This is a genomic window from Ornithinimicrobium ciconiae, assembly GCF_007197575.1.
Taxonomy (GTDB): domain Bacteria; phylum Actinomycetota; class Actinomycetes; order Actinomycetales; family Dermatophilaceae; genus Ornithinicoccus; species Ornithinicoccus ciconiae.
This window is the reverse complement of record NZ_CP041616.1, coordinates 2858682-2915292: the sequence shown is the minus strand read 5'-3', so window position 1 is coordinate 2915292 and position 56611 is coordinate 2858682. Positions and strand designations below refer to the sequence as shown.

The window sequence follows — 56611 nt, the reverse complement described above, 5'->3', positions numbered from 1 at the left end:
TCGCCGACGTCGACGCCGGTGACATCCGCGAGATCATTGCGGTCAACAAGGCCGACGTGGCCGACCCCGACGTGCTGGACCGGCTGCAGCGGGCCTATCCCGACGTCGCCATTGTCTCGGCGCGCACCGGGCAGGGGATGGAGGCGCTGATCGCCATGGTCGAGGCGGCGCTGCCACGACCCGAGATCGAGGTTGACGTGCTGGTGCCCTACGACCGCGGCGACCTGGTCAGCCGGCTGCACGCCGAGGGTGACGTGCTCACCGAGGAGCACACAGCCGAGGGGACCCGCGTCACCGCCAAGGTGGCCCAGGACCTGCACGGCGCACTTGGCTCCTACGCCGTGTGACCGTGTCCCGACTCAGTCCCAGGGCGGGGTCACCAGGGCGGGCTCGTCCTGGAAGACCTCGCGGGGGACCTCGATGATCTGCGCGGTGAACGGCGATCAGGCACAGTCGATGTGTTCGTCCGAGGCAGGCACGACGGCGTCGAACCAGACCACCGCATTGTTGGTGTAGACCGCGCCCTGCTCCTGGCAGGAGTGGTAACCGCCGACAACCAGGACGCTGAGCTCCAGATCGACCGCAGCGACCTCGGACAGGTCGGGGAGTCCGGGGTCACTGTCCAACAGTGCATCCCGCTCGGTCTCGGTGGTGATGAGTCGGTGGCCAAGGGGAATCTCCGGGTTGTCGACGACCTCGGGGAAGGTGCCCTCGTCCCACTGCGCGAGGGTGCTGCCGACCTGGTATGCCGCAGGGCCAGGATCCAGGGGCGGGTCAGGGTCCAACGGCGGGGTGGTCCCCGTGCAACTGGTGAAGCCCAGCGTCGCCAGGAGCGCCGCCACCAGGAGCGCTAACAGATTGCCCATCGTCGCTGTCCCCGTCCTCGGGCGCCCTCGTGGCGACCCGTCGCTGGTGCGACGCCCTGGGGTCGGTCGGGGTTCCCCACGCGGCGAGGAAGCGCATGTTTCCGTCCATGGAGTGAGCGCTGCAGAAGGCGCCGTGGCCGGGTCGGCCATGGTGGTGTCGGGGGTGCGGCCAGGGTCTGCCTGCCAATGGCGGCCCTGGGCGCGTGTTTGTGGCCCGGCTGGTGGGCCGGGCTGTGGGGCGTGGTGGTTAGAGGTGCCAGGTGACGTTGGATCCTCGGATGGTGGCGGTGAGGTCTTTGTCGTGGACGAGGGTGTGGTGTCGTGGGCAGAGTAGGACGAGGTTGAGGATGTCGGTGCCGCCTTCGCGGGACCACCAGGCTAGGTGGTGGGCGTCGCAGTAGGTGCCGGGCACGGTGCATCCGGCGAAGGTGCACCCGCCGTCGCGTACGAGGAGGGCTTTGAACTGTCCCGGGGTCGCTAGCCGCACGGTGCGGCCCAGGGAGAGGGGTTCGCCATAGTCGCCGAGGGCGATGGGGGTGACGTCTCCGGTGCAGGCGAAGCGTCCGACTTGTTCGGGGTCGAGGATCTGTCCCAGGGCGGTGACGCCGGCACCGACGGGTTTGCCGGTGGTCGGGTCGGCCTTGATGGTGATCATCACCGAGGCCCGCCCACTGGAGGGTGGGGAACCGGGGTTGGACATGCCGCGGTTGATGACCATGATCAGGGCGTCGTAGGCCCGTTGTCCCCAGGACCGTTGGTCGGGGGTGCCGTCCTGGGCGGGGGCGGGGGCGGCGAGGGGTCCGTTGAGGACTCCTTCGAGCAGGGCGGCGTCGGCGTCGGGGGCGTCGATGGTCAAGCGGGTCAGTCCGGTGGCTAGCGGGCGGCGGGAGACGCACCGCAGTTCGTGTGCGAACCGTTTGGCGTCTTCGCGTGGTTTTTTGTCGAGCAGGTCGATCAGCAGTTTCTTGCAGACCAGTTCCAGCTCGGGGTCGGTGATGTCGGGGTTGGCTGCGGCGCTGGTGGCGATCTGGGCGTAGTCGATCTGTTGGTCGACCTGGAGGCATCCGGCGAGGCGGAACATGGTCTTGGCCACCCGCCACGCCCGCCGCACCGGGGTGATCCCGGCTGCGACGTCAGCGCCCAGCTGGGTGCCCCAGGGTGTTTTCCCGGCCCGGACGATGTCGGCGATCTGTGCGCCTTCCTGGCGCGAGATCCACGGGCAGCGCACCCGCAGCCACTCGCCCAACGTCAACCCGACCTGGGTGGGTAGCCCTCGGGTGGAGGCCTCCACGGCCAGGGCGAACCCCAGGCCCTCGACCTGTGCCCGGACCCGCCCGACCGTTTCCAGGGCGGAGACGATCCCGGGCTCGAAGACCCGCACCAGGTCCTCAGCGTCCACCGCGGAGGCTCGGGCGAGGTTGGCACCGGCCCCGGCCAACCCAACCATCAGTTCCTGGGCCGGGTCCACCCACCGACCCCCACCCACCAAGCCGCCATCAGCGCCGGCATCGGCTTCGGCTTCGGCCTGGTCGATCTGGGCGACCAACGCCCAGAACTGCGCACTCTCCGGGTCACCAGCCTCACCGAGGTCGGTGCGCACCGCCGCCTCCCACGCCCCGAACCCCGCCACCACCTCGCCCTCAGCCCCGGGCAGGTCACTACCGGGCAGGTCGCTACCGGGCAGGTCGCTACCGGGCAGGTCGACACCGGGCAGGTCGACACCGGCCAGGTCCTGCCCGGCCGTGGTGTCGACTCCCGATGACTTCATACAGATGATCTAACCACCCACCACTGACAATGCCCTGACCTGCCGAAACGCCACGAACGAGCGAGCACGCTTCCCACGCAAACCGCTCCCCACCACGCGCACCCGAGGTCACGTCTCGGGGCGTGGACGACCCCGCGTTCTGCCTAACTCGACATGATGCTTACGATAAGACCATGTTTGCTAACGAGGACTCCGCGCCGCTCGTGCGCCGCCTCCACGTGGACCTCGGTTCCACCGCCAGCGCTCTCTGTCGTCGCTGACGACCGCCCAGCCTGTCCTGCGTCGTCCCTGACTGCGACAGCGCGCCTGCTCGCCCCCTGCGGTACTGCACGCGTGTGTCAGCCCAGGCACCCGGCATACCTGCACCCAGCCCCTCTGGCATCCCTCGAAGGAAACTGACCCATGACCGACCACCTGCCCGTCCTCGACCTCTCTCTTGCCGACGACCCCGCCACTGCCGCCCAGTTCCGGGAGCAGTTGCGCGAGGCCACCCACGACTACGGCTTCTTCTACCTCGTCGGACACGGCATCGACCCGTCCCTGACCGGCGACATCATCAGCGTCGCCCGAGAGTTCTTCGCCCTCCCCGAGGCCGACAAGTTGGAGATCGAGAACGTGACCAGCCCGCACTACCGCGGCTACACCCGCGTCGGCGGGGAGCGCACCCAGGGCAAGGTCGACTGGCGTGAGCAGATCGACATCGGTCCCGAGCGTGCCGCCGTCCCGAGCGGCCCGGCGGTCCCGGACTACTGGGCGCTGCAGGGGCCGAACCTGTGGCCGACGGCGCTCCCGCGCGTGCGGGAGGTTGTCGAGACCTGGAACGCGAGCCTGTCTGGGGTGGCGACCCGCCTGCTGGCCGAGTGGGCCGAGTCCCTAGAGCAGCCCCGCGACGTCTTCGACGCGACCTTCGGTGACACCCCGGCGACCCTGACCAAGGTGGTGCGCTATCCGGGCCGGGTCGAGGGCGGCACCACGCAGGGTGTCGGGTGGCACAACGATCCCGGGGTGCTGACCCTCCTCTATGTCGAGCCAGGCAAGGCCGGCCTGCAGGTCGAGCGACACGGGGAGCCGCTGGACGCTCCGCCGATCGAGGGAGCCTTCATCGTCAACATCGGCGAGATGCTCGAGTGGGCCACCGACGGCTATCTCAAGGCCACCAACCACCGTGTCCTAGCACCGGAGCCGGGGACGGACCGCATCTCGGTGCCCTACTTCCACAACCCCGCGCTCGATGCGACCTTCCCGAAGCTCACGTTGCCCGAGGAGCTGGCCGCGCAGGCACCTGGCGTCACGCTCGATGAGAGCAACCCGATCCTGGGTGTCTATGGGGAGAACCTGCTCAAGAGCCGGGTCCGGGCCCACCCCGATGTCACGGAGGTGCACCACCCGCACCTGTCACCGCCGCAGCAGCGCACCGCCTGAGGGGAACTGGGGGAGGGCGTGCGCCACTACTAGGGGGTCGGCCCGAATGTCCCACAGGGTGCTCGCTGACCGTTCCAACCTCCCTCAGGATGCCCGACGGGCGGACCGGACCTCCCCAAGAGTTGTGGCAGGCTCGGGACGTGAACGCCGAGCAGCAACGCATCGACGAGTCCGACGACCCGCGCGCGCCCTGGCGCCAGTGGGGTCCCTACGTCTCCGCCCGGCAGTGGGGCACGGTCCGCGAGGACTACTCCGCCGACGGCAACGCCTGGGACCACTTCCCGTTCGCCCACGCGCACCAGCGGGCCTATCGCTGGGGTGAGGACGGCCTGGCCGGCCTCTGCGACATCGACGGCTTCCTCAACCTGGGGCTGGCGCTGTGGAACGGGCGCGACGACCGGCTCAAGGAGCGGCTGTTCGGGCTGACCAACCCGCAGGGCAACCACGGCGAGGACGCCAAGGAGTACTGGTGGGCCCTCGACGGCACGCCGACCCACAGCTATGCCCAGTGGCTCTACCGCTACCCCCAGGCCGCCTTCCCCTACCAGGAGCTGATCGACGGCAATGCCGCCCGAGGCTATGACGACGACGAGTTCGAGCTGTCCGACGCCGGTGTGCTGCAGGAGGATCGGTTCTTCGACGTCGTCGTGACCCACGCCAAGGCCTCACCCACGGACATCGTCATGGAGGTCACCGCGACCAATCACGGGCCGGACCCCGCGCCGCTGCACCTCGTGCCGCAGTTGTGGTTCCGCAACACCTGGTCGTGGGGCCTCGACGACCGGCGTCCTGAGATCGTCCTGGACAGCCAGGGGGAGTATGCCGAGGGGCAGGTGACCCTGCTGGCTCGCCACCACGAGCTGGGCCAGGTCCGGTTGTCAGCGGAGGGCGGACCCCGGGTTCTGTTCTGCGACAACGAGACCAACCACGCGGCGCTCTACGGTGAGGACGCCGTCCCGGCCGGGCACACGGCATACCCGAAGGATGTCGTCGAGCGGGCGATCGTCCACGGCGAGGACGCCGGCAATCCGGAGCAGACCGGCACCAAGGCGGCTCTCTGGTGGCAGTTCGACCAGGTCGGCCCGGGGCAGAGCGTGACCGTGCGCCTGCGGCTCACCGCCCAGCCGGAGCAGGAGGTCCAGCCCAACGACGAGGTCCTTGCGACGCGTCGCGACGAGGCCGACGAGTTCTATGCCGGGGTGCTCCCCGAGGGCACCAGTGACGACGACCGGCACATCGCGCGCCGCGCCTTCGCCGGTCTCCAGTGGGGCAAGCAGCTCTATCTGTATGACGTGCCCCGGTGGCTCGCCGGCGACCCGGGCCAGCCGCCGCCACCTCCGCAGCGAGCGGACCGGCATACCGGCCGCAATGTGCACTGGCAGCACGTCAACCTCGCCGAGGTCATCTCGATGCCCGACGAGTGGGAGTATCCCTGGTTTGCGACCTGGGACCTGGCCTTCCACACCGTGCCGCTGGCGCACGTCGATCCGGCCTTCGCCAAGTTCCAGTTGCTGCTGATGTGCCGCGAGTGGGCGATGCACCCCAACGGGCAGCTGCCGGCCTATGAGTGGAACTTCTCCGACGTCAACCCGCCGGTGCACCCGTGGGCGGCGTGGCAGGTCTACAGCATCGACGGCAACCAGGACCGCGACTTCCTGCAGCGGATCGTGCTCAAGATGCTGCTCAACTTCCCATGGTGGGTCAATCGCAAGGACGCTGACGGGTCCAATGTCTTTGAGGGCGGCTTCCTCGGGATGGACAACGTCGGGCTGTTCGACCGCTCCGACGAACTGCCCGGCGGTGGGCGCCTGGAGCAGGCCGACGCGACCGCGTGGATGGGGATGTTCTGCCTGCGGATGCTGCGGATGGCGGTGGAGCTGGCCCGTGAGGACCCGGCATGGGACGAGGTCGCCACCAAGTTCCTGGTGCACTTCCTGGCCATCGCGGAGACGATGGAGGACATCGGCGCCGACCACACCTCGCTGTGGGACCCGGAGATGCGCTTCTTCCAGGACGTGCTCGTCGAGAGCGACGGCACGGCACACCGTATGCCGGTCCGCTCGATGGTCGGGCTGCTGCCCCTGACCGGGGTGTCCATCCTGCCCAACTGGGTGGCCCAGGAGCTCCCGGACCTGACCGACTTCCTGCGCGGATGGACCGAGCGGCGTCCTGAGTTGCAGGATGCGTTGCTGCACACGAACTTCCACGGCTACTCGGTCCGCACGCTGTCAATGCTCAGCCAGGAGCAGCTTGGCTCGTTGGTCGGTTACCTGCTCGATGAGGGCGAGTTCCTGGCGCCGCACGGCATCCGCTCGCTGTCCGCTGCGCACCGGGAGGGCCTGACGGTCCGGATCGGCAACGATGAGCTCGGCCTGCGCTATGAGCCTGCGGAGTCCCGGTCCGGCATGTTCGGCGGCAACTCCAACTGGCGAGGCCCGATCTGGTTCCCGGTCAATGCCATGCTCACGGATGCCGTGCGGATCTATGGCCGCGGAGCCGGGATCGACATGCGGGTCGAGTTCCCGACCGGCTCCGACAACCGGCTGTCGTTGACCGACGTCGCGACCGAGATCGAGCAGCGGCTGGTCTCGTTGTTCCGCCCCGGACCGGATGGGAGGCGGCCGAGCACGCCGATCCATCACCCGAGCGGACCGCTGTGGGACGTGCACCCGACGTTCAGCGAATACTTCAACGGCGACAACGGCACCGGCCTCGGCGCCTCGCACCAGACGGGCTGGACGGCCATGGTTGCCCACTACATCTGTGCGCCGGACGGGATCACGAACCGCTGAGGGGAGTGGTCGCGACATCCTTCTGAGTCAGCGATACACCTCGCGCCGGTGCGCCACCCTCACCACGAGGACGATGAGAACGTGGTCCTCGATGAGGCACAGGAGCCGATAGTCTCCGATCCGGTATCGCCACTCGGCCGGGCCATTGAGAGGTTTGCCGCGAGATCGGGGGTTCTCCAGGTCGAGGGTCTCCTCGAAGAACCGCCGGATCCGCTTCACCTGCGCCCGGTCGAGCCTTCCGATCTCCTTGAGCGCCTTCGGTGTGTAGCCGACCTGGTAGCTCATCGACCGAGAGCGTCCCAGTCCACATCCTCGTGCGCGATCGACTCCTCGTCGGTGGCGTAGAACTCCTGCAGGGAGTCCTTGAGCAGGTAGTGGTCCTCCAGGTCGTTCAGCCCGCGCTCGATGAACTCGGCCGCGTAATGGGACCGAGACCGACCGGTTCGGGTCGCCAGGCGGTCGAGTCGCTCGTAGAGCGATGAGTCAACACTGGTGTTGAGCTGCTTCGTCGCCATCGTGGCACCTCCATCTCGTGCTTCTATATAACTATAGGGCACCTGCCAGAGCGCCTCGGCGCCCGGACTCATCGGTCTGACCCTGGATCGGCATAGGCCGTCAGTCCATCCGGCTCCGCCACGACCACGCCCGCGCTGTCCGCGAGGTCGATGCCGATCGTGCCGGGCAGCGGCCACGGCACGTCCGGGGCAGGCTCGCCGGTGCCGTCGAGCACCCGATATCGGCCGGTGAGCAGGACCTGATCGACGGCGCTGCCTGGCGTCTGGAGGTCGACCAGGTCAGAGTCCTCCACCCAGTGACGGTCCGAGGCGGTCGCGGGGCGATCGGCCCCCGTCTCGACGTCGATGATCAGCAGGCCGTCGGAGGATGTCACCGCGATCTCGCTGGGACTCACCAGCCACGGCTCGGGTCGCGAGGGCTCCCCGTCCGCAGAAGTGGTCGCTCCGAGAGCCACCTGCCAGAGCCGTTCACCGGTCAGTGGGTCGAGCCGGACGAGGTCGATGTCGATGTCTTCGTAGGTGAGAGCCCGATCGTGGGCCACGCCTTGTCCGTTGTGCCAGAGGCAGGCCAGGAGCGGGTCGTCATCGTTGCCGGTGATGTCGGTGTCGCAGAAGTTTGAGGTGGCCGGTGCCCGCCACAGCACCTCCCCGGTCGTGGCGTCCAGGCCGAGAGTCAGGTGCTCTGTCAGGTCCCAGGCCTCGCCGTCAGCCGGCGGTTCGAGGCCGAGCCCGATCGAGCCGACCAGGACAGAGTCGTCGCCGAAACTGTCGAACAACCAGCTGGTGGCGGTGGACTGACCAGCACCGTAGGTCTGGGTCGTGTCGATCTGCCAGGTCGGTTCACCGTCGACGATGCGGCCCACCTGGGTGTTGTCGCCGGCAAGCCGGCTGAGTCCGAGCGTTCCGATCGCCGTCCAGCCGGGCACGCCAGCGGCGGTCTCTGGAGGTGTCTCGAGCCGTCCGTCCGACATCAGCGCCTGCTGACTCCAGTCCCCGTTGACAGGAACCGTCAGGCACGCCACAGCGCCGTCGTGCGGACAGGCGGACGGCAGGTCCGCGTGGCTCAGCGCATCGCTGGACCTGAGCACTTCGTGCCCGGTCACTGGGTCGCGCAGGACCGCAAAGGCGACAGCCGCGTTGGCCGGGCCGGAATCTGACGGCTCGAGGTGAGCCACCAGGCCTCCCACCTCCTTGACTCTCAGTGCCTGTCCGCGCGGACGCAACGATGCGCTCGCATGACTGGACCAGAGCACCGCACCGTCCTGCGGATCCACACCCGTGAGCATCAGGTGGTCGTCATCCACGCTGTAGAGCACGAGAGCGTCGCCGACCAGCACCGGAGCGGAGGCTGGCACGACGTCGTCGGTGTGCCACCGGACACGGGCCAGCTCCTGCTCTGGCGCGGCGGTGGTCTGGGTGCTGGGCTGGGGCTCAGCTGGCCGTGGCGAGTTGTCGGTGGTGGCGCTCGTCTCCGGGGCGTCGACGGTCTGGCCCTGGCAGGCCGCGAGGGCGAGCGTAATCGGCAGGGCTAGGAGCAGGCGTGAGTGGCGCATGTGCCCAGCGGAACACGCATGGCCAGGCTGCCGCAGAAGTTGTCCACAGGGCGAGTGCTCGCGGACCACCGCAAGCCCAGACATGTGCACCGCGAGCGGACTTGTGCAGGCGTTATATCCCGTGAACAAGTGGTCTTACGGTGCACATGTCGCAACCACAGCTCTCATGGGCGGAGTCGTGATGTCACGGCCGAGCGGCTCAGCCCTGCTTGTCGGCGAACTCGCAGAAGGCGTCGTAGGCGCGGGGTCCGTAGACAGTGCCTGGTCCGCCGCTCATCATGATGGCAACACCGATCGCTTCGGCAGCTTCTTCACGCGTAGCGCCCGCCTTGGCTGCTGCCTTGGCGTGGTTGGCGATGCAGCCGTCACACCGGCTGGTCACCGAGATGCCCAGCGCGATGAGCTCCTTGGTCTTGGTGTCCAGCGCACCGGGACCCAGCGCTGCCGCGTGCAGGGCGCCATAACTTTTGTAGACCTCCGGGATCGCCCGGCGCAGCTCACGGCCCAGGGGGATGATGCCGTCGAGAACCTCTTGCCCGTGGTGGTGTTCGCTCATGAGCCTGACCCTAGCCAGGCACAGATCCCGGCCAGTTGCGGGTCGACAAAGTGTCCACACGCGGCCGCGGCAGACCCGCTCGTCCACAGGGCACCCCGGTGGGCACCCGCGGTGTCGGCCCCGCGACATACTCTTGGGCCATGCCTGCCGACCTCGACGCCCTCCTGCACGCGGCGGTCCAAGGGGTCGGCGGCACCGAACGTTCTGGGCAGGTGCAGATGGCCCGCGCGGTGCGCGATGCTGTGGAGCACGAGGAGCATCTGCTCGTGCAGGCGGGCACCGGCACCGGCAAGTCGCTGGCCTACCTCGTCCCGGCGATCGCGCACGGCATGGCTACGGGCAAGCCCGTCGTCGTGGCCACGGCCACACTGGCGCTGCAGGCTCAGATCATCGACCGGGACCTGCCACGCATCGCCGAGGCTCTCCAGCCGGTGGTGGGACGGCGTCCGACCTTCGCGCTCGTCAAGGGACGCTCCAACTATCTGTGCCAGCACAAGCTCGACGGCGGCTTCCCCGACGACGACGAGGGTGCGCTGGTGTCGATGGGCGCAGTGGACAAGGAGCGCAGCCGCCTCGGGGAGGAGGTGCTGCGCCTGCGGGAGTGGGCCGACCTCACCGAGTCCGGTGACCGCGACGAGCTCGTGCCCGGGGTGACCAACCGCGCCTGGCGTCAGGTGTCAGTCTCCGCGCGGGAGTGCCTTGGCCAGTCCTGCCCGCAGGTCGGGGAGTGCTTCGTCGAGATCTCCCGGGCCGCGGCCCAGCAGGTGGACGTCATCGTCACCAACCACTCGTTCATGGCGATCGACGCGTTCGAGGGACGGCAGATGCTGCCCGACCACGACCTGCTGATCATCGACGAGGCCCACGAGCTCACCGACCGGGTGACCTCCACCATCACCGACGAGCTCACCTCCAGCACGGTCGCGGCAGCAGCCAAGCGGGCCGCACGGATGGGGGAGACTGCCGACCTGACCGAGGCCGCCACGGCCATGCAGACCGTGCTCGACGAGCTGCCCGAGGGGCGACTGACCGGCCTGCCCGATCGGCTGGTGCTGGCTCTGGGGTCCGTGCGCGACGCCGCCCGGGGGCTGCAGTCCGAGCTCAAGCCCAAGGACAAGGAAGCAGCTGACGGGGCCCGACAGGTGGCTCGAGCCGCGGTTGAGGATGTCTTTGACACGGCCGAGCGTGTGCTCGAGGAGCGCGAGCTCGACGTCGCGTGGATCAGTCAGGACCGGATGCGTGGTGCGGTGCTGCGGGTCGCCCCGATGAGCGTGGCGATGCTGCTGCGCGACAAGCTGTTCAGCGAGCGCACCGTCGTGCTCACCTCGGCGACCCTGGAGCTGGGCGGCACCTTTGACTCCGTCGCCGGGACCCTCGGCCTCACGGGCCGTGGCGGGCCAGCGTGGAACGGCCTGGATGTGGGGAGTCCATTCGACTACAAGCAGCAGGCCATCGCCTATGTCGCCAAGAACCTGCCGCCGCCGGGCCGGGACGGCACCTCCGACCAGACCTTCGATGAGATCGAGGCCCTGGTGCGGGCCGCCGGGGGTCGGACGCTCGGACTGTTCAGCTCTCGCCGGGCCGCCGAAGCCGCGACCGAGGAGATGCGCACCCGGCTCAAGGACGCCGGCATCACGGTCCTGTGCCAGGGCGATGACCAGACGCCGACCCTGGTCCGCCAGTTCGCGGCAGATGCCTCCACCTGTCTGTTCGGCACGATGTCGCTGTGGCAGGGCGTGGACGTGCCTGGGTCTGCCTGCCAGTTGGTGATCATCGATCGCATCCCGTTCCCGCGTCCCGACGACCCGCTGGCGTCGGCCCGTTCCGAGGCGATCGCCCGCATGGGCGGCAACGGGTTCATGCAGGTCAGTGCCACCCACGCCGCGCTGAAACTCGCCCAAGGTGCTGGCCGCTTGGTGCGCCGCGGTCAGGACAGGGGAGTGGTGGCCTTCCTCGACTCCCGGATGATGTCCGCGCGCTATGCCGGGTTCCTCCAGAAGTCGCTCCCGCCGTTCTGGCCGACCACCAACCGGCAGATGGTGCTCGACGCGCTGCGCCGTCTGGACGAGACCGCGCCCGACCCGCTGCCCGTCGCCGAGCCGGTGGCGCGGGGGACTGGGGCGTCGTCCAAGGGATCAGCATCACTGGCTTCGACAGCATCAGCCTCGGCCTGCGCGGGTGGTCTATCTGGGACGACCGAATCCTCCCTCGCTCCCGTCGCAGATCCGCCACCGGTCGCGCGCAGCGCCCGCACCGCGGTGACCGGTGGGCACGCGTGGACACAGGAGCAGGATGAGGAGCTGCGCGACGGCGTCGAGGCGGGCATCGACCTGACCGAGCTCGCCGACCACCTGCAGCTGCCACCCGATGCGATCACCGCCCGACTCAACCAGCTCGGCCTGGAGCTGCAGGCTGATGGGATGCTGGAGCTGTGACGAGACTGACCCGGCTGGTGCGCCCGACCACCGCGGGCACAGAGAGGCGTAGCCGGTGAGCGAGTCCGACGTCCCCGACCTGGTGCTGGTGTCCGGGCCGGAGCAGATCCTTGCCGAGCGTGCGGTGGACTCCGTCCTGACCGCGCTGCGGGCGCACGACCCTGAGGTCGACTTCGTGAAGATCTCGGCACAGGGCTACGAGCCGGGCGCGCTCGGTGTCCACGCGAGCCCCTCGCTGTTCGGCGGGTGGACAGCCATCGTGGTCGACGGCTTCGAGGAGGCCGACGACTCGTTGGTCGAGGATGCTCACGCGCTGGCGCAGGACCCGCCCGACGGAGTCACCCTGATCGTGCGGCACAAGAGCGGCAACCGCGGCAAGCGGGTCCTGGACCTGCTCAAGAAGAATGGCCGGGTGATCACCGCTCCCGCCGTCAAGTCGGACCGGGACAAGACCTCGTTCGTGCAGCAGGAGTTCCGGGCAGCCAGGAGGCAGATCGAGGAGCCGGCGATCACCGCGCTCGTGCAGGCGGTCGGCAAGGATGTCGCCGAGCTGGCGACCGCCTGCGCCCAGCTCGTCCGGGACACCACGGGACGGGTGCGCGCCGAGGACGTCGAGACCTACTACGGTGACAAGGTCGAGACGACCGGCTTCAAGGTGGCAGATGCCGCGCTGCGCGGTGACACAGCCGAGGCGCTGCGGCTGCTGCGCCACGCTCTCGCTGGCGGCCTCGACCCGGTGCCGATCGTGGCCGTCCTGGCGATGCAGCTGCGGCAGGTCGGCAAGGTCGCCAGCGCGGGACGAGCGAGCTCGGCGAACCTGGCCCGCGACCTGGGGATGGCCCCGTGGCAGGTCGACCAGGCACGCCGCACCGCGCAGGGCTGGGACGGCATACGGCTGGGTCGGGCCATCGAGGCGGTGGCCGCCGCGGACGTGGACATCAAGGGTGGTCTGCGCACGGGGACGGCCGTCGCCAGAGACCCGGAGTATGCCGTGGAGCGGGCCGTGCTGGCCGTGTGCCGCGAACGCCGCGGTTGAGTCACGGCTGGCGAGATCTGGCGTCCCTACGCTACCGTAGGTTACGCAAGCGAAACCTACGGACTCGTATGTCCGCTTGGCCGAGCACCCCAGACCTTGAGGAGGCCCCCGTGGCTCCCACTGCACTACCCGTCGTCATCCAGGGAGGCATGGGCGTCGCCGTCTCCTCCTGGCAACTCGCCCGTGAGGTCGCCATGGCCGGCCAGGTGGGCGTCGTGTCCGGCACGGCCATGGACGCCGTGCTCTCGCGCCGCCTCCAAGACGGTGACCCCGGCGGGCACATGCGACGCGCGATGGCTGCCTTCCCCGACGCCGACATGGCCGCCCGGGTCATGGACAAGTACTTCATCTCCGGTGGGCGCAAGCCTGGCACGCCCTACAAGCCCATCCCCAAACTCACCCTCACGACGGCCCGCGCCGGCCAGGAGCTCGCGGTGGTCGGCAACTTCGCCGAGGTGTGGCTGGCCAAGGAGGGACATGACGGTGCGGTCGGCATCAACTGCCTGGAGAAGGTCCAGATGGCCACGCCGACCGCCCTCCTCGGCGCCGTCCTGGCCGGAGTGGACTACGTCCTGATGGGCGCCGGCATCCCCCGGGAGATCCCGCGTCTGCTGCGCGACATCTCGGCTGGCCGACCCGGGCGGATCTCGGCCGACGTCCTGGGCGGCAAGATCACCCGCTACATCGAGGTCGACCCCGCCGACCTGCTCGGCGACTCCCTCCCCACGATGAAACGCCCCGACTTCCTGGCGATCGTCTCCGTAGACGCTCTGGCCAACTACCTCTATCGCGATCCCGAGATCCGGCCGGACGGTTTTGTCGTAGAGGGTCCGGTCGCCGGCGGGCACAGCGCCCCGCCGCGGGGCAAGATGCAGCTCGACGAGCGCGGTGAGCCGATCTACGGTCCGCGTGATGACGCCAACCTGGCCAAGATGGTCGAGCTGGGCCTGCCCTTCTGGCTGGCCGGTGCCTATGGCACACCCGAGAAGGTCGAAGAGGCGCTCGCGCTCGGCGCGGCAGGGGTGCAGGTCGGCACCCTGTTTGCCCTCTCCCTCGACAGCGGCATCACCAACGCCACCCGCGAATCGATGCTGGCGGACCTGCGCGAAGGCAAGCTCGAGGTCAAGAATGACCCGCTGGCCAGCCCCACCGGCTTCCCGTTCAAGGTCGCCAGCCTCACCGACACCGCCAGCGAGGAAGAGACCTACCAGGCACGTCCCCGGCTGTGCGACCTGTCCTACCTGCGCACGCCCTACGAGCGCGAGGACGGCGAGGTCGGCTACCGCTGCCCCGCCGAGCCCGTGCACATGTATCTGAAGAAGGGTGGCGAGCAGGAGGCCACCGAGGGGCGCAAGTGCCTGTGCAACGGACTGATGGCCAACATCGGCCTGGGCCAGGAGCGCAAGGACGGCTACGTCGAGGCCCGCCTGGTCACCCTCGGCCAGGACCTGGTCGGCGCGAGCGAGCTGATCCGCACCTATGTCGAGGGCTGGTCGGCCCAGCAGGCCGTCGAGTGGCTGATGTCAAAGGTCCCGGCAGCGCGGATCCGGAGGGTCCAGTTCGCCTGACCTCACGGGGTCAACGCTCCGTCGCGTAGGCTGTCTCCTTGTGGCAGTGGACTTCGACAGCGAGATCAAGGCACTTCGGACGACCGTGAAGTCGGTCCGGGATGTCAGTGACCTGGATCGGCTCGAGCAGCAGATCACCGACCTCGAGACCCAGGTGTCAGCCCCGGACCTGTGGGACGACGTCGAGCGTGCCCAGCAGGTGACCAGCCAGCTCTCCCGGGTCAAGGCAGAGCACGACCGGGTGACCTCCATGGAGACTCGGGTCGATGACCTCCAGGCGCTCGTGGAGCTGGGCCAGGAGGAGGCGGACGCCGAGACCATGGTCGAGGCGGAGGCGGAGCTGGCCAGGGTCAAGAAGGCCGTCAGCGAGCTGGAGGTTCGCACCCTGCTCAGCGGTGAGTATGACGAGCGCGACGCGGTCGTGACCATCCGGGCCGGTGCGGGCGGGGTGGATGCCGCCGACTTCGCCGAGATGCTCATGCGGATGTATCTGCGCTGGGCCGAGCGGCACGGTTATGCGACCACGGTGCTGGACACCTCCTACGCCGAGGAGGCGGGTCTGAAGTCGGCCACCTTCGAGATCAAGGCGCCCTATGCCTTCGGCACGCTGGCCGTCGAGGCGGGGACCCACCGGCTGGTGCGGATCAGCCCGTTCGACAACCAGGGGCGGCGCCAGACGAGCTTCGCCGCCGTCGAGGTGATCCCGCTGATCGAGTCCACGGACACGATCGAGATCCCGGAGCACGACCTCAAGGTCGACGTGTTCCGCTCCTCCGGACCGGGTGGGCAGTCGGTCAACACGACCGACTCCGCGGTGCGGATGACGCACCTGCCGACCGGCACGGTCGTATCGATGCAGAACGAGAAGAGCCAGATCCAGAACCGGGCCGCCGCGCTGCGGGTGCTGCAGTCGCGCCTCCTGCTGCTGAAGAAGCAGGAGGAGGACGCTGCCAAGAAGGAACTGGCCGGGGACATCAAGGCCAGCTGGGGCGAGCAGATGCGCTCCTATGTGCTGCACCCTTACCAGATGGTCAAGGATCTGCGCACGGAATACGAGGTCGGGTCGACGTCTGCCGTCCTCGACGGTGAGATCGACGCCTTTATCGAGGCCGGCATCCGGTGGAGGCGCAATCAGCAGCGCGAGGCCTCGAACGCCTGAGCAGGCACGGGTGAGGACGCCTACGAAACCCCTCTAAAAATGGTGAATCCGCCGACGAAACCTCTCCAAAAATAGGTCAGACGACGCGGACTGGAGTGCCCATGTCCATGGTGCCCTCCCAGAGCATGTCCATCGCGGCCACCGAGACGCGGCAGCAGCCGTGGGAGTCCGGATAGGGCGGGATGAACTCCGAGCCGTGCACGGCGATGCCGCCGTTGAAGTACTGCGGACGGTAGAGCCGGCCCAGCGGTCCGGTCTGCCAGCCGGGGGAGTAGGTCTGGAAGACCTCGAAGTCGCCGGGGCGGGTGTTGGCGTTGTAGGTGCGTCCGTACCAGTCGTAGGGCTCGCCGTTGCCGGTGGAGGTGTTGAGGGTCAGCTGCAGCACCCCGTCGCGCAGCACGGTCAGGACCTGCCGCTCCAGCTGGACCACCACCCGCGTCCCGGGCCCGTCGTCGAGCACGGCCGGCTGGACCCACGCCGAGAGCGCCTTGAGAGTCTGCCGACCCACGACCGCGTCGGGGGTCAGGCCACCGGACTTCTGGAGGGCGTAGACGGCCTGCTGAGTCAGCCCGCCGAAGTGCCCGTCGGGAGTCCCGCACCAGTAGCCGCGCTCGCCCAGCAGACGCTGCAGGGCAGAGACGTGCTCGCCGGAGGAACCGAGCGTGAAGGTCGGCCAGGCCGCCTGGCCAGGACTGCTGGCCAGCACGGTCAGCGCACCTCCGAGCGCTGCGGCGGCGCCCCCGCGCAGGAGGGTGCGACGCGTCGCCGCCCCCGGTGGGCTGTCTGCTGGTCGCCTCACGATGTTCCCTTTCCCCGAGATCACTCTGCCTCTTCGCAGACGCACTGGACCACCCCAGGAGTTGCACGCGATCCTGGAAAAGTCCCCAGGTGTGGCGAATCGCACCACGCCCGGACTGTCGAATTACCACAATCACACCAGTAACACCCGTAACGTGGCAAGCACCGGCGGCAACCCCGTGTCGCCCGGAGGCCTGCCGGACAGCCCGAGACCGGCCGGTCCCGCACGACGAAGGCAGCGGTGCCACCCGATGATCACATTCGAGAACGTCACGATGCGCTACGCCAAGGGCGATGCGCCCGCGCTGTCGGACATCGACGTCGAGATCGGGCGCGGAGACTTCGTCTTTGTGGTGGGGGCGTCAGGCTCCGGCAAGTCGACGATGATGCGGCTCATCATCCTGGAGCAGGAAGCCACCCAGGGCAGGGTCCTGGTCGCCGGCAAGGACCTGTCGAGGTTGCCGCACCGCAAGGTGCCCGGGCTGCGCCGTCAGGTCGGCACTGTCTTCCAGGACTTCCGTCTGCTCTCGGGCAAGACGGTCACGCAGAACGTCGCCTATGTCCTGCAGGTGCTCGGCGCGAAGCGTCACACGATCAGGCAGCTGGTGCCCGAGACCCTGGAGCTGGTGGGGCTGGCGGACAAGGGCCGGCGCCTGCCGCACGAGTTGTCCGGTGGCGAGCAGCAGCGGGTGGCGATCGCCCGCGCGATGGTCAACAAGCCAGCGATCCTGCTCGCCGACGAGCCGACCGGCAACCTCGACCCCGAGACCAGCGAGGAGATCGTGGCGATCCTGGACCGCATCAACCGCACAGGGACGACGGTGGTGATGGCCACGCACGACACCACCATCGTCAACAAGTTCCGCAAGCGCGTGGTGCAGCTGCGCGACGGGGTCATCGTGCGGGACCAGGCTGACGGGGAGTACCACGCGGTCGAGGACGGCCTGGTATGAGGATGGGTTTCCTGCTGGGCGAGGTCTGGAACGGGCTGCGTCGCAACACCTCGATGTTCGTGGCGGTCGTCCTGGTCACGATGGTCTCCCTGTTCTTCCTGGGCAGCGGCCTGCTGGCGCAGCGCCAGGTCGACACCCTCAAGGGCTACTGGTACGACCGGGTCCAGGTCTCGATCTTCCTGTGCACCCCGGATGCCGACGACGTGGCCTCCTGCGCCGGCGGAGCGGTCACCGACGCCCAGCGGGACCAGTTGCGCGACGACCTCGACCGCCTCGACGGGCTGGTCGAGGAGTACTGGTACGAGTCGAACGAGGAGGCCTACGAGCGCTTCCGCGAGCAGTTCCGCAACTCTCCGGTCCTCGACTCGATCCCGCAGGAGGCCATCCCCGAGAGCTTCCGGGTGCGGCTTGCCGATCCGACGAAGTATGAGGTCGTGGCCAGCGCCTTTGACGGTGCGCCGGGAGTGGAGAGCGTGGAGGACCAGCGCGAGGTGGTCGACAAGCTCTTCACCTTCCTCAACGCCATCAGTCTCTCGGCAGTCGGGCTGGCGGCCGCCATGGTGGCCTGCGCGGTCCTGCTGATCAGCACCACGATCCGGCTCACGGCCTGGAGCCGACGTCGCGAGACCAACATTATGCGGCTCGTCGGAGCCTCCGCCTTCACCATCCAGGTGCCCTTCCTCGTCGAGACCGTGCTGGCCACGCTCCTGGGGGCCGTGCTGGCGATCGGGCTGCTGTGGTCGATGGTGGAGTACGGCATCAGCGGTTTCCTGTCCGACCTGCTGGCGGGACAGACCGGCATGATCGGACTGATCGGCCCCGCCGACCTGTGGACCATCACCCCCATACTGGTCGGCGGCGCCGTGCTGCTGGCGGTCATCACATCCTGGTTGGCACTACGACGACACGTGCGTGTCTGAGAGGCGGTCCCGACATGACGAACACGACACGACGCCATCGCTGGAGCGTGGTGGTGGCCCTGACGATGGCGGGCATGCTGGCCGCCACCCCGGCCGTCGCCGGGCTGGACGACATCCGGGACCGGATCCGGGAGGTCGAGCGGCAGGAGCAGCAGCGCCAGGCCGACCAGGCCGCCTCGCAGGAGCGGCAGGAGGAGCTGGCCCACGACCTGGAGGACACCTCCGCCGAGCTTCAGGCTGCGGACAAGGCGCTGAGAGAGACCACGGCAAAGGTGGACCAGGCCAGGATCGACCTGGCGATCGCCGAGGACGAACTCGTCGAGGCACAGGCTGAGGAGGAGCGAGTCGCCGGCGAGTTGGAGGTCGCCTACGCCAACGAGGCGAAGATCGAGTCCAGCCTGGCGGACAACGCCGCCGCGCAGGCGGAGACCCGGAGCGCCGTCGGCTCCATCGCCCGGGAGTCCTACAAGAGCGGTGGGTTGGGCACCATCACGCTCACGCTCGAGGTCCTGGTGGGGGAGAGCAACGCCATCGAGGAGATGTCGATGGCACGGACCGTGATGCGCGTGCAGGACAGCACTATCGAGCGTCTGGGCAGCCAGATCGCCGAGGAGACCGCGGAGCAGGACCGTCTGGCAGGGGTCCGGCGTGACATCGCCCTCCTGCTCGCCGAGGCGGAGGCCACCACGATCCGCAAGGACGAGGCACGCGAGTCCGCCGAGCAGCTGAAGGCCGACCTGGAGGCTCTCGAGGCGCAGCAGGCGCAGGAGAAGGAAGCACTCCAGGGTGAGATCGCCAAGCTGGAGGAGCACCTCGCGCAGGAGCAGGCCGAGGCAGATGCACTGGAGCAGGACCTGACCGCCCTCGCGGAGGAGAAGTACGGGCTGAAGCAGGACGAGAAGGCCGAGGAAGAGCGGTTGGCCGAGGAGGCGCGGCAGAAGCGGATCGCCGAGGAGCGTGCCCGTCAGGAGGCGGCCGCGGAGCAGGCGCGCAAGGAGGCTGCGGCGCAGGAGGCCCGCAGGGAGGCCGCAGAGGAGCGCGAGCGCGAGCGTCAGGCCGCCGACCGGTCCCGCCGCAGCACACCCGCCCCACCCGCACCGGCCCCAGCGCCTGCCCCGGCCCCCGCACCGGCCCCAACTCCAGCACCGCCGCCGGCCCCCGAGCCGCCGCCCGCGCCGGCTCCGCCGTCGAGCGGGGTGCTCAGCCATCCGGTCAACGCACCCACCACCAGCGAGTTCGGCTGGCGGATGCACCCGGTGCTGGGCTATCCGCGCCTGCACGCCGGACTCGACTATGGCGCAGCCTGCGGCACCGCTGTGCGGGCACCGGCTGCAGGGACCATCATCGGGGCGACCTACAGCGGCGGCGGGGGCAACATCATCACCGTCGACCACGGGGTCCTCAACGGGGTCAACCTGACCACGCGCTATCTGCACCTGGAGAGCTTTGCTCGCACCTCCGGGTCGGTCTCTCGTGGTGACGTCCTGGGCTATGTCGGCACGACCGGCACCTCCACGGGCTGCCACCTGCACTTCGAGACGCGGGAGAACGGGACGCCGGTCAATCCGCGCACCTGGCTCTGAGCGAGACGATAACGGCTCGGTCGCAGGCTGCCGACCCGGTATCCTGGGAGGTCGCCGGAGAACCCGGCCACTCGACATACATCGGCAGGAGGTGGCACGAGCATGGCCAAGGAGAGTGGGCGCAAGCTCATCGCGAGCAACAAGAAGGCTCGGCACGACTTCCTGATCGAGGACACGCTCGAGGCCGGCCTCGTGCTGACCGGCACGGAGGTCAAGTCGCTGCGCATGGGGCGGGCCTCCCTGGTGGACGGCTACGCCACCGACTACAACGGGGAGCTGTGGCTCGAGGGCGTGCACATCCCGGAGTACACGCAGGGCAACTGGACCAACCACACCGCCCGGCGTCGTCGCAAGCTGCTCCTGCACCGGCACGAGCTCGACAAGTTGGTCGCCAAGGCCAACCAGTCCGGGCACACGATCGTCCCGCTCGCGCTCTACTTCAAGGACGGGCGGGTCAAGGTCGAGATCGCGCTGGCCAAGGGCAAGAAGGAGCACGACAAGCGGCAGACCCTGCGCGAGAAGCAGGACGCCCGCGAGGTGCAGAAGGCCCTGTCCGCGCACCTGCGTCAGCACGGCTGATCCGCGCTCCGCGGTTGCCGGTCGCGGCGCTGGCGTGCACGGTGGTGGGGAACGAAGCACCATCCGCACCAGCAGGGAGTTCAGATGAGCACAGCCCGCGAGATCATGAACACCGGGATCAAGACCGTCCGTGAGGACCAGTCGCTGATTGAGGCGGCGACCATGATGCGTGACCTGGGGGTGGGGTGCCTGCCCGTGCAGTCCGCCGAGGGAGGCCTCAGTGGCATCATCACCGATCGCGACATCGTCGTGCGGGCCTGCGCCGAGGGCCGCGACCTGTCAGCCACACCGGCGGGCGAGCTCGCTCAGGGCATCGTGTCCACGATCGGCCTGGACGAGCCCGTCGACACCATCGTGGACCTGATGGGCACCCAGCAGGTCAAGCGCATGCCCGTCGTGGAGAACGGTGAGGTGGTCGGCATGATCAGCGAGTCGGACCTGGCCCGCCACGTGTCCGAGGACAAGATCAACCACTTCGTGACGATGGTCTACGGCCGCAACTAGGAGGCCCACCCCGCCGTATGCCGAGGGGCCGGGTCTGCGCGACCCGGCCCCTCGGCATACGCCTCTGTCAGGTCAGGTGGACTGTCAGGCGACGCGGCCCAGCAGCTTGTCGGTGAACTGGGTGCGCGCACCGCCGGCGTCCAGGGCCTTCTCGTAGCGGCGCAGGACGCCCTCGTGCGGGAACACCAGCGCGAGCATGACCACGATGGTCGGCACGGCGGCGATCGCGACGGTGACCCATGAGGGCTCCTCGGCGAGGAACATCAGCACGATGGCGATGATGGCCGGGGCCTCCGTCACGGCCAGGCGCATGATGTGCACCGCCTGCACCTTGGAAAGCAGCTCGGTCAGGGTGGCGCCCTGGGGCGCCGCGGGCAGGGTCCCCACGAGCACCAGGGACAGCACGGCGCCCGCGGCCACGAGTCCGAGCAGGACCGCGATCACCCACGGCTCAGGCACGACCATGTCCGGGGCGATCACGACCATGAGCGCCGTGAGGATCGCGATGCCGCCGATGAAGGCGCCGGAGAGCATACGGAGGGTCATGAGCTGGTTGGTGGAGGTCACGCCGGGGGACTTTACCTCAGGGCCCGCCGGCGTCCGGAACGCGCGGGAGGGCGGCGGGCCGAGGGGGTGGGGAATGCGGTGGACCGGAGCGACGTTGGACGGGTAGGCTGCACCCTCCGGCTCGGTTCGCCGCTGCCGGAGACTTGATAACTGCACAGTGTGACGTGCCCCCGCTCCATGGGGGTGATCGGTTTCGACGTTGTACGCGACTCCAGGAGAAGCGGGTCGAGAACGCAAGGTCAACTCGTTAATGTCCCTTGCAAACTAATAGGTGCCGATTCCAAGCGCACCGACTTCGCCCTCGCCGCCTGAGCGAGCCCGAAGTCTGTCAGCCTGAGTTAGTTTCCGCCTCAGTGTCTGGCATCAGCTAGGAAACTTGCTGCGTGATCATGTTGGGGGATCACGTGGGACTCTTACTCAACTGGGCCTGTCAGGGAACGTGTGCGCGCGAGCCCTGGGGCCGAGAAACTCCATAGCGCACTGCACCCGGAGAAGTCCTGGTCTTCCGGCAGCGGACGCGGGTTCGATTCCCGCCACCTCCACCTTTGCGGTGGGCACGTCACACAATTCGGGCACAAAGAACCCCGGACCTGCGCAAACAAGCAGGTCCGGGGTTTTTGCGCCGAGGACACGACTGGACATGTCTACACATGTGACGCCAGAATTTCTGTCACACTGCTGTCACGGGGCATGCTGGACCTGGATGACAGGGCTGGACGGGCCTTGCAACAACAGTGGCACACGTGGAGGACGCATGGCCGCACCCGGTAAGTTGCCGAGAGGCATCACTCGGTACCGTGATCGCTACCGGGTCAGGATCGACCATGAGGGCCGCACCCACGCTCTCGGCATGTTCGACACCCTGACAGACGCCCGCGCCGCCATGGACATTGCTCGCGGGGAGGCCGCGCGAGGCCGGTTCGTCCCGCCGGCCGAAGGCCGAGGTTGCTAGGGCAGAAGCCCAGTCAGTGACGCTCAAGGAATGGTCCGACACTTGGCTGGCCGCGCTGGAGGCCAACCCGACCCGTTCCCAGGCAACGGTGGTCTCGTACCGTTCGGTGCTCAAGAACCACGTGCTCGACGAACTAGGACACATCCGGATGGCTGAACTAACCACCGAGCGGGTGGCCGACCACCTTGCCACCCTCACCCGCCGACCATCGAAACGACACCCGGATGCCCGCGTCAATGGTGTCGCGCCGAACGTCGTCATCGTCCTCCGGTCAATGATCAACGCCGCCGTCAAGGCCAAGATCGGGGGCCTGCAGGCCTTCGACTTCCCGCAGGCCGCCAAGCACCGCCGAGTCCGACCGGAGGACGAGCACGGGGACGTGGCGACACCGGTGGAAATCAAGGCGCTCACCGAGGCGATGCCCGAGCACCTGCGGATCGCCGTCCCACTCGCCGCGTGGTGCGCGCTTCGGATCGGGGAGGTTCTAGGGCTGCAACGCCGGGACTTGGAGCACCTGGAGGACCCCGATCGGGCGATCCTCCATATTCGGCGACAGTGGAACGTTAAAGCCAACGCGCTCACACCGCCGAAGGCGGACAGCGTCAGGAGCGTCGCCGTTCCTGCCGCGCTGCTGCCCACGCTGAGGCAACACCTCGAGACCTACACGCCGTGTGAGCGCACCGCGCCGGTCCTCGTAGGCGCCCGCGGAGCCCGGGTCTCCCAGACCGCCCTGGACAAAGCTTGGAGGGCCGCGAGGGATGATGCTGGCCGGCCAGGACTCCACTTCCACAACCTGCGGCACACGGGGCTCAGCAAGTATGCGGAGCAAGGTGCCACACTGGCCGAGCTATTGCACCGTGGCGGGCATACCGATGTCACGGTGGCGCTGCGGTACCAGCACGCGACCGCTCAGCCTCGATCCGCCGATGTGATTGGTGACTAAGCCGAGTCGTAACGCACGAATGCCCCTGTGACCTGGGACGATGGGACTTGCGACAGTTCCGATCGACCAGATAACAGGAGCACCCGATAGTGCGAGTCTGCCACAACATCTCCGCCGTTTTCGATGACCCGAACCTGATCGGCACGGCGGGCAGGCACGCCTTACTAGACGGACCCAGAGGGACCAGCGGGCTGCCGCGCCGATCCGAGGGGCTTTCGTGTTGGGCTAGCCGGCAAGCCAGGAACTCGATGCCCCGTCGTGGGTCTCACACGATGGTCTCACACGATGAAGTTGAAGCGGATGTCCTTGGGCATAACGTGGACAGCGGCGAAGTCTGGGACGCCCGCAACGTGGTGGACCTCGTCCGCCGGGACCACGAACGTGTCGCCGGCGCGAAGTTCGTGCACCGCGTCCGCGAACGTGATGGTGCAGGTCCCCTCCATCACGACCAGGACCGATTCACGCGAGGCCGTGTGCGGCGGGAACACGCTCCCCTCGGTGCCTTCCATCCGCTTCGTGACGAGCACCGCGCCTTCTGCCAGGGAGACGGTCTTCCTCATCGAGTGCCCCTCATGCCTTGGCGTGGCTCGCGTCGGCCGCCCGCAAGGAGTCGTAGACCGAGGTGAAGGCCTCGCAGCCATCGCTGGGGACGGCGTAGTCCTGCGTGATCGTGCGCAACTCACGGAACAGCTGCGTGGTCTCGGTGGCAACGGCTGACTGTGAGATCTGCTCGGTCAGCTCTCGCACGCGCGTGAGCTCGGGGTGGTTGTCGCCATGAACGCGCTCGACGACAGGGGCGAGCTCTAGCGCGGTCGACAGGTCAGTCATCAGGGGACACTCCTTGTTGGCTGGGTGGTCCTCCCAGCCTAGGGATGCGCCGGCCGACAGTCCTTGACCTGAGTCAAGCCAAACAGCCCAGGCTCAGCCCTGAGCGGGGTCGTCAGCCATCTCCGACTCGGCCGTCGCCAGCTTGGCGCGCACCTCATCCATGTCGAGCTCCTTGAGCTGGCCGATCAGGCTCTCCAGGCCGGCGGCGGGCAGCACGCCTGGCTGGGCAAAGAGCAGGATGCCGTCCCGGAACGCCATCACCGTCGGGATCGAGGTGATCTGGGCGCCAGCGGCCAGCTCCTGCTGTGCCTCGGTGTCGATCTTGCCGAACACGACGTCCTCGTGCTTCTTCGAGACCTGCTCATAGACCGGGGCGAACGCGCGGCACGGTCCGCACCACTCGGCCCACCAGTCGATCAGCACGATCTCGTTGTCGGCGAGGGTCTGGTCCAGGTTTTCACGGGTCAGTTCGGTAGTGCTCATGGCGGGGTAACAAGGCTCGGCGGGCAAGGATTCCCAACCGCGATCTTGGTCACACGCCCGTGGCCTCGGGCGCGGAGGTCCCGTCATACGGAACAATGGCCGTCATGGGATTCTCGCCGTCCATCTCCAACTCGATCACCGTCCGTCTCGAACTGCCCGCCCGGGCGACGGCTGTGGGTGAGCTCAGCTCCGCAGTGGAGAAGGAAGGTGGCATGGTCACCGCGGTCGACATCGCCGAGTCCGGCGCGGAGCGGCTGCGCACCGACATCACCATCGCCACCTGGGGTGAGGCGCACGCGACGCAGATCGTTGAGGCGATGCGCAAGGTCCCCGGCGTCGAGATCGGCAAGGTCAGCGACCGCACCTTCCTCATGCACCTGGGCGGCAAGCTCAGCGTCGAGTCCAAGCAGCCGATCCGCAACCGTGACGACCTGTCCATGATCTACACCCCCGGCGTGGCCCGCGTCTGCCAGGCCATCGTCGACAACCCCGAGGACGCGCGCCGCCTGACCATCAAGCGCAACACCGTCGCCGTGGTCACCGACGGCACCGCGGTCCTGGGCATGGGAGACATCGGTCCGCTGGCCGCCTTGCCCGTCATGGAGGGCAAGGCCGCCCTGTTCAAGCGGTTCGCCGACGTGGACGCCTTCCCGATCGTGCTGGACACCAAGGACGCCGACGAGATCGTGCGCATCGTCAAGGCGATCGCCCCGGGCTTTGCGGGGATCAACCTGGAGGACATCTCCGCGCCCCGCTGCTTCTACATCGAGCGCCGCCTGCGCGAGGAACTCGACATCCCGGTCTTCCACGACGACCAGCACGGCACCGCCATCGTCGTCCTGGCGGCCCTGCGCAACGCGCTGCGGGTGGTCGACAAGGAGCTCCCCGACGTCAAGATCGTCCTGTCCGGTGCCGGTGCTGCCGGCTCGGCCATCCTGCGGTTGCTGCTCATGGCCGGTGCGACGGACGTCATCGTGTCCGACGTCCACGGGGTGCTGCACTCCGAGCGCGCCGACATCGCCCGCGGAGACAACGCCAACATGGCCTGGATCGCGTCGCAGACCAACAAGGGCGGCCTGCGTGGATTGCTCACCGAGGCCCTGGTCGGTGCGGACGTCTTCATCGGCGTCTCCGCCGGCGGGATCCTCACCGGCGACGACATCGCCACGATGGGACCGGACGCCATCGTCTTCGCGATGGCCAACCCGACACCCGAGGTGGATCCCGCCGATGCCGCCGAGCACGCCACGGTCGTGGCCACCGGGCGCAGCGACTTCGCCAACCAGATCAACAACGTCCTGGTCTTCCCCGGCGTCTTCCGCGGGCTGATGGATGCCCAGAGCGACCACATCACCGACGAGATGCTACTGGCAGCCGCGATCGCCCTCTCCGACGTGGTGGGAGCCGACGAGCGCAACCCGACCTACATCATCCCCAGCGTGTTCAACCCCAAGGTCAGTAAGGCCGTGGCCCAGGCCGTGGAGAAGGTCGCCCGAGAGCGTGTCGACGCCACCTCCTGACGCTGCGTGGGCACCTCCGGCTGCGGTGATGACCGTATGCCGGGGGCTCGGGTGGCTCCTGCTGCTCACCCTGCTGGCGGCTCAGGTCTGGGGGCTCTATCTGCTGACGCCGGGGGCGGGGGAGCCCTACTTCCAGGGCCAGGACAAGGTGGCGCACGCCCTCCTGTTCGGGGTGCCCACGACCCTGGCGTTCCTGCTCGGCGCCCGGCTGGTGGTGCTCGGCATACTCCTGCATGCCGTCGTCAGCGAGCCGCTGCAGGGCCTGCTCACCACCACGCGCACCGCCGACGTCTGGGACCTGGTCGCTGACGTGGTGGGGATCGGGCTGGCGGTGGCCCTGGTGCTCGTGCTCCGGGCGCGTCGCCCGGCAGCGGTCCGACCCGCCGACGCCGCGGTCCCGGCCGCGGCCGGGAGCCGGCGGTGAGCGCGGGTGAGCAGGGGACCCCCGCAGAGGACGCCGGCTCGCTGACCGGCCACCTGCTCGTGGCGACCCCGATGACCGGCGAGTTCTTCGAGCGCTCGGTGGTGCTGATCCTGCACCACGACGAGGACGGGGCCACCGGCGTCACCCTCAACAAGCCGATGAGTGCCGAGGTCGCTGCGGTGCTGCCGGACTGGCAACCGCACGTGACCGCACCAGGGGTCCTCTTCCAGGGCGGTCCGGTCCAGATGGACTCCGCGATGGGCCTGGTCAGCGTGCCGGGAGGGGAGGCGGTGCAGGCCGAGACGCTGGGCATCTCGATGCTCTTCGGCGGGCTGGCTCTCGTCGACCTCGACGTCCCACCGCCGGTGGTGGTCCCCGAGCTCGCCGGGCTGCGGATCTTTGTGGGCTACGCCGGATGGGGCGCCGGACAGCTCGAGGCAGAGCTGGTCCAGGGCGCCTGGTATGTCGTCGAGCGCGAGCCGCGCGACCCCTTCCACGAGACCGCGGACTTCTGGCGCGAGGTGCTGGTCCGCCAGCGCAGTTCGCTGTCGTTGGTCGCCAACTACACCAGCGACCCCGAGCAGAACTGAGGACGACGCACCGGAGGGCACGGGCTCGCTCGCAGGGTGCCCAGTAGACTCGGTGTATGTCTGTGAGGTCGACGATGCCACTGAAGATGTCCCAGCCACTGGATGCCCCGGAGGCCCCGAGTGCGCCGTCCACGCAGACCGCGGTGCTCGAGCGGGAGGACACCAGCACCGACCCCCGGCTCAGCGAGCCCGGTGACCATGAGCGCTTCTCGCACTATGTGCGCAAGGAGAAGATCATGGAGAGCGCCCTCTCCGGCGAGCCTGTGATCGCTCTCTGCGGCAAGGTCTGGGTCCCGGGACGAGACCCCAAGAAGTTCCCGGTGTGCCCGGCCTGCAAGGAGATCTACGAGGGTTTGCGGGCGCCGCAGGACGGCGGGGAGTAGGCGGCACGCAGCCGACCAGCACCTTTGTCGGGCCGGTCCTGAACTGTCCCCGGCAACTCGTATCCTGATCCGCGATGTCCACCTCAGCTGCTTCTCACCTTCCCCCCGCCTATCCCGAACGCGCTGCGTGGGGGACCGCCGGCAAACTGCGCGCCTGGCAGCAGGCGGCCCTTGACCAGTACCTCGCAGACGGGCCGCGTGACTTCCTCGCGGTCGCGACGCCCGGTGCCGGCAAGACGACCTTCGCGCTGAAGGTGGCGACCGAGCTCATCGACGCCGGGATCATCGAGCGGGTCACGGTCGTGGCACCCACGGAGCACCTCAAGACCCAGTGGGCCGAGGCCGCGGCCAAGGTGGGCATCAGCATCGATCCCCGCTTTGCCAACATCCAGGGACGCCACGGGGGAGACTTCCGTGGCGTTGCCGTGACGTATGCCGGCGTGGCCAGCAAGCCGCTGCTGCACCGGGCCCGCACCGAGGCAGCCAGGACCCTCGTCATCCTCGACGAGATCCACCACGGTGGGGACGCCCTCAGCTGGGGGGAGGCCATCCGGGAGGCCTTCGAGCCGGCCACCCGTCGGCTGTCGCTGACCGGCACCCCGTTCCGGTCCGACACGGCAGCCATCCCGTTCGTGCGCTACGGCATGGACACCGAGGGCATCCTGCGCTCCGAGTCGGACTACACCTACGGCTACGCCGAGGCGCTCCGCGACGGGGTCGTCCGGCCGGTCCTCTTCCTGGCCTACGGCGGGAGCATGCGGTGGCGCACCAAGGCCGGTGACGAGATCTCGGCCCAGCTGGGGGAGCAGCTGACCAAGGACCTGTCCAAGCAGGCCTGGCGCACGGCACTGGACCCCTCCGGTGAGTGGATCCCCACGGTCCTGTCTGCCGCGGACAAGCGTCTGGCGGAGGTCCGGCGCGGAGTCCCGGACGCCGGCGGGCTGGTGATCGCCAGCGACCAGCGGTCCGCACGGACCTACGCCAAGCAGCTGGCCGAGCTCACCGGTGAGAAGCCCACCGTGGTGCTCTCCGACGACGCGGGAGCCTCCGCCCGCATCGAGAAGTTCGCCGAGGGCGACTCGCGGTGGATGGTCGCCGTGCGGATGGTCTCCGAGGGCGTGGACGTGCCGCGCCTGTGCGTCGGTGTCTACGCCACCTCGACCTCGACGCCGCTCTACTTCGCCCAGGCCATCGGGCGTTTCGTCCGTGCCCGCCGCCGTGGCGAGACGGCCTCTGTCTTCCTGCCCAGCGTCGAGCTGATCCTGCGGCACGCGGCCTCCATGGAGGTCCAGCGCGACCACGCCCTCAACAAGAAGCGCACCGACGAGGACGGTCTGGACTGGACTCCGGAGGAGAGCCTGGTCGCAGAGGCGAACGCGACCGAGCAGGCCCTGGACTCCGAGCAGGCCTCCTTCGAGGCGCTGGAGTCCGACGCCCTGTTCGACCACGTGCTCTTCGACGCCGAGCAGTTCGGCCTCGGCGCGCTGCCAGGCAGTCAGGAGGAGGAGGACTATCTCGGACTGCCCGGCCTGCTCGAGCCGGACCAGGTGGCCGACGTCCTGCGGGACCGTCAGCGCAAGCAGGTCCGCAACGGTGGGGGACGCAAGGCGGCCGAGCAGGTCTCGGCACACCGGGCGCTGGCCGAGCACCGCAAGGAGCTCAACAAGCTCGTCTCGGCCTACGCGCAGAAGAAGGGCCAGCCGCACGCCATCGTCCACGCTGAGCTGCGCAGGTCCTGCGGAGGCCCCGAGCTGGCCACCGCCAGCAGCGAGCAGGTCACCACGCGGATCGAGACGATCCGGCGGTGGTTCGTCGGGCGGCGCTGACTGCCCGCAGGCCAACCCGGCGGCTGACGACGTGGGCTACGCAACACCCGCGCGGGGCAGCGTGGTTGTTCGGGACACGGCCCCAGCCGTGGGAGGCTATGGGCATGAATACACGTGAGGCAGGGTGGTACGACGACCCGCAGGACGGCGACAGCCTGCGCTACTGGGACGGCGTGACGTGGACCGAGCACACCAGCCCCAAGCAGAAGCCTGGTCTGGACCAGGCAGGCGCGGGGGCCGCAGGGGCAGCGGGCCAGGGTTACGGACAGCCGGGGCAGTATGCCGGCCAGCAGGGGGACGCCGGCCAGGGCCAGCAGGGGGACGCTAGCCAGGGCCAGCCGGGCTACGGACAGCAGGGTCATGGGCAGGGGGGTCAGTACGGCGCGCCGGGGCAGCAGCCAGGCGGACCGCAGGGGCAGTACGGACAGGCGCCGCAGTACGGGCAGCCGGGTCAGCAGGCCAACCCCTATGGTCAGCAGCAGGGCGGCTGGGGTCAGCCGATGCCCGGCGGAGGCTACACCGGCCTGGAGACCGGTCCGGTCACCCCGGACGGACAGCCCATCGCCAGCTGGGGCATGCGCTTCCTGGCCCGCATCCTCGACGGCATCCTGATCGGCGTCGTGTCGACGCTGCTCGCCATGGTGATCATGCCGGACTTCTTCGGCGACTACATGGACTGGGTGATGGACCCGGGCGACTCCCTCACCGTGCCCTCAGGCCTCGCCAGCGACCTGCTGATGTATGGCCTCATGACCGCAGTGCTGGGCATCGTCTACGAGGCGCTGATGCTGAAGCAGTTTGGGGCGACCGTGGGCAAGATGGCCACCGGACTGCGGGTGCGACTGCGGGACCAGGATGGTCCGTTGTCCTGGGCGACGTCCGTCATCCGGGCGCTGGTCTGGTTCGGTCCCAACCTGCTGTCGGGCTTTGCGTCGCTCTCGTTCATCTCCGGCCTGTTCGGCCTCCTCAACGGTCTCTGGCCGCTGTGGGACAAGAACAAGCAGTCGCTCAACGACAAGGTCGCCAAGACCAACGTCGTCAAGAAGCGCCGCTGACCAGCAGTGACGCTGCGATTTCCGCAGGACCCCACATCCCGATCTAGCACAGGAACATCATGCAGACCCTCATCGACTCCGCCATCTTCGTCGTGATCCTGGTGGTCGTGCTCTACGCGTTCTACGCGCTCTTCAAGCGCGAGAGCTGAGGCTGGCCTGCTGGCTCACGTGCTCTGACGCAGCGTCACACCCGAGGCGCGCATCGCCTCGACGGCAGCCTCGGTGGACTCCGGTGCGACACCAGCGGTCAGGTCCAGCAGCACCGTGGCTTCCAGGCCATTGGCGACCGCGTCGAGGGCCGTGGCCCGCACGCAGTGGTCGGTGGCGATGCCGACGACGTCGACCCCGGTGACGTCCCGTTGGCGCAGCCAGTCGGCCAGACCGACCGGCGAGCCGTCGACCTCGGTGCTGCCCTCGAAGCCGGAGTAGGCGGCGGCATACTGCCCCTTGCGGAAGACCGCCTGAACGTGGTCGAGGGCGCCGGCCAGCTCGGGCCGGAACTCGGCACCGGCGGTCTCCGCCTCACAGTGCACGGGCCAGCTGTCCACGAAGTCCGGCTCGTCCGACCAGTGGTCCCCCGGATCGATGTGCCAGTCCGCGGTCGCGACGATCGCGGCATACTCTCCGCCGTGGGCGGCCACGTGAGCCGTCACGCCGGCAGCCACGGCGGAGCCTCCCTCGACGGCCAATGAGCCGCCCTCGCAGAAGTCGAGTTGGACGTCAACGATGATCAGTGCCCGGGTCATGCGCCCACGGTAACGCGGTGGTCCTGGGCGTCCGGCACGTGGTGCTTGTGTCACACCGGCGCCCGTGACGGAGTGTCGGAGCAGGCTGGGCCGTCGACGCCGCCAGCCGCGGTCTGACCTAGTCCCCCTCGACCTCGGTGCGGCTGGCCTCGTCCTCATAGACCGTGCGGATCGCCGGCTCACCCTGCGAGAGGCGCAGGCCCTTGGTCGGCAGCTCTGCACGGGAGGCGGTGTGGTGCTCACGAGCGGTGTGCGCGTCGGTCGGCACCTGCACCTCGCCGTCGCTGACCAGCTGGACGAGCAGGTCGCGGTCGTCGCCGTCGTCCGTGGGGGTGATGTCGATGCCGATGCGCTCCTCGTGGGCAACGCCCATGGAGTTGCGCCGACGCAGGGCGTGCTTGCGCCCGCCGACCGAGGCCTTGTCCTTGCTCGCCTTGGCGACCCCCTCGAACTTCCCGTCGGCTCCCTCACGGGAGACCAGCTTGTAGACCATGCCGGCCGCCGGAGCGCCGGACCCGGTGACCACCCGGGTCCCCACGCCATAGGCATCCACGGGCGCCGCCTGCAGCGCCGCGATCGCGAACTCGTCCAGGTCGGAGGTGACCACGATGCGTGTGTCCCGCGCCCCCAGCCCGTCGAGCTGGGCACGCACCTCATGGGCCTGGGAGACGAGGTCACCGGAGTCCAGGCGCACCCCGCCGAGCCCGGGACCGGCCAGCTCGACGGCGAGCTCGACCGCAGCGGTGACGTCATAGGTGTCGACCAGCAGCGTGGTGTCCAGACCCAGACTCTGCAGCTGAGCCGCAAAGGCCTCGCGCTCGGAGTCGTGCAGCAGGGTGAAGGAGTGTGCCGCGGTGCCTCTGGTGGGGATCCCGTGGCGGCGGCCCGCCTCCAGGTTGGAGGTGGAGCCGAACCCCGCGATGTATGCCGCCCGCGCGGCGGCCACTGCCGACTCCTCGTGGGTGCGCCGCGAGCCCATCTCGATGCAGGGCCGGTCACCGGCCGTTGCCGTCATCCGGGAGGCTGCGGCGGCGACCGCCGAGTCGTGGTTGAGGATCGACAGGAGCAGGGTCTCGAGGATGACGCCCTCGGCGAAGGTCGACTCCACGATGAGCAGGGGCGATCCGGGGAAGTAGCACTCACCCTCCGCATAACCCCAGATGTCTCCGCTGAACCGATAGTCCGTGAGCCACTGCAGGGTCTGCTCGTTGACGACCTTGGTCTCTCGCAGGAAATCGATCTCCTCGGGGCCGAAGGTGAAGTCTGCCAACGCATCCAGAAACCGTCCGGTCCCGGCGACCACCCCATAGCGTCGTCCCTCGGGCAGGCGCCGGGTGAAGGCCTCGAAGACGCACCGTCGGTCGGCGTGACCGCCGGCCAGGGCGGCCTGCAGCATGGTCAGTTCGTAGTGGTCGGTGAAGAGCGAGGTGCGGTTGGTCACGGGCCACACTGTAATTGAGGGCCGTAGGGTGGGCCGGTGATTCTCGGGGTTCCACTGTGGGCGTTGGCGGTCATTGCGCTCGCCCTGCTCGTGGGGACGATGGTGCAGGGCCTGGTCGGCCTCGGCCTGGGGCTGGTCGGCGCTCCGATCGCGACCCTGGTCGCCCCCGAGCTCATGCCGGGGCTGCTGCTGTGCACGGCGGCGCTGCTGCCCCTGCTGCAGCTGGCCCGCAACCGCCAGGAGATCGACTGGCGCGGGCTGGCGTGGGCCCTGCCCGCCCGCATCCCCGGGACCGTGCTCGGTGTCTGGCTGGTCTCTCTGTTCACCGTCCGGCAGCTGTCCGTGGCGGTCGGCGTGATGGTGCTGGCAGCGGTCCTGGTCACCCGGCACACGGTGACCGTGCCGATCACCCCCACCACGCTGGTCGGGGCGGGCATCATCTCGGGAGTCACCTCCACCGCCACCTCGATCGGCGGCCCACCCATCGCGATCCTCTATCAGCACCGGTCCCCGGTGCAGATCCGCAGCACGCTCGCGGTCTATTTCGTCCTGGGGGCGGTGTTCAGCCTGATCGGACTCGGTGTCAGCGGTCAGCTGGAGGCCCGCCAGGTCTGGCTGGCCGCGCTCTTGGTGCCCTTCCTGCTGGCCGGGCTCTGGCTCTCCGGTCGGGTCGGTCGACACGTTTCACCCCTGCGGATCCGCAACATCATGTTGCTGGTCTGTGCTGCCTCGGCACTGACCCTGCTGGTGCGCAGCCTGGCGGGATGAGGACCGTAGAGTGGACGCCGTGTTCATGACCTCCTCCACCCAGCCGCCCGGACCCGACAGCCCCGGACCGCAGGAGGCCGGTCAGGTCGCGGTCCTGGACCGACCCGACGTCGACAAGCCCTGGGTCACCATCGTCTGGAACGACCCGGTCAACCTCATGTCCTATGTGTCCTGGGTCTTCCAGACACACTTCGGCTATCCCAAGGCCAAGGCCGAACGACTGATGATGCAGGTCCACGAGGAGGGACGCTCGGCCGTCTCGCACGGCAGCCGGGAAAAGATGGAGGCCGACACCGAGGCGATGCACGGCTACGGACTCTGGGCGACCTTCCAGAAGGACGACTGATGGCGACCATGTTCCGCTCCCGCAAGGGACGGTTCACCGCGACCTGGGAGACCGGCGAGGTCGCCGTCGTGCTGCACCTGATGCGTCTGACCCACGACTTCGTCGCCCCCGAGCGGGAGGACACCGGCGACCCGTTCCTGGATCTGGTCGCCGGTCTTGGCGGCACGGCGGACCCGGAGGAGCCCAGTGACCCGGCCCTGCGGCGACTGTTGCCGCCGGCCCACCGCACCGATGCCGGGCAGGCCGCGGAGTTCCGGCGACTCACCGAGCACACGCTCCGGTCCCGCAAGGCCGCCAACCTGGCGACCGCCATGGTGGCGTTGAGCGAGGCGCTGCCCGCCGAGGGAGACCACGAGCCCGACGAGCCCGTGAAGCTCGCCCTGGACCCCGACCAGGCGAGGGCGATGACGATGGCGCTCACCGACATACGTCTGATCCTGGGGGAGCGGCTGGGGATGCGCAGCGAGGAGGACTCCGAGCGGCTGCACGAGGAGTTTGCCCTGGCGCTGCAGGGCGAAGGGGAGATGGATCCGGGCGCCATGCAGCAGATGGCCTACTACGACTTCCTCACCTGGGTGCAGGAGTCGTTGACGGGCGCGATGCTGGGCTGACCCGGGCACGGCACGGCTGGCATGTGGTCCTCAACGTCAACCTGTGGACAGGCAGCCTCTGTATCACCGGTGACGACGCTCGCGTCGTGGACGTGATTCCGGTCAGAGATCTGCGCAATCGCAGCGCCGTCCCGTCAGCGTGCGGGAACTGATAGCCCGACGTCGCAGCCTCCCGCGGGTGGAGGCCGCTGCACTGCGTGCTGACCTCGATGCCATCCTCGACCCGGCACGGTGAGTCCCGTGGAGGTTGCGGCTTCGCTGCGCCACGCCGGGCGCACAGCTGCGGCCCGAGCCTACGACGCGCTCATCGCAGCCACCGCCATTGCACACGAGCTGCCGCTCTTCACCTGCAACCCCGCGGACTTTGACGGGATCCCCGAACTCCAGCTCCACACCGTGGATCGGGACGAGTCCCAGGCTGGGGGAGAGATAGGCTCGGCCCACCATGACTGAGCAGGCACCCAACCCCAGCACCGGCACCTTCATCGACGCGCGTCAGGACGACGCCCAGGGAGCACCAGAGCAGGCCGCGCCGGACGGCACGCTGCCCGGCGCCGTGCGGCTTCGTGTCGCACCGTCCCCGACCGGAGACCCGCACGTCGGCACGGCCTACATGTCGATGTTCGACCTGGCCTTCGCCCGTCAGCAGGGTGGCCGGTTCATCCTGCGCATCGAGGACACCGACCGGGCCCGCTTCCAGGCCGATAGCGAGCAGCAGATCTATGACACGCTCTCCTGGCTCGGCCTGGCCTGGGACGAGGGGCCGGACAAGGGCGGACCGTGCGCGCCATACCGCCAGTCCGAGCGCCTCGAGACCTACCGACCGTATGCCGACCGGTTGCTCGAGCAGGGCCACGCCTACCTGTGCTGGTGCTCGGGGGAGCGGCTGGCCGGGATGCGCGAGAAGCAGCAGAAGCTTAAGCAGCCGACCGGCTATGACCGGCTCTGTCACGGCAAGACCCGCGAGGAGCGGGCCGGGCTGCCCGGATTCAGCGAGACGCCGGTGGTGCGGATGTTCATCCCGGACGATGCCCCGCTGACCTTCACCGACCTGGTGCGCGGCGAGGTCTCCGCGCCCCGGCCGGACGACCAGGTGATTGTCAAGGCCGACGGCTTCCCGACATACCACCTCGCGGTGGTGGTCGACGACCACGAGATGGGCATCACCCACGTGGTGCGCGGCGAGGAGTGGATCTCCAGCACGCCCAAGCACGTCCTGCTCTATCGGTGGCTGGGCCTGCCGGTCCCGCACTACGCACACATGCCGCTGCTGCGCGACGAGAAGAAGGCCAAGATCTCCAAGCGCAAGAGCCCATGGGCCCGGCTGACGTGGTTCAAGGAGCAGGGCTACCTGCCCGAGGCGCTGCTGAACTTCCTGGCACTGCTGGGCTACCCCCCGATCATCGAGGAGGACGGCACCGAGCGGGAGCTCTTCACGTTTGAGGAGTTCAGTGCCGGCTTCGACTGGGACAAGGTCAACACGGTGGGTCCGATCTTCAACCTGGACAAGCTCAACTCCCTCAACGGCCACTACATCCGTCAGCTCGAGGTCGGCGATCTGGCCAGCCGACTGCTGCCCTACCTGCAGACAGCGGGGGTGCTCTCGGACCAACCGACGCTGCCCGAGCTGGGCCGACTGAAGGCGCTCGCCGAGCTGGTGCAGACCCGCATCGTGACCCTCACCGACGCTGCCGCGCTGGTTGCCCCGTTCTATGTCTCGGACGCCGAGCTGCCGATCGCTGACGACGCCCGTGCTCAGCTCAAGGACGATGCCGGAGCTGTTTTGGATGCTGCGATCGCGGCCCTGGAGCCGATCGACGGTGCCATTCCGGACACGCTCGGCGCCCAGCCCGAGTGGGCCACCGAGCGGATCGAGCAGGCGCTGCGCGCGGCGCTCGTCGAGGGGCTGGGCATCAAGCCCAAGTTTGCGTTCGGTCCGCTGCGCACCGCCGTGTCCGGCCAGCGGATCTCACCTCCGCTGTTTGAGTCGATGGAGGTCCTGGGCAAGGCCTCGACGCTGGCGCGGCTGACCCGCCTGCGGGACGAACTGGCGAGCGCCTCGGGCTGAGCGGGGCCGTCACAGCGTCACAGGGCCACTGACCCACCTGCGAAGGAGTCGTCGTGACGCACCTGATCTGCGCCGGGGAGACAGGGCGATTTGGGAGTGGCGCGGGCGGCCGGTAGTATCACTCCTCGGTTCACCGATGCGTGAAGCCTTCGGGCAGCAGGCACGGTGATACCCCCTTGGGGTATGGTGTAATTGGCAACACTACGGTTTCTGGTACCGTCATTCTAGGTTCGAGTCCTGGTACCCCAGCTTGATCAATGCCCTTGCGGCAGAGGTCATTTCGGAAGAGCATCCGCTGTGCGGTAGGCTTCCACCCGCTGTCAGGCTCGCCTGTCAGCACCTGCTAGGGCCCCGTTGTGTAGCGGCCTAGCACGCCGCCCTCTCAAGGCGGTAGCGCGGGTTCGAATCCCGTCGGGGCTACCCATGGGAAGCGGCCCCTCACCTGATCAGGTGAGGGGCCGCTTCTGTTTCCGGTCCTACTTCTTCTTGGTCTTCTTGCCGCTCTTGTCCTTCGCGCTCTTATCTTTCGCGCTCTTGTCCTTGCCGGACTTGGTTGAGCCGGACTTGGTTGCGTCGGACTTGGCCTTGCTCTTGCCGGACTTGGCCTTGCCCGACCCTGTCTCGGCGTCGTCCTGCCGCGCCCTCTTGAGGGTCTTCTTGGCTGAGTCCTTCAGTTGCGACTCGATGGCCGCCACATCCTCGGCTGCTACGAGGCGGGCCGCGCCCTTCGCCGGTGACGCGCGTCGGCCGCGGGGAGCGGCTGAGGCGCCCTCCGGTGAGGTACTGCCGGTGCCCGCAGCGGCGCGACCGCCAGCCAGCCCATCCTCTGGGAGGTCGGACGGGTCGGTGACAACCTTCTTGAAGTAGGTGCCCGGACGGAAGCGTGGACTTCGGGTGCCGGCGATCGGCACGATCTGTCCGGTGCGCGGATTGCGCCCGGTGCGAGGTGCCCGTTCGGTGCGCTCGAAGGTGCCGAAACCGGTGATTCCGACACTTCCCCCGGCAGCGACCTCACGCAGGACCACGTCGACGAGCGCGTCGACGGCGAGGGTGGCATCTCGGCGACTTCCCAGTGTGGGAGTCAGTGCTTCAATCAGGTCTGCCTTGTTCACTGGTGCTCCGTTTCCGTCGCGGGAAGAGGACCTGATTCACACTACGGGAGAGGCAGATTCGCGCAACTTGGGCGCGGACGGGGTCACCGAATGATCTCGGTGGCGCCGATCCCCACGATCCACAACCGGGTCACCTCCGTGCCCACCGCCTCAGGGTCGCCGGAGATCTCGATGCTCAGCCGTTGGCCGACCCGCAGGTGCCGCAGGCCGCTCGCCTCGAAGGCTTCTGCCGCGAACGGCACCACCTTGCCGGTGTCGAGGATCAGACTGCCGGCCGTGGTGACCGGGTCAAAGGTGTGCACCGTCGCCTGCATGACGCCAGCCTAGTTCGCAGCCGTCCGCTGATCGCGGGCAGCGCCCAGGATCTGCGTCGTGTGCGTCCCCACGCCCAGCGCCACCGCGGCCTGCAGCGCGGCCAGGTCGTCCACGTCCTGCCGCAGCCGGGGCAGATCCGGCGTCAGCACGGTGGCGAACTCACCGTGTCGTGCCGCCGAGCCCGGTCCGAAGCTCGGCTCCACAGTCACCCCGGGCCGGGCCGTCAGCAGCACCGTGCCCGTGCCGTCGTGGTCGGGCACGAGGGCCCGGGGATGAGCGGCACACTCGTGCAGTGCCTCGAGCAGGTCCTGCGGGCGCAGCGCCGGCAGGTCACCCAGCAGGACCGCCACGCCGGCCTGCTCGTCCAGCGCACGTGCGGCGGCGATACCGGCGCTCACGGCTGCGTTGAGTCCGGCCCCAGGGTCTGGCACGACCCGCGCCCCCAGGGCTGCAGTCGCCGGCCCGACCACCGGGTCGGAGGTGATGGTGAGCACGTCGCCCGGGGGGAGCGCGCGGCATACGGCGTGCAGGGTGTCCAGGGCGATCGCCCTGGCCAGGTCGGGCCGGGAGAGCGGCGGGGGAGCGTGCAGCCTGGTCTTGGCCCGCTGGGCCTCCTTGACCGGCAGGACGAGACGCCAGTGCACGGACTCAGTCACCTAACCAGTATGCCGGGTGGCCAGGTCTGCCCCACCGACCCCGGTAGGTGACAAGATGACCTTCGTGGAACCACAGCCGCTTCGCACGCAGATCCCGCTCGCCTACCGGGGGGTCATCACCACCCTCCGGCCGGTGCTGGCCCGGATCACCCGACAGGAGTGGAGCGGGGGAGAGCACCTCCCGGAGTCCGGCGGGTTCATCGTCGCCGGCAACCACCTCTCCGAGATCGACCCGTTCATGGTGGCGCACTACCTCGTCAACCACGGCTGGGCGCCGCGTTTCCTGGCCAAGTCGACGCTGTTCGACATCAAGGGGCTCGGGATGGCGCTGCGCAATCTGGGCCAGGTGCCGGTCTATCGGGGCACGCGGCAGGCGTCCGATGCGCTGCGGGATGCGGCCGCGGCCGTGACCGACGGTGACGCCGTGGTGATCATGCCCGAAGGCACCTTGACCCGGGACCCCGACCTGTGGCCGATGCGGGCCAAGAGCGGGGTCGGCCGGCTGGCCCTGATGACGGGCGCACCCGTCATACCCATCGCGCAGTGGGGCGTGCAGAACCTCCTCGCGCCCTATGCGCGCCGCCCCACGGGGCTTTTCTCACGGCACGTGATGCACGTCAAGGCCGGACCGGCGGTAGACCTGTCGGACTTGATGGGTCGGGAGGACTCGGCCGCCGCCACCGAGGCCACCGAGCGAATCATGGCGCAGCTGACCCAGCAGCTGGCGCAGATCCGTGGTGAGGAGCCACCCGCGACACCCTTCGTCTGGGACGGCAAGAAGGAGAGCAGGAATCGCAAGAGGAGGTCTGCGAAATGACGCGCGCAGCGGTCTTCGGCAGCGGCTCCTGGGGCACGGCCTTCGCCGCGATCCTCGCGGACGCCGGCTGCGAGGTGGTGCTGCACGCCCGACGGCGTGAGGTGGCCGAGGCGATCAACGCCGACCACGTCAACGCCGGCTATCTGCCCGAGCTGGTGCTGCCGGACACGGTCAGCGCCACTGACGACCCGGCCGAGGCTGCACGGGGGGCCGAGCTGGTCATCTTGGCGATCCCGTCGCAGACGCTGCGCACCAACCTGGACTCCTGGGGGCACCACCTGCCCGCCGGGGTGCCGGTCGTGTCCCTGATGAAGGGGATCGAGCTGGGCACCGGTCAGCGGATGAGTGAGGTGATCCACGAGGCCGCCGGGATCCCGACCGACCAGGTGGTGGTGGTCTCCGGACCCAACCTGTCCCGCGAGATCGCCGCCAAGCAGCCTGCGGCGTCGGTGGTCGCGTGCAGCGACATCAGCACCGCCGAGCAGGTCGCGCAGGCCTGCGCCGCGCCCTACTTCCGGCCCTACACCCAGACCGACGTGGTCGGTGCCGAGCTCGGGGGCGCGGTCAAGAACGTCATCGCGCTGGCCGTCGGTATGGCGGAGGGGCTGGGCTATGGCGACAACACCAAGTCCACGATCATCACCCGGGGGCTGGCCGAGACCGCCCGACTGGGGGCGGCGCTGGGGGCGGACCCGGCGACGCTCATGGGCCTGGCCGGTGTCGGTGACCTGATCGCCACCTGCATGTCGCCGTTGTCGCGCAACCACTCCTTCGGGGTCAACCTCGGCAAGGGGATGTCGGTCGAGGAGGTCGTGGCGATCACCAGCCAGACGGCCGAGGGTGTGAAGTCGTGCCGCTCGATCCTGGACCTGGCCGCCCGCAACGGGGTCGACATGCCGATCTGCACCGGTGTCACGGCCGTGGTGGAGCACGCGATGGACGTGCGCCAGCTCGGCGACCAGCTGATGAACCGGCCGCACAAGCACGAACGACACTGAGCGCCGGTGACGGGCCGGAGGGCCCGCAGCGACTAGGCTCGGCGGCGATGGAACAGCAGCCCGCACCCCGGCCCGAATCCGCGCGCACCAGGGTCGCCCTGGTCTTTGGAGGCCGCTCCTCGGAGCACGCCATCTCGTGCGCCACTGCGGCGAGCGTGCTGCGTGCCATCGACCGGGAGCGTTATGACGTGGTGCCCATTGGCATCACCAAGGGTGGCCGGTGGGTGCAGGTGGCCGACGACCCGGCGCAGCTGGAGATCACCGCGGGGCGGCTTCCCGAGGTCCCGGACAGCGACTCCACGGTGGTCCTGCCCCTGGGCAACAGCAGCAACACGGTGACGGTCTCGGAGCCGGGACAGATCCCCCGGGCGCTCGGCGAGGTGGACGTAGTCTTTCCGCTGCTGCACGGGCCCTTCGGCGAGGACGGCACCATCCAGGGTCTGCTCGAGCTGGCGGACATCCGCTATGTCGGCTGTGGCGTGCTCGCCTCCGCGGCCATGATGGACAAGCACATCATGAAGGTGCTCTTTGCCGACGCGGCCCTGCCCGTCGGCCCCTACACGGTCATCACCGACCTGCAGTGGCGCCGCGATCGGGCCGCCGCCCTGGACGCGGCCAACGCGCTGACCTTCCCGGTCTTCGTCAAGCCGGCCCGGGCCGGCTCCTCCGTGGGGATCACCAAGGTGGCGGAACCGGCCCACCTCGAGGCCGCGATCGAGGCGGCCCGCGAGCACGACCCCAAGGTGATCGTCGAGGCGGGCATCGTCGGACGGGAGCTGGAGGTCGGGGTCCTCGGCGGTCACGGCGCCGAACCGCCACGGGTCAGTGAGGTCGGTGAGATCGTGGTTGGCGGAGGGCACGCCTTCTATGACTTTGAGGCCAAGTATCTCGATGAGGCACACGTGGAGATCTCCAGTCCGGCAGAGGTCTCGGCCGAGGTGGCCGCGCAGATCCAGCGCATCGCCGCCACGGCCTTCGAGGCCGCCGGGTGCGAGGGCCTCTCCCGGGTCGACTGCTTCCTCACGGAGGAGGGAGACGTGCTGGTCAACGAGATCAACACGATGCCCGGGTTCACCCCCTTCTCGATGTATCCGCAGGTCTGGGCGGCCAGCGGCATCAGCTATCCCGAGCTGATCGACGAGCTGATCACCCTGGCGCTCGAGCGACGCACCGGTCTGCGCTGACGCCTGCGTTGCCAGGCCTGCTCTGAGCGGCCTGGCTCAAGGGGCTGCCTGCTGAGGGGCTGCCTCCTCACGAGCAGCGGTTGGGCCCCTGCTCGATGACCTCTGCGGCCGGCCCGAAGGCCGGGAGCAGCAGGGGCGGCGTCTCATAGACGTCGGGCACCAGCACCTCGATGGCCGGGCTGCGTCCATAGGTCGTGAAGACGACCCCGTCGTTCAGTTCCGAGACGATCCAGTCCACGCCCTCGATGTCCAGGCAGGCCTCCTCCGTGGGGCCGGGGGGCACGGCACCGCACCGGGCGATGATGGCCGGGTCTCCCCAGGCAGCGACGGTCACCGAGTCGACCGCGGTCTCCCGTGGACTCGCGGAGCCGACCTGGACCGGCCAGCGCTGGGCCACCGCGTGGCACTCGGGCGTCTCGGCCCCGTCGAACGGGGCCACCTTCACCGCCGACGTGCAGGCAGCCAAGGTCACGGCGCACACCGTGAGGAGGCCTAACTGTCGCCTCCGTGGCTGGCGGCGGGGGCGACAGTCCCTGTCCGGACGCGGCGGTGCTCCGTCGTGGGTGCCGCGCCGCAGATTGCGCGTGGGTGCGGCGGTCAGAGGTGGACCACCGTGCAGGTCGTGGTCCGGGTGATGTGCGGCACCTCCTGGATGCGTGAGATCACCTGACGCCCAAGCTCATCCACGCTGGCCGCCGCGACCCGGGCGATGACGTCGTAGGGGCCGGTCACGTCCTCGGACGTGACGACGCCCTCCAGGTCGGCAACCGTCCTGGAGACGACGCCGGACTTGCCGACCTCGGTCTGAATGAGGATGTAGGCCTGGACCATGTCGCCTCCTGCGCGCTGGTGTGGGCCGCTGCGCGGCCCGTCGTGGCCCAGACGCTACCGTGCAGGGACGCGATGCGGGAGGAGGTCTGGCATGTCGGGTTCCGAAGAGTCGGGGGCCGGGGGGTCGCAGACCCTGGGGGAGCTGGGTGAGGCAGGGGTCCTCAAGGACATCTTTGCGACGCTGACCACCACGGACTCGGTGCTGGTCGGACCCGGCGACGACACGGCCCTGCTGGCCGTCTCCGGCCCGGTCCTCGCGACCACCGACGCGATGGTGCGCGGGCGGGACTGGCTCGACGAGTGGTCCTCGGCCCACGACGTGGGGGTCAAGGTCGTCATGCAGAACCTTGCCGACCTGGCGGCGATGGGTGGGGTGGGCACCGGTCTGCTCGTCACCCTGATCGCGCCCGGCGCACTACCTGCCCGGTGGGCCCGTGACCTGACGGCCGGCATCGCGGAGATCTCGGCGGCCACGGGGGTGCCGGTGATCGGTGGAGACCTCTCCTCCTCCGACGGCGCCGTGGCGGTGTCCGTCACTGCGCTGGGGGAGGTGCCGGGGGGCCGGGCGGTGCTGCGCTCTGGTGCCGAGCCGGGCCAGGAGGTCGCCGTGTCCGGCTCACTGGGTCGGTCGGCTGCAGGGCTGGAGGTCCTGCGGCGCAGTGGGACCGATGGGTCGCCGTCGGGCCGGCATACGGGGCTGGGTGCGGGACCGGGTGCGGGACCGGCTGCAGGCTGGGTGGCCTACCACCGCCGCCCGGACCCCGACCTGAGTCAGGGCCCGGCAGCTGCGGCAGCCGGGGCCACCGCCATGCTGGACGTCTCCGACGGCCTGGTGCGTGACGGTGGCCGCATCGCCACCGCCAGCACCGTGCGGATCGACCTTGATGAGGCGGCGATCGGGGCCCTGGCAGAGGAGTTCGTCTCCGAGCTGGGCAGTGCGCCCGCCCTGGACTGCGTCCTCACCGGCGGCGAGGAGCACTCACTTCTGGCGACCTTCCCCGTCGGGACGGTGCCGCCAGGCTGGACCGTCGTCGGGCACACCGCAGAGGCAGGGACCGCGGGACCAGGGGTGTGGTGGCGCGGAGAGCGCACCACCGGCGGCGGCTGGGACCACTTCGGGGGCTGACCCATTTTGCGAGAGGTTTCGTCGGCGCATCACCCATTTTGAGAGAGGTCTCGTCGGCGCATCACCCATCTTGCGAGAGGTTTCGTACGCCCTCACCACCTGCTGGGGGAGGTTCGGCGCGGCCGACCCCACCAGCCCAGTGCAGGCATGACAAAAGCCGGCCTCCACGGAGGAGTCCGGCTTGTCATGTGCGGCCGCTGGCCGCGAGGAGTCAGCGAGTGGTGATCTTGCCAGCCTTGAGGCAGGAGGTGCACACGTTGACGCGCTTGGGGGTCACGCCCTTGGGGCCGACGAGGGCCCGGACGCGCTGGATGTTCGGGTTCCAACGGCGCTTGGTGCGGCGGTGGGAGTGCGAGATGCTGTGACCGAAGCTCGGTCCCTTGCCGCAGACGTCGCAAGTGGCAGCCACGGTGTCTCCTGAGGTCGAATGATGTATCGGGCGAGTGCCCCAATCATCTGTGGCAGCGCAGAGGCAAACCACACACGTCATCGGGGAACCGGTCAAGAATAGCCGACGTCAGCCCACCCCGCCAAAACGGGCGTCTCACCCTGTCCTGCAGCCACGATCACGAGGCCCGGTATGCCGGCACGTCGGTGTGCCGGGCAGCTCACCGAGGCGGCGTGTGGCCCCGGGAGCAGGGCAGCACGTGGGTGGACTAGACCGCTCACCGAGGTGAGTGTGGCGGCACGCAGATGTGGACAGGTGCGCGCCGATGTCGGGGGCTGACGATAACCTGCTGGTAGCCGTGATGAGGGCCTCCCCAGCCCGCAGGAGTCAGCACCCGAGAGGACCAGAGCCAGGTGAGTTCGCCCCGCAGTCCGGTCGAGGTGCCTCTGAACCTGGCGGCAGCCCGCCGGTGGGCGCTCGCCTCACGCGTAGGCCTGGCTGAGGCCCGCACCCAGATCGACGCGCTCAATGTCTTCCCGGTCCCGGACGGCGACACGGGGACCAACATGTTCCTCACGTTCGACGGGGCCCTCGACGTGCTGCGGGGACACCACGCGACCCACGGCGGTGAGATCAGCCTGGTCCAGGGTCTGGCACTGCTCGCGCGCGGCATGCTGCTCTCCGCACGGGGCAACTCGGGCGTGATCCTCAGCCAACTGGCGCGAGGTCTGCACGAGGCTGCCGCGAAGGCCGGTGACGCTGGAGAGGCCGGTGATACAGAGGGCGGCGACGCAGAGGCCGGTGGCGCGGACGCCGACGCCGGACCCGGTGGTGTCATCGGTGAGGTTGGGGCGCAGCTGCTGGCTGAGGCGTTCACCCGTGCGGACCACCTCGCCTGGGCCGGCGTCTCCTCTCCCGTTGAGGGCACGATCCTGTCGGTGTCCCGGGCGGCGGCCAGCGCGGCCCGCGAGGCGGCCGCGGCCGGAGCCAATCCTGCCGGGGTGAGCGCCGCAGCGCTGGCGGCCGCCCGGTCGGCCCTCGAGCACACCCAGTCCCAACTGCCTGCCCTGCGCCGGGCCGGCGTCGTCGACGCGGGAGGCGCTGGCCTGGTGATCGTTCTCGAAGCGCTCCACCGGGTGCTCACCGACGATCATGCCGGCTCGGACGCCAGCGACAGCCCCTGGTTCCGCGAGGGCGCCGTGCTGCCTCCGGCGGGCTGCGCAGGCGATGGTGACGGCGAAGGCGCCTACGAGGTGATGTATCTGCTGTCCCAGTCCGACGAGGACCGGGTGGGACATCTGCGGGCACACCTGGAGCAGGTGGGCCACTCGGTCCTGGTGGTCGGCGGACCGCAGGACTGGCGCGTGCACGTGCACCTCGACGACCCCCAGGTCGCGGTGGAGGCCGGCACGATGGCCGGTCAGATCGACCAGGTGCGCATCGAGGAGCTGGTGCGGGCGGACGCGAGCGCACCCACCGCTGACGCACGGCCGCGGGCCAGCGTCGGGGTCGTCGCCTGCGCTGGCGGGGAGGGTCTCCTGGAGCTGTTCGAGCAGGCTGGGGCGACTGTTGTGCGCTCCGCCGCCGGGGCCCGCGCCTCGACCGGTCAACTGCTCAACGCGATCTGGGCGGTCCCGGCGCACAGCGTGGTGGTGCTGCCCAACGACGGCGACGTCCTGATGTCGGCGCAGGCCGCAGCCGCCGCCGCCCGAGAGGAGGGCCTGACCGTGGAGGTGGTGCCCAGCCGGGCCGCCGTCCAGGGCCTCGCGGCGCTGGCCGTCTTCGACCCTGGGGCGACGCTGCCAGAGACACTCACGACGATGAGTGAGGCCGCAGGCGCGACCGTCCACGCGGAGCTGACGGTGGCCTCCCGGGACGCCCAGACCGGGGCCGGCCCCTGTCGCGCGGGCCAGGCCCTCGGGTTGCTGGACGGTCAGATCGTGGTGATCGACGACGACGCCACCAAGGCCGCGACCAGACTCCTGGCCCGGCTGGTCACCGACCAGACCGAGCTGCTGACCGTCGTGCGGGGAGCAGGGGCCGACGAGGCAGCACGCACCAGCATGGACCAGGTGGTGGGGGCGATCGAGGCGGCCCACCCCGGTGTCGAGGTGCTCTGGCTCGACGGCGGACAGCCTGCCTACCCCTGGTTGCTGGGCGCCGAGTGATGGCCGAGCTCCCCACACTGGACGTCAAGCTGCGTTCCCTGGTGGGCAAGACCGCTGCGCCGCTGGCCAAGCGTGACCTGGTCACGGTGCGCGACCTCCTGGATTTCTGGCCGCGCACCTATCTCGACCCGACCCGCCCGAGCGACTTCTCCGCCCTGCACGACGGGGAGTATGTCGTGATTCTCGCGGACGTGAAGTCCGCCGTGACGCGGCGGATGCGCCAGCGCCGCGGCAGCATGCTGATCGCCACGATCGAGGACGGCTCCGGCAACCTTCTCGAGCTCACGTTCTTCTCCGCCTACGGGCACGAGAGCGCCCTGGTGCCGGGACGCCGGGTGCTCGTCAGCGGCACGGTCAGCACCTACGGCGGCCGCCGCCAGCTGGCCCACCCGGAGTATGAGGCGCTGCGCGCCGGGGCCGAGGCGAGCAGCACCTTCGGCGAGGGTCCGATCCCGGTCTACAGCCAGATCCCCAAGATGACCTCGATGAGGGTCGCGGCGGCGGTCGACCTGGTGCTGCATGCGGTGGATGACGTCCCCGACCCGATTCCTGTCCAGGTGCGTGCCAAGCACGGTCTCCCGCCCCTGAGCAACGCCTACACGATGCTGCACCAGCCGCGCAGCACCCAGGAGCACGTCCGTGCGCGGTGGCGGATGAAGTTCCAGGAGGCGTTCGTCCTGCAGGCGGCCCTCGCGCGGATGCGGCACTCCTCCGACGCCGTCCCCGCAGTGCCACGCGGTCCCGTGCCGGGTGGGCTGGCCGACCAGTTCCGGCAGCGTCTGCCCTTTGCGCTCACCGACGGACAGGAGAGCGTGCTGGCCGACATCGTGTCCGACCTGGACAGCACCGTGCCGATGCACCGTCTGCTGCAGGGTGAGGTCGGCTCGGGCAAGACCGTGGTGGCATTGCTGGCCATCCTCACCGCCATCGACGCCGGAGCACAGGCCGCGGTGCTGGCCCCCACCGAGGTGCTCGCCCTCCAGCACCACCGCTCCATGTCGGCGATGCTCGGGCCCCTGGCCGAGACCGGGATGCTGGGCGGTGCCACCGACGGCACCCGTGTCGCCCTGCTGACCGGCAGCCAGTCCGCCGCCGACCGCAGGGCCAACCTGCTGCTGGCCGCCAGCGGTGAGGCCGGCATCGTCATCGGCACGCACGCCCTGATCCAGGAGCACGTGCAGTTCGCCGATCTCGGACTGGTCGTCGTGGACGAGCAGCACCGCTTCGGGGTCGAGCAGCGCGACGCGTTGCGGGCCAAGGTGGAGGGCGCCTCGCCGCACACGCTGGTCATGACCGCCACCCCGATCCCACGCACGGTCGCGATGACCGTCTTCGGGGATATGCAGACCTCCACGCTGACCGAGCTGCCCCGCGGCCGGCAGCCGATCACTACCCACGTGGTCCGCGGCAACCAGCCGACCTGGGTGCAGCGCACCTGGGAGCGCGTCGCCGAGGAGGTCGCCAAGGGCGGCCAGGTCTATGTCGTGTGTCCCCGGATCGGTCAGCAGGACGACCCGGACCTCCCCGACGGCACCACGACCGGGCCCGGTGGGCCGATCACCCCCGAGGACCGGGACGAGCCCGGCTCTGACGACCTGCTGTCGGGCGGGGCCGTCGTGGACGAGGAGGCCTCCGGCAAGGTCGAGCTGCACGGGGTCTTCCAGGTCGCCCGGGCTCTGCGCGAGCTGGAGGTGACGAGCAAGCTGCGGATCGGCATACTGCACGGTCGGCTCCAGCCGGAGGAGAAGGACGCGATCATGCGCTCCTTTGGCAGGGCCGAGATCGATGTGCTCGTGGCCACGACCGTCATCGAGGTGGGCGTCGATGTGCCCAACGCGACCCAGATGGTGGTGGTTGACGCGGACCGGTTCGGCATCTCCCAGCTGCACCAGCTGCGCGGCCGGATCGGGCGCGGCACCAAACCGGGCCTGTGCCTGCTGATGTGCCAGGACGGCGAGTCACAGGCGCTGGAGCGATTGGAGGCGGTCGCCTCCACGACCGACGGTTTCGAGCTGGCCCGACTCGACCTGGCGCAGCGCCGCGAGGGCGACGTGCTGGGGGCCAGCCAGTCCGGCTCGCGCAGCAGTCTGCGGATGCTGCGGCTGAGCCGGGACGAGGACCTGATCGTCAAGGCCCACGAGGACGCCTGGCAGGTCGTCGGCGACGATCCGGACCTGCAGGACCACCCGGCGCTGCGCGACGAGCTGGACCGCCTCGACGCCGAGCGCGCTGCCTTCCTGGAGCGTGGCTGAGGTGACCCGCATCATCGCCGGAGAGTTCGGCGGCCGGACCCTGGCCACCCCCCGCGGAGCGGACACCCGGCCCACCACCGACCGGGTGCGAGAAGCGATCTTCTCCCGCATCGAGTCGCTCTTCGACCTCACCGGGGCACGGGTGCTCGACCTGTATGCCGGGTCCGGCGCCCTCGGTCTGGAGGCAGTGAGCAGAGGGGGCGAGTCCGTCCTCCTGGTGGAGGCGGACCGCAGGACCGCCCGGCTGATCGAGAACAACGTGTCCGAGCTCGGGCTGCGCGGGGCGCGGGTCCGCGCCGAGAAGGTTGATCGCGTGCTCGAACGCGGCCCCGGCGGAGAGGCTTTCGACCTGGTGCTGCTCGATCCGCCCTATCCGCTTGGTGAGGAGAACCTGGCGCACACCCTCGGGCTGCTCGTCGCCCAGGACTGGCTCAGTCGCGACGCGCTCGTCGTCGTGGAGCGCTCGGCGCGCTCGCCCGAGCCGACCTGGCCCGAGGGCCTCTCCGCCATCAGGTCACGGACCTACGGGGAGACCGCGATCCACCTGGCTGAGCCCAGCGGCGACCCCGACGAGAGCGACCCCGCCCCCGACGCCAGCCCGGCGAGCACAGGCAGCTAACGCCCGGAGGCAGCGGCATGTCGCCTGCCTTCGCCGGGATGGGGCCGCTCCTGCCGAAACCCGTCCCCCTGAGCGCTCACGGTCGGCTGTGATTGGGGTGCAGGACCGGTCACGGGTGACCGGTCCTGCACCCCAATCGTGAGAGGTATGCCGGAAATCGTGGGTGCAGCCGTCAGCCGCGCCGGGCGACCAGCGCGTCGCGCACGTGGTCAGGGACCAGTCCGGTGACGTCCCCGCCATATGTCGCCACCTCTGTGACCAGGGAGCTGGACACGTGCTCCAACGCGGGATCCCCGGGGAGGAAGACGGTCTCCACGCCGGTCAGGTGACGGTTCATCAGCGCCATCGGCAGTTCGTAGGCGAAGTCGGTGCCCCCGCGCAGTCCCTTGACGATCGCGGTGGCCCCGAGGTCCTGGGCGATGTCGACCAGCAACCGCCCGCCGAAGGCCTCGACCCGCACCGACAGGTCGTCGGGCAGCGCCTGGCGGATGAACTCGATCCGTTGCTCCACCGGGAAGCGGCCTGACTTGGAGGGATTGTGGAGCACCCCCACGACAACCTCGTCGTAGAGTGCGGCAGCGCGCACGATGATGTCCAGGTGGCCGTTGGTGACCGGGTCGTAGGACCCGGGGCAGAGGCAGCGACTCATAGTGCCAACCTATCGGCCCTCCAGCGGGCGTGGCCGAGGAGTGCGGGCGCGGCTGAGGAATGCGGGCACGGCCGAGGAGTGCGAGCGGCCGAGGAGTGCGCGTGGCCGAGGAATGCGGGCGTGGCTGAGGAGTGCGCGCGGCTGAGGAGTCGGTGGTTCTGGCTGGCTGACATGTTGGTCTGGCCCGCTGATTTGTTGGGCGCCCGACCGCTCGGCTAACCTAGTGTGTCGGTCTGTGTCCCTGTGGGGTCCAGGCCGATCCACACGACACGCGAGGGACGACATGGCAACGCAGGACGCCGCGAGCCCCTGGGTATTTGACACCCGGGAGCTCGTCCGCCGGGCGGGCGCTATGAAGGAGACCTCACGGGTCGTGACGGCTCCGGACCAGATCGGCACGGACGTCATCGCGATCAAGCCCGGGGACCCGGTCGACCTTGATCTGCGGATGGAGTCCGTGATGGAGGGTGTCCTGGCCACCGGATCGGTCAGAGCCTCAGCGACCGGGGTGTGCGTGCGGTGCCTGGACGACCTTGACCTGCCGGTCGATGTCACCTTCCAGGAGCTGTTCGTCTATCGCGAGCGTGCGGCGCATCACCACCAGGTGGCGCCCGAGCAGGACGAGCAGGACGATGTGCATGAACTCGAGGACGACCTGATGGACCTCGAGGAACTGGTTCGGGACGCAGTGGTGACCGCCCTGCCGTTCCAACCGGTGTGCCGGGACGACTGTCCGGGACTGTGCCCCGAGTGCGGGGCGCGCCTGGAGGACGACCCGGACCACCACCATGACGTGATTGATCCACGGTGGTCGGCACTGGCCGACCTCGCCCAGCCGGGCACCGACGACGAGAAGAAGAGGAACTGACGTGGCTGTCCCGAAGCGGAAGATGTCCCGCTCCAACACCCGTTCCCGCCGTGCCAACTGGAAGGCGTCACCGGTTGCGGTGAGCACCTGCCCCCAGTGCAAGGAGTTCAAGCAGCCTCACATGGCGTGCCCGTCCTGTGGCACCTACGCGGGTCGCCACTACGAGGCCGCCGAGCGCACCGAGCACCAGGGCTGAGTCTCCTGTCGGTATGACGTCGAGCACCGGCTCCGCGGCGGGCACCAGTCCCGCACCACCCGAGCCTGTCCACGGCGAGCAGCGTCCCCTCGCAGGCCTGTCTGACTACCTCACCGGGGTGGTCGGGCACGTCTGCGACGAGGCGCTGCTTCGCCGTGCCGTGACCCACCGGTCCTACGCCTACGAGAACGGCAACCTGCCGCACAACGAGCGTCTGGAGTTCCTGGGGGACTCGGTGCTGGGCCTGGTCGTCACCGACACTCTTTTCCGCCGCAATCCCGACCTCCCTGAGGGGCAGCTCGCCAAGCTGCGGGCTGCGGTCGTCAACTCCCGCGCCCTGGCCGACGTGGCTCGGACCATGGGACTGGGTGACTACATCCTGCTCGGCAGGGGGGAAGAGGCCACCGGCGGGCGGGACAAGGCCTCCATCCTGGCCGACACCACCGAGGCGGTCATCGGCTGCGTCTATGTCTCCGTGGGGCTGAAGGCGGCTGACGCCTTCGTCCACCACCTGCTCGACCCGTTGATGGCGCACACCGCCAACCTGGGCGCGGCCCTGGACTGGAAGACCAGCCTGCAGGAGCTCGCCTCCGCCGAGGCGCCGGTGAGCCCGAACTACCAGATCGTCGAGGAGGGCCCGGACCACGACAAGGTCTTCACCGCGACCGCAGTTGTCGAGGGCGAGGTCCTTGGCACCGGCGTGGGCCGCAGCAAGAAGGCCGCCGAGCAGAAGGCCGCCGAGGCCGCGTGGAAGGTGCTGACCGAGCGCGCCACCGCCGTCGAGGACGCCGAGGTTGAGCAGGCCGCGGTCGGCGCCGACGGGGCTGGCGCGAGCACCGAGCCGGACTCCGACACCGCGCCCTCCGCCTGACCCGCCGTGCCGGAACTGCCGGAGGTTGAGGTCGTCCGCCGCGGACTGGCCGACCATGTCGTCGGCCGCCGCATCGAGGCCGCCACGATCACCGGGACCCGGGTGGCTCGCCGGCACGACGCCGGACCCGCCGACCTGGCCGCCCGGCTCGCCGGTGTCGACGTCCTGGCCGCCGACCGGCGTGGCAAGTACCTCTGGCTCGTCGTGCAGGCCCCCGGCGACGACCCGCACGCCCTCGTTGTCCACCTCGGGATGAGCGGCCAGCTGCTGGTCGAGGCCTCCGACGCGCCGCGCGAGAAGCACCTGCACGCGTCCTTCGACTTCGCCGACGGCGGCCCCCAGCTCCGGTTCGTCGACCAGCGCACTTTCGGCGGCCTCGCGCTGACCGAGCTGATCCCGGATCCGTATGCCGGCAGTCACCTGACGCAGACCCTCCACCCCCCGACTCCCCACGCCCCGACCCACCACCCCCCGACTCCGCACGCCTCGACCCATCACCTCCATGGCGTGCCACTCCCCGTGGGGCACATCGCGCCAGACCCGCTCGAGCCGGTCTACGACCAACGGGCCGTGGTGCGGGAACTCAAGGGTCGGCATACGGCTATCAAGCGCGCGCTGCTGGACCAGGGGCGGGTCAGCGGCATCGGCAATATCTATGCCGACGAGGCGCTCTGGCGCGCCCACGTCAACCCGCTGCGGGACACGTCCGTCCTCACCAAGCCGACGATCGCCCGGGTGCTGGACCACGCCGCCGCGGTGATGCGCGAGGCGCTGGGCCAGGGCGGCACGAGCTTCGACGCGCTCTATGTCAACGTCAACGGGGCCAGCGGCTACTTCGACCGGTCGCTGCACGCCTACGGCCGCGAGGGTGAGCCGTGTGACCGGTGTGGCACCCCGATCCGGCGAGAGTCGTTCATGAACCGGTCCTCGCACTACTGCCCGCGCTGCCAACCCCGGCCCCGGGTGGCTCGCGCGAGCTGACGTGGGCCACCTCCCTACACTTGCGCCATGGTGCGGGCACTGATCTTCGTGCGGGGCCGGGTGCAGGGCGTGGGGTTCCGTTGGTGGATGCGATCTCGTGCGCTGGAGCTCGGCCTGGTGGGGCACGCCCGCAACCTGCCGGACGGGCGCGTGGAGGTCAATGCCCAGGGAGACAAGGAGTCAGTCCAGGCGCTCATCAAGCTGCTCGGGGAGGAGACCTCGCTGCGCAGCCGGCCCGGGCACGTCTCAGGAATCACCGTGCAGTGGCGCGACCCCGCGGCCGACCTGACCGGTTTCCGCGAGCGCTGAGATCACCGCGACAACTCCGTCAAGGATGCATCCACTTGCACGCGTGCAGCCACCGAGGCGCCTCGCCGAGTATTCCCCTGAAGCGTTCCTCTCAAGGTGCGGGGGATCGGGGCGCCCCGCCGGTACAGTGACCGGAAGTCGTCGCACCAGGAGCTGCCCCAACACGTGTATGTCAAGAGCCTGACCCTCAAGGGGTTCAAGTCGTTCGCCTCGGCGACCAAGCTGCGGCTGGAGCCGGGCATCACCTGCATCGTCGGTCCCAACGGCTCCGGCAAGTCCAACGTCGTCGACGCCCTGGCCTGGGTGATGGGGGAGCAGGGAGCCAAGTCTCTGCGCGGCGGCAAGATGGAGGACGTCATCTTTGCCGGCACGTCCGGTCGGGCCCCGCTGGGCCGTGCCGAGGTGACGATGACGATCGACAACACCGACGGTGCGCTGCCGATCGACTACTCCGAGGTGACCATCTCGCGGACCATGTTCCGCAACGGCGGCTCCGACTACGCCATCAACGGCACGTCCTGCCGACTGCTCGACATCCAGGAGCTGCTGTCCGACTCCGGCATCGGTCGCGAGATGCACGTCATCGTCGGCCAGGGCCAGCTCGACGCGGTGCTGCGGGCAACCCCCGAGGAGCGCCGCGGTTTCATCGAGGAGGCCGCCGGAGTCCTCAAGCACCGCAAGCGCAAGGAGAAGGCGCTGCGCAAGCTGGAGACGATGGAGGGCAACCTCACTCGGCTCGGCGATCTGACCTCAGAGATCCGCCGGCAGCTTGGACCCCTGGGCCGCCAGGCCGAGACGGCGCGCCGGGCGGCCAGCATCCAGGCTGACGTGCGTGATGCCCGCCTGCGGATCCTGGCCGACGACCTGGTCCAGCTCACCAGCACCCTCGAGCAGGAGCTCGCCGACGAGACCGCGATGATCAACCGGCGCGCCGCCATGCAACAGTCGCTCGCCGCAGCCCAGTCGACGGTGACCGAGCTGGAGGCCGAGGCCGCCGAGGCCGCCCCGGCACTCAATGCCGCGCAGGACCAGTTCTATGCACTCTCGGCGCTGGTCGAGCGCACGTCAGCCACCGCCGACCTGGCCCGCGAGCGGGTGCGGCTGCTGGCCAGCGAGAGCGAGGAGGAGGCGTCCGGCGGCCCTGGTGAGGGACGCGACCCCGACAAGCTGCGCGCTCAGGCGGTCGCCTTGCGAGAGCAGGAGCAGACCCTGGCCGAGGAGGTCGCCGGCATTGGTGAGGCGCTCCAGGCCGCCGAGCAGGCCCGGCGTGACGCCGAGGCGGCCCACCACGACGAGCAGCAGCGTCTGACCCGCCTGGCCCGGGCCGCCGCCGACCGGCGGGAGGGTCTGGCCCGGCTCTCCGGCAAGGTGGCCGCGGCCCGCAGCCGGCAGGAGGCAGGGGAGGCCGAGATCGGCCGGCTCCGCGCCGCGCTGGAGTCCATCGCCGCCCGGGCGACTGCCGCCGAGCAGGAGTTCGCCGCCCTCGAGGGACGCGTCCTGGACGTCGAGGAGGGTGAGGAGGGCCTGGACCAGGAGTATGAGACTGCTGAGGCCGCCCGCACCACGGCGGCCGCGGAGGTCGAGCGCCTCACCGACGAGGTCCGCGCTGCCGAGTCCCAGCGGGCCAGCCTGACCGCTCGGTGCGAGGCGCTGGAGCTCAGCCTGCGCCGCAAGGACGGTGCGGCTGCCCTGCTGGCCACGGCCGATGGTCGCGGTGTGGTCGGCACGGTCACCAGCGCGGTGACCGTCACCCACGGCTATGAGGCCGCCATCGCCGCAGCGCTGGGCTGGGCCGGCGACGGACTGGTCATGGAGTCCCTCGACCACGCCCGCGACGCGGTCGCCAGCCTGCGGTCCGCGGATCAGGGCCGGGCGGCCCTGCTCGTGTCGCAGACCGCTCCCGCCCCCAACACCATCGGCTGGCCCGACCTGGGCGTCGGCGCGGTCTGGGCGCGCGAGGTCGTCTCGGTCACCGACGCCGCAGCCCCTGCAGTCGAGTTGCTGCTGCACCGCGTCGCGGTCGTCGAGGACGACGCGGCAGCCGCTGATCTGGTCTCCCGTCACGAAATCACCGCGGTCACGCGCGAGGGAGATGTGTATGCCGCGGGCTGGGTCCGCGGCGGCAGCTCGGCCGCGCCGAGCCTGCTGGAGATCCAGAGCGCCCTGGACGAGGCGCAGCAGGAGGCCTCCGCCGCAGCGGCCCGTGGGGAGAAGGCCACGTTCGCGCTGTCCCGGGCCCGGCAGGAGCTGGAGCAGCACGCCGCGGCCGCCGAGCAGGCGATGGACCGCCTCAACGAGTCCGACGCCAAGATGGCCGCCGTCGCCGAGAAGCTGGGGCAGCTCGGCTCCGCGGTGCGGGCAGCCCGCTCCGAGCACGAGCGCACCACCGCCTCGATCACCACGGCCGAGAAGTCGCTGGACAGCGGCCGGGCCGACCTGGAGGGTCTCATCCAGCGGCTCGCCGATGCCGAGGCCGAGCCCGGCGAGGAGGAGCCGAGCACGCAGGAGCGGGACCGGCTGGCCGCCGTGGCCGCCGCAGCACGCACCAAGGAGACCGAGGTCCGCCTCTCCCTGCGCACGCAGGAGGAGCGGGCCCGCGCCCTGCAGGGGAGGGCCGAGTCGCTGGAGGCAGCTGCCCGCTCCGAGATTGCCGCCCGGGAACGGGCCGCAGCCCGGCGCGAGCGGCGAGCCCACGCCGCCCGGGTGGCGACCGCCGTCGCCGAGGGGTCGGCATACCTGCTGGAGGAGGTGCGCACCCTGATGGGTGACGCCGCCACGGTGCGCGACCAGGCACGGGCCCAGGCCGCCGAGCGGGAGACCCGCCTGGGTGAGGCCCGGGGCCGGGTCTCCACCCTCGGTGACGAGCTGCGGGACCTGACCGACTCGGTGCACCGTGACGAGGTGGCCCGCGCCGAGCAAAGACTGCGCATCGAGGCACTGCAGACCCGGGCGGTCGAGGAGCTGGGCATCGACCCGGAGACGCTCATCGAGGAGTTCGGACCGCACCAGCTGATCCCGGCGATCCCCGGTCCTGATGACGACCCGGACGCGCTGCCCGAGCCCAAGGCGTTCGTGCGCGAGGAGCAGGACAAGCGGTTGCGCAGCGCCGAGCGCAAGCTCAACGCGCTCGGGAGGGTCAACCCGCTGGCGCTGGAGGAGTTCGCGGCGCTGGAGGAGCGCCACAAGTTCCTCACCGAGCAGGTCGATGACCTGCGCCGCTCCAAGGAGGACCTGCTCGACATCATCAAGGACGTCGACGAGCGCGTTGAGCGGGTCTTCGCCGAGGCGTTCGAGGACACCGCTGAGCAGTTCGCCGGGGTCTTCTCCCGCCTGTTCCCCGGCGGTGAGGGCCGGCTGACGCTGACCAACCCCGACGACATGCTGACGACTGGCATCGAGGTCGAGGCCCGCCCGCCCGGCAAGAAGATCAAGCGGCTCTCGCTGCTGTCCGGTGGTGAGCGCTCGCTGACGGCCGTCGCGCTGTTGGTGTCGATCTTCAAGGCGCGGCCGAGCCCGTTCTACATCATGGACGAGGTGGAGGCGGCCCTGGACGACACCAACCTGGGCCGGCTGATCACCCTCTTTGAGGAACTGCGTGACTCCAGCCAGCTGATCGTCATCACCCACCAGAAACGCACCATGGAGGTTGCCGATGCACTCTATGGCGTGTCTATGAAGGGGGACGGCGTGACCACGGTGATCTCCCAGCGGAT

The 56611-nt window shown here is 69.4% G+C and carries 57 protein-coding genes, 2 tRNA genes and 1 other RNA gene (2 of these 60 only partly in view); 40 read left to right on the top strand and 20 right to left on the bottom strand.

The window, feature by feature from the left end; genetic code table 11:
* On the top strand, positions 1-347 hold the end of the coding sequence (gene hflX / locus FNH13_RS13445; RefSeq protein WP_321169196.1) for a GTPase HflX. 1210 nt of this gene lie to the left of the window's left edge; the window shows 347 of its 1557 coding nt (coding positions 1211-1557); the start codon falls outside the window, past its left edge; it ends in the stop codon at positions 345-347.
* A 96-nt stretch (positions 348-443) separates the two neighbouring features.
* Here the strand turns inward: hflX and FNH13_RS13440 are convergent, their stop codons facing one another.
* Together FNH13_RS13440 and FNH13_RS13435 are read right to left on the bottom strand one after the other, a co-directional pair.
* The gene (locus FNH13_RS13440) at positions 444-866 is read right to left on the bottom strand and encodes a hypothetical protein (RefSeq protein WP_143783881.1); all 423 of its coding nucleotides are present in this window, start codon (positions 864-866) and stop codon (positions 444-446) included.
* Positions 867-1113: 247 nt separating this feature from the next.
* Positions 1114-2634: an HNH endonuclease signature motif containing protein gene (locus FNH13_RS13435; protein ID WP_143783880.1), complete on the bottom strand. Its 1521-nt coding sequence runs from the start codon at positions 2632-2634 to the stop codon at positions 1114-1116.
* 402 nt (positions 2635-3036) lie between these two features.
* On the opposite strand from FNH13_RS13435, the gene FNH13_RS13430 reads away from it, so the two are divergent.
* Both FNH13_RS13430 and FNH13_RS13425 read left to right on the top strand, forming a co-directional pair.
* Entirely contained in the window at positions 3037-4056 is a 1020-nt protein-coding gene (locus FNH13_RS13430) for an isopenicillin N synthase family dioxygenase (protein ID WP_143783879.1), read from the top strand.
* Between the two features lie 140 nt (positions 4057-4196).
* Positions 4197-6848, top strand: a complete 2652-nt coding sequence (locus FNH13_RS13425) for an MGH1-like glycoside hydrolase domain-containing protein (RefSeq protein ID WP_228266401.1) — start codon at positions 4197-4199, stop codon at positions 6846-6848.
* 27 nt (positions 6849-6875) lie between these two features.
* On the opposite strand, the gene FNH13_RS13420 is transcribed toward FNH13_RS13425, so the two are convergent.
* The 4 genes from FNH13_RS13420 to FNH13_RS13405 form a co-directional block, all read right to left on the bottom strand.
* Positions 6876-7133, bottom strand: a complete 258-nt coding sequence (locus tag FNH13_RS13420; RefSeq protein ID WP_143783877.1) for a type II toxin-antitoxin system RelE family toxin — start codon at positions 7131-7133, stop codon at positions 6876-6878.
* Positions 7130-7363: a type II toxin-antitoxin system RelB family antitoxin gene (relB, locus tag FNH13_RS13415; RefSeq protein WP_165700113.1), complete on the bottom strand. Its 234-nt coding sequence runs from the start codon at positions 7361-7363 to the stop codon at positions 7130-7132. The genes FNH13_RS13420 and relB overlap by 4 nt, the downstream gene beginning before the upstream one ends.
* Before the next feature lie 68 nt (positions 7364-7431).
* Positions 7432-8916, bottom strand: a complete 1485-nt coding sequence (locus FNH13_RS13410) for an outer membrane protein assembly factor BamB family protein (protein ID WP_143783875.1) — start codon at positions 8914-8916, stop codon at positions 7432-7434.
* Positions 8917-9115: 199 nt separating this feature from the next.
* Positions 9116-9472, bottom strand: coding sequence for a carboxymuconolactone decarboxylase family protein (locus FNH13_RS13405; protein WP_143783874.1), 357 nt, complete (start codon positions 9470-9472; stop codon positions 9116-9118).
* Positions 9473-9612: 140 nt separating this feature from the next.
* On the opposite strand from FNH13_RS13405, the gene FNH13_RS13400 reads away from it, so the two are divergent.
* The 4 genes from FNH13_RS13400 (at position 9613) to prfB (ending at position 15670) form a co-directional block, all read left to right on the top strand.
* A complete protein-coding gene (locus tag FNH13_RS13400; protein ID WP_143783873.1) occupies positions 9613-11907 on the top strand; it encodes an ATP-dependent DNA helicase in 2295 nt (764 codons plus the stop codon).
* A gap of 55 nt (positions 11908-11962) precedes the next feature.
* Complete coding sequence (holA, locus tag FNH13_RS13395) at positions 11963-12943, top strand: DNA polymerase III subunit delta (protein ID WP_228266400.1); 981 nt, start codon at positions 11963-11965, stop codon at positions 12941-12943.
* Positions 12944-13053: 110 nt separating this feature from the next.
* Positions 13054-14511 carry a nitronate monooxygenase gene (locus tag FNH13_RS13390; RefSeq protein ID WP_228266399.1) on the top strand — a complete coding sequence of 486 codons (1458 nt, stop codon included), beginning with the start codon at positions 13054-13056 and terminating at the stop codon, positions 14509-14511.
* A 40-nt stretch (positions 14512-14551) separates the two neighbouring features.
* Positions 14552-15670 carry a peptide chain release factor 2 gene (gene prfB, locus FNH13_RS13385; RefSeq protein WP_143783871.1) on the top strand — a complete coding sequence of 373 codons (1119 nt, stop codon included), beginning with the start codon at positions 14552-14554 and terminating at the stop codon, positions 15668-15670.
* Between the two features lie 76 nt (positions 15671-15746).
* Here the strand turns inward: prfB and FNH13_RS13380 are convergent, their stop codons facing one another.
* A complete protein-coding gene (locus tag FNH13_RS13380; protein WP_228266398.1) occupies positions 15747-16469 on the bottom strand; it encodes a L,D-transpeptidase family protein in 723 nt (240 codons plus the stop codon).
* A 250-nt stretch (positions 16470-16719) separates the two neighbouring features.
* Between FNH13_RS13380 and ftsE the strand changes: the two genes are divergently transcribed.
* The 5 genes from ftsE (at position 16720) to FNH13_RS13355 (ending at position 21007) form a co-directional block, all read left to right on the top strand.
* Positions 16720-17421: a cell division ATP-binding protein FtsE gene (gene ftsE / locus FNH13_RS13375; RefSeq protein ID WP_143783869.1), complete on the top strand. Its 702-nt coding sequence runs from the start codon at positions 16720-16722 to the stop codon at positions 17419-17421.
* Entirely contained in the window at positions 17418-18341 is a 924-nt protein-coding gene (gene ftsX / locus FNH13_RS13370; RefSeq protein WP_143783868.1) for a permease-like cell division protein FtsX, read from the top strand. The genes ftsE and ftsX overlap by 4 nt, the downstream gene beginning before the upstream one ends.
* Positions 18342-18355: 14 nt before the next feature.
* On the top strand, positions 18356-19924 hold the full coding sequence (locus FNH13_RS13365) for a M23 family metallopeptidase (protein WP_143783867.1): 1569 nt from the start codon (positions 18356-18358) through the stop codon (positions 19922-19924).
* Positions 19925-20026: 102 nt separating this feature from the next.
* Positions 20027-20503 carry an SsrA-binding protein SmpB gene (gene smpB, locus FNH13_RS13360; protein WP_143783866.1) on the top strand — a complete coding sequence of 159 codons (477 nt, stop codon included), beginning with the start codon at positions 20027-20029 and terminating at the stop codon, positions 20501-20503.
* A gap of 84 nt (positions 20504-20587) precedes the next feature.
* Entirely contained in the window at positions 20588-21007 is a 420-nt protein-coding gene (locus FNH13_RS13355) for a CBS domain-containing protein (protein WP_143783865.1), read from the top strand.
* An 84-nt stretch (positions 21008-21091) separates the two neighbouring features.
* Here FNH13_RS13355 and FNH13_RS13350 read toward each other — a convergent pair whose 3' ends face one another.
* Entirely contained in the window at positions 21092-21574 is a 483-nt protein-coding gene (locus FNH13_RS13350) for a hypothetical protein (RefSeq protein ID WP_143783864.1), read from the bottom strand.
* A gap of 179 nt (positions 21575-21753) precedes the next feature.
* On the opposite strand from FNH13_RS13350, the gene ssrA reads away from it, so the two are divergent.
* Positions 21754-22119: a transfer-messenger RNA gene (ssrA, locus tag FNH13_RS13345) on the top strand.
* A 423-nt stretch (positions 22120-22542) separates the two neighbouring features.
* Positions 22543-23469: a tyrosine-type recombinase/integrase gene (locus FNH13_RS13340; RefSeq protein WP_165700112.1), complete on the top strand. Its 927-nt coding sequence runs from the start codon at positions 22543-22545 to the stop codon at positions 23467-23469.
* A 278-nt stretch (positions 23470-23747) separates the two neighbouring features.
* On the opposite strand, the gene FNH13_RS13335 is transcribed toward FNH13_RS13340, so the two are convergent.
* From FNH13_RS13335 to trxA, 3 genes are all read right to left on the bottom strand, one after another.
* The gene (locus FNH13_RS13335) at positions 23748-24029 is read right to left on the bottom strand and encodes a cupin domain-containing protein (RefSeq protein ID WP_143783862.1); all 282 of its coding nucleotides are present in this window, start codon (positions 24027-24029) and stop codon (positions 23748-23750) included.
* Positions 24030-24039: 10 nt separating this feature from the next.
* Positions 24040-24297 (bottom strand): iron-sulfur cluster repair di-iron protein, ric, encoded by a 258-nt coding sequence (locus tag FNH13_RS13330; protein WP_143783861.1) that lies wholly within the window; start codon positions 24295-24297, stop codon positions 24040-24042.
* 93 nt (positions 24298-24390) lie between these two features.
* Positions 24391-24780 (bottom strand): thioredoxin, encoded by a 390-nt coding sequence (gene trxA, locus FNH13_RS13325; RefSeq protein WP_143783860.1) that lies wholly within the window; start codon positions 24778-24780, stop codon positions 24391-24393.
* 104 nt (positions 24781-24884) lie between these two features.
* Here trxA and FNH13_RS13320 point away from each other — a divergent pair, with 104 nt between their 5' ends.
* The 6 genes from FNH13_RS13320 (at position 24885) to FNH13_RS13295 (ending at position 30578) form a co-directional block, all read left to right on the top strand.
* Entirely contained in the window at positions 24885-26300 is a 1416-nt protein-coding gene (locus tag FNH13_RS13320; RefSeq protein WP_143783859.1) for an NAD-dependent malic enzyme, read from the top strand.
* A complete protein-coding gene (locus FNH13_RS13315; protein ID WP_143783858.1) occupies positions 26281-26724 on the top strand; it encodes a VanZ family protein in 444 nt (147 codons plus the stop codon). Before FNH13_RS13320 ends, FNH13_RS13315 begins: the two co-directional genes overlap by 20 nt.
* The gene (locus FNH13_RS13310) at positions 26721-27314 is read left to right on the top strand and encodes a YqgE/AlgH family protein (RefSeq protein ID WP_228266397.1); all 594 of its coding nucleotides are present in this window, start codon (positions 26721-26723) and stop codon (positions 27312-27314) included. The genes FNH13_RS13315 and FNH13_RS13310 overlap by 4 nt, the downstream gene beginning before the upstream one ends.
* An 86-nt stretch (positions 27315-27400) precedes the next feature.
* Entirely contained in the window at positions 27401-27697 is a 297-nt protein-coding gene (locus tag FNH13_RS13305; RefSeq protein WP_165700218.1) for a DUF3039 domain-containing protein, read from the top strand.
* Positions 27698-27771: 74 nt separating this feature from the next.
* Positions 27772-29523, top strand: a complete 1752-nt coding sequence (locus tag FNH13_RS13300) for a DEAD/DEAH box helicase (protein WP_143783857.1) — start codon at positions 27772-27774, stop codon at positions 29521-29523.
* A gap of 104 nt (positions 29524-29627) precedes the next feature.
* Positions 29628-30578: an RDD family protein gene (locus FNH13_RS13295; RefSeq protein ID WP_165700111.1), complete on the top strand. Its 951-nt coding sequence runs from the start codon at positions 29628-29630 to the stop codon at positions 30576-30578.
* A 164-nt stretch (positions 30579-30742) separates the two neighbouring features.
* On the opposite strand, the gene FNH13_RS13290 is transcribed toward FNH13_RS13295, so the two are convergent.
* Together FNH13_RS13290 and FNH13_RS13285 are read right to left on the bottom strand one after the other, a co-directional pair.
* A complete protein-coding gene (locus tag FNH13_RS13290; RefSeq protein ID WP_143783855.1) occupies positions 30743-31324 on the bottom strand; it encodes an isochorismatase family protein in 582 nt (193 codons plus the stop codon).
* A gap of 118 nt (positions 31325-31442) precedes the next feature.
* On the bottom strand, positions 31443-32765 hold the full coding sequence (locus tag FNH13_RS13285; protein WP_143783854.1) for a nicotinate phosphoribosyltransferase: 1323 nt from the start codon (positions 32763-32765) through the stop codon (positions 31443-31445).
* 36 nt (positions 32766-32801) lie between these two features.
* Between FNH13_RS13285 and FNH13_RS13280 the strand changes: the two genes are divergently transcribed.
* From FNH13_RS13280 to FNH13_RS13250, 7 genes are all read left to right on the top strand, one after another.
* Positions 32802-33533: a sulfite exporter TauE/SafE family protein gene (locus FNH13_RS13280; protein ID WP_202878782.1), complete on the top strand. Its 732-nt coding sequence runs from the start codon at positions 32802-32804 to the stop codon at positions 33531-33533.
* Between the two features lie 25 nt (positions 33534-33558).
* Positions 33559-33879 carry an ATP-dependent Clp protease adapter ClpS gene (gene clpS, locus FNH13_RS13275; RefSeq protein ID WP_143783853.1) on the top strand — a complete coding sequence of 107 codons (321 nt, stop codon included), beginning with the start codon at positions 33559-33561 and terminating at the stop codon, positions 33877-33879.
* The gene (locus tag FNH13_RS13270) at positions 33879-34490 is read left to right on the top strand and encodes a DUF2017 domain-containing protein (protein ID WP_143783852.1); all 612 of its coding nucleotides are present in this window, start codon (positions 33879-33881) and stop codon (positions 34488-34490) included. The genes clpS and FNH13_RS13270 overlap by 1 nt, the downstream gene beginning before the upstream one ends.
* Positions 34491-34730: 240 nt before the next feature.
* Positions 34731-34943, top strand: coding sequence for a PIN domain-containing protein (locus tag FNH13_RS13265; RefSeq protein WP_202878781.1), 213 nt, complete (start codon positions 34731-34733; stop codon positions 34941-34943).
* A gap of 160 nt (positions 34944-35103) precedes the next feature.
* Entirely contained in the window at positions 35104-36558 is a 1455-nt protein-coding gene (gene gltX / locus FNH13_RS13260) for a glutamate--tRNA ligase (RefSeq protein ID WP_229576624.1), read from the top strand.
* Positions 36559-36735: 177 nt separating this feature from the next.
* Positions 36736-36807: transfer RNA gene (locus FNH13_RS13255), tRNA-Gln, on the top strand.
* A gap of 98 nt (positions 36808-36905) precedes the next feature.
* A tRNA-Glu gene (locus FNH13_RS13250) sits at positions 36906-36978 on the top strand.
* Between the two features lie 56 nt (positions 36979-37034).
* Here the strand turns inward: FNH13_RS13250 and FNH13_RS13245 are convergent.
* The 3 genes from FNH13_RS13245 to cofC form a co-directional block, all read right to left on the bottom strand.
* Complete coding sequence (locus FNH13_RS13245; RefSeq protein WP_143783850.1) at positions 37035-37670, bottom strand: HU family DNA-binding protein; 636 nt, start codon at positions 37668-37670, stop codon at positions 37035-37037.
* An 83-nt stretch (positions 37671-37753) separates the two neighbouring features.
* Complete coding sequence (locus FNH13_RS13240) at positions 37754-37984, bottom strand: hypothetical protein (protein ID WP_143783849.1); 231 nt, start codon at positions 37982-37984, stop codon at positions 37754-37756.
* 9 nt (positions 37985-37993) lie between these two features.
* Positions 37994-38641, bottom strand: coding sequence for a 2-phospho-L-lactate guanylyltransferase (gene cofC / locus FNH13_RS13235; protein ID WP_202878780.1), 648 nt, complete (start codon positions 38639-38641; stop codon positions 37994-37996).
* A gap of 55 nt (positions 38642-38696) precedes the next feature.
* On the opposite strand from cofC, the gene FNH13_RS13230 reads away from it, so the two are divergent.
* The 3 genes from FNH13_RS13230 to FNH13_RS13220 are packed head-to-tail and all read left to right on the top strand — an operon-like array spanning position 38697 to position 41640.
* A complete protein-coding gene (locus FNH13_RS13230) occupies positions 38697-39458 on the top strand; it encodes a lysophospholipid acyltransferase family protein (protein ID WP_143783848.1) in 762 nt (253 codons plus the stop codon).
* Positions 39455-40456 (top strand): NAD(P)H-dependent glycerol-3-phosphate dehydrogenase, encoded by a 1002-nt coding sequence (locus FNH13_RS13225; protein WP_143783847.1) that lies wholly within the window; start codon positions 39455-39457, stop codon positions 40454-40456. Before FNH13_RS13230 ends, FNH13_RS13225 begins: the two co-directional genes overlap by 4 nt.
* Before the next feature lie 47 nt (positions 40457-40503).
* Positions 40504-41640: a D-alanine--D-alanine ligase family protein gene (locus FNH13_RS13220; RefSeq protein WP_143783846.1), complete on the top strand. Its 1137-nt coding sequence runs from the start codon at positions 40504-40506 to the stop codon at positions 41638-41640.
* Between the two features lie 67 nt (positions 41641-41707).
* Here the strand turns inward: FNH13_RS13220 and FNH13_RS13215 are convergent, their stop codons facing one another.
* Both FNH13_RS13215 and FNH13_RS13210 read right to left on the bottom strand, forming a co-directional pair.
* Positions 41708-42112 carry a DUF3515 family protein gene (locus FNH13_RS13215; protein ID WP_228266396.1) on the bottom strand — a complete coding sequence of 135 codons (405 nt, stop codon included), beginning with the start codon at positions 42110-42112 and terminating at the stop codon, positions 41708-41710.
* Positions 42113-42237: 125 nt separating this feature from the next.
* Positions 42238-42471: an Lrp/AsnC ligand binding domain-containing protein gene (locus FNH13_RS13210; protein WP_143783845.1), complete on the bottom strand. Its 234-nt coding sequence runs from the start codon at positions 42469-42471 to the stop codon at positions 42238-42240.
* A 91-nt stretch (positions 42472-42562) separates the two neighbouring features.
* Between FNH13_RS13210 and thiL the strand changes: the two genes are divergently transcribed.
* Positions 42563-43597: a thiamine-phosphate kinase gene (gene thiL, locus FNH13_RS13205; RefSeq protein WP_143783844.1), complete on the top strand. Its 1035-nt coding sequence runs from the start codon at positions 42563-42565 to the stop codon at positions 43595-43597.
* 211 nt (positions 43598-43808) lie between these two features.
* On the opposite strand, the gene rpmB is transcribed toward thiL, so the two are convergent.
* Positions 43809-44006, bottom strand: a complete 198-nt coding sequence (gene rpmB / locus FNH13_RS13200; protein ID WP_109474765.1) for a 50S ribosomal protein L28 — start codon at positions 44004-44006, stop codon at positions 43809-43811.
* A 392-nt stretch (positions 44007-44398) separates the two neighbouring features.
* Here rpmB and FNH13_RS13195 point away from each other — a divergent pair, with 392 nt between their 5' ends.
* From FNH13_RS13195 to rsmD, 3 genes are read left to right on the top strand one after another with little or no spacing between them, the layout of a single operon-like run.
* Complete coding sequence (locus FNH13_RS13195) at positions 44399-46153, top strand: DAK2 domain-containing protein (protein WP_143783843.1); 1755 nt, start codon at positions 44399-44401, stop codon at positions 46151-46153.
* Complete coding sequence (locus tag FNH13_RS13190) at positions 46153-48405, top strand: ATP-dependent DNA helicase RecG (RefSeq protein ID WP_143783842.1); 2253 nt, start codon at positions 46153-46155, stop codon at positions 48403-48405. Before FNH13_RS13195 ends, FNH13_RS13190 begins: the two co-directional genes overlap by 1 nt.
* A gap of 1 nt (position 48406) precedes the next feature.
* The gene (rsmD, locus tag FNH13_RS13185) at positions 48407-49024 is read left to right on the top strand and encodes a 16S rRNA (guanine(966)-N(2))-methyltransferase RsmD (protein ID WP_143783841.1); all 618 of its coding nucleotides are present in this window, start codon (positions 48407-48409) and stop codon (positions 49022-49024) included.
* Positions 49025-49196: 172 nt separating this feature from the next.
* On the opposite strand, the gene coaD is transcribed toward rsmD, so the two are convergent.
* On the bottom strand, positions 49197-49673 hold the full coding sequence (gene coaD, locus FNH13_RS13180; RefSeq protein WP_143783840.1) for a pantetheine-phosphate adenylyltransferase: 477 nt from the start codon (positions 49671-49673) through the stop codon (positions 49197-49199).
* Positions 49674-49956: 283 nt separating this feature from the next.
* Between coaD and FNH13_RS13175 the strand changes: the two genes are divergently transcribed.
* The 6 genes from FNH13_RS13175 to smc all read left to right on the top strand — a co-directional run.
* Positions 49957-50541 carry a YceD family protein gene (locus tag FNH13_RS13175; protein ID WP_165700110.1) on the top strand — a complete coding sequence of 195 codons (585 nt, stop codon included), beginning with the start codon at positions 49957-49959 and terminating at the stop codon, positions 50539-50541.
* Position 50542: 1 nt separating this feature from the next.
* Positions 50543-50737: a 50S ribosomal protein L32 gene (rpmF, locus tag FNH13_RS13170; protein WP_143783839.1), complete on the top strand. Its 195-nt coding sequence runs from the start codon at positions 50543-50545 to the stop codon at positions 50735-50737.
* 13 nt (positions 50738-50750) lie between these two features.
* Positions 50751-51608 carry a ribonuclease III gene (rnc, locus tag FNH13_RS13165; RefSeq protein WP_143783838.1) on the top strand — a complete coding sequence of 286 codons (858 nt, stop codon included), beginning with the start codon at positions 50751-50753 and terminating at the stop codon, positions 51606-51608.
* A gap of 6 nt (positions 51609-51614) precedes the next feature.
* Complete coding sequence (gene mutM, locus FNH13_RS13160) at positions 51615-52589, top strand: bifunctional DNA-formamidopyrimidine glycosylase/DNA-(apurinic or apyrimidinic site) lyase (protein WP_143783837.1); 975 nt, start codon at positions 51615-51617, stop codon at positions 52587-52589.
* Between the two features lie 27 nt (positions 52590-52616).
* Entirely contained in the window at positions 52617-52898 is a 282-nt protein-coding gene (locus tag FNH13_RS13155; protein WP_143783836.1) for an acylphosphatase, read from the top strand.
* A 165-nt stretch (positions 52899-53063) separates the two neighbouring features.
* Positions 53064-56611 carry the 5' portion of a chromosome segregation protein SMC gene (gene smc / locus FNH13_RS13150; RefSeq protein ID WP_143783835.1) on the top strand. 28 nt of this gene lie beyond the right edge of the window, so only the first 3548 of its 3576 coding nucleotides appear in the window; its start codon is at positions 53064-53066; the stop codon falls past the right edge of the window.

Coding starts and splice junctions, on each gene's coding strand:
- clpS (WP_143783853.1), top strand. CDS start 33,559: ATGACCTCCTCCACCCAGCCGCCCGGACCCGACAGCCCCGGACCGCAG.
- FNH13_RS13190 (WP_143783842.1), top strand. CDS start 46,153: ATGGCCGAGCTCCCCACACTGGACGTCAAGCTGCGTTCCCTGGTGGGC.
- FNH13_RS13155 (WP_143783836.1), top strand. CDS start 52,617: ATGGTGCGGGCACTGATCTTCGTGCGGGGCCGGGTGCAGGGCGTGGGG.
- smpB (WP_143783866.1), top strand. CDS start 20,027: ATGGCCAAGGAGAGTGGGCGCAAGCTCATCGCGAGCAACAAGAAGGCT.
- FNH13_RS13335 (WP_143783862.1), bottom strand. CDS start 24,029: ATGAGGAAGACCGTCTCCCTGGCAGAAGGCGCGGTGCTCGTCACGAAG.
- FNH13_RS13410 (WP_143783875.1), bottom strand. CDS start 8,916: ATGCGCCACTCACGCCTGCTCCTAGCCCTGCCGATTACGCTCGCCCTC.
- ftsE (WP_143783869.1), top strand. CDS start 16,720: ATGATCACATTCGAGAACGTCACGATGCGCTACGCCAAGGGCGATGCG.
- FNH13_RS13435 (WP_143783880.1), bottom strand. CDS start 2,634: ATGAAGTCATCGGGAGTCGACACCACGGCCGGGCAGGACCTGGCCGGT.
- FNH13_RS13230 (WP_143783848.1), top strand. CDS start 38,697: ATGACCTTCGTGGAACCACAGCCGCTTCGCACGCAGATCCCGCTCGCC.
- FNH13_RS13210 (WP_143783845.1), bottom strand. CDS start 42,471: ATGGTCCAGGCCTACATCCTCATTCAGACCGAGGTCGGCAAGTCCGGC.
- FNH13_RS13320 (WP_143783859.1), top strand. CDS start 24,885: ATGGGATTCTCGCCGTCCATCTCCAACTCGATCACCGTCCGTCTCGAA.
- FNH13_RS13330 (WP_143783861.1), bottom strand. CDS start 24,297: ATGACTGACCTGTCGACCGCGCTAGAGCTCGCCCCTGTCGTCGAGCGC.
- FNH13_RS13240 (WP_143783849.1), bottom strand. CDS start 37,984: ATGCAGGCGACGGTGCACACCTTTGACCCGGTCACCACGGCCGGCAGT.
- FNH13_RS13175 (WP_165700110.1), top strand. CDS start 49,957: ATGGCAACGCAGGACGCCGCGAGCCCCTGGGTATTTGACACCCGGGAG.
- FNH13_RS13305 (WP_165700218.1), top strand. CDS start 27,401: ATGTCCCAGCCACTGGATGCCCCGGAGGCCCCGAGTGCGCCGTCCACG.
- FNH13_RS13270 (WP_143783852.1), top strand. CDS start 33,879: ATGGCGACCATGTTCCGCTCCCGCAAGGGACGGTTCACCGCGACCTGG.
- relB (WP_165700113.1), bottom strand. CDS start 7,363: ATGGCGACGAAGCAGCTCAACACCAGTGTTGACTCATCGCTCTACGAG.
- FNH13_RS13295 (WP_165700111.1), top strand. CDS start 29,628: ATGAATACACGTGAGGCAGGGTGGTACGACGACCCGCAGGACGGCGAC.
- FNH13_RS13430 (WP_143783879.1), top strand. CDS start 3,037: ATGACCGACCACCTGCCCGTCCTCGACCTCTCTCTTGCCGACGACCCC.
- FNH13_RS13420 (WP_143783877.1), bottom strand. CDS start 7,133: ATGAGCTACCAGGTCGGCTACACACCGAAGGCGCTCAAGGAGATCGGA.
- coaD (WP_143783840.1), bottom strand. CDS start 49,673: ATGAGTCGCTGCCTCTGCCCCGGGTCCTACGACCCGGTCACCAACGGC.
- FNH13_RS13355 (WP_143783865.1), top strand. CDS start 20,588: ATGAGCACAGCCCGCGAGATCATGAACACCGGGATCAAGACCGTCCGT.
- FNH13_RS13440 (WP_143783881.1), bottom strand. CDS start 866: ATGGGCAATCTGTTAGCGCTCCTGGTGGCGGCGCTCCTGGCGACGCTG.
- FNH13_RS13300 (WP_143783857.1), top strand. CDS start 27,772: ATGTCCACCTCAGCTGCTTCTCACCTTCCCCCCGCCTATCCCGAACGC.
- gltX (WP_229576624.1), top strand. CDS start 35,104: ATGTCGATGTTCGACCTGGCCTTCGCCCGTCAGCAGGGTGGCCGGTTC.
- FNH13_RS13290 (WP_143783855.1), bottom strand. CDS start 31,324: ATGACCCGGGCACTGATCATCGTTGACGTCCAACTCGACTTCTGCGAG.
- thiL (WP_143783844.1), top strand. CDS start 42,563: ATGTCGGGTTCCGAAGAGTCGGGGGCCGGGGGGTCGCAGACCCTGGGG.
- ftsX (WP_143783868.1), top strand. CDS start 17,418: ATGAGGATGGGTTTCCTGCTGGGCGAGGTCTGGAACGGGCTGCGTCGC.
- trxA (WP_143783860.1), bottom strand. CDS start 24,780: ATGAGCACTACCGAACTGACCCGTGAAAACCTGGACCAGACCCTCGCC.
- FNH13_RS13365 (WP_143783867.1), top strand. CDS start 18,356: ATGACGAACACGACACGACGCCATCGCTGGAGCGTGGTGGTGGCCCTG.
- FNH13_RS13400 (WP_143783873.1), top strand. CDS start 9,613: ATGCCTGCCGACCTCGACGCCCTCCTGCACGCGGCGGTCCAAGGGGTC.
- rnc (WP_143783838.1), top strand. CDS start 50,751: ATGACGTCGAGCACCGGCTCCGCGGCGGGCACCAGTCCCGCACCACCC.
- FNH13_RS13220 (WP_143783846.1), top strand. CDS start 40,504: ATGGAACAGCAGCCCGCACCCCGGCCCGAATCCGCGCGCACCAGGGTC.
- FNH13_RS13405 (WP_143783874.1), bottom strand. CDS start 9,472: ATGAGCGAACACCACCACGGGCAAGAGGTTCTCGACGGCATCATCCCC.
- FNH13_RS13225 (WP_143783847.1), top strand. CDS start 39,455: ATGACGCGCGCAGCGGTCTTCGGCAGCGGCTCCTGGGGCACGGCCTTC.